Below are 57671 nucleotides of genomic sequence, written 5' to 3'. Positions count from 1 at the left end.
GAAGTCCGCCAGGCCCTCGTCCTCGATGCTCGCGCCGGACAGGTTGATCGCGCAGGTGCCCAGGCGCAGGCCGGTGGCGTGCAGCTGGGCGAAATGCGCCAGCGCATTGCGGATCACCCAGCGGTCGATGGCGGGCATCAGTCCGTAGCGCTCGGCCGCGGGCAGGAAGGCGCCGGGCAGCACCACGCCGCCGTCCTCGTCGCGCAGCCGCAGCAGCAGCTCGACGCTGGTGGCCGTGTCGCTGCCATCCAGCGGCACGATCTCCTGGTAGTCCAGCAGCAGGCGGTCCTGTTCGACGGCCCAGCGCAGCCGGCCGGCCCATTCCATCTCGCCCTGGCGCCGCGTGGTTTCGTTGTCCTGGCGGTACACGTGCACGCGGTTGCGGCCGTTCTCCTTGGCCAGGTAGCAGGCGGTGTCCGCCCACGCCAGCAGGTCCTTCAGCGTGGGCTCCTGCTGGTCCACCACCACCACGCCGATGCTGGCGCTGACGGTGTAGGTGCGGTCCTGCCAGACGAACATCAGCGCTTCGATGCACTCGCGCAGGCGTTCGGCCAGCGCGCGCGCGCCCTCGGCATCCACGTGGAAGGCCATCAGCCCGAATTCGTCGCCGCCCAGGCGCGCCAGCACGTCGCCACCGCGCAGCTGCTGGCGCATGGCCAGCGCCAGCTGCGCCAGCAACTGGTCGCCGGCCATGTGGCCGGACACGTCGTTGATCAGCTTGAACTGGTCCAGGTCGATGTAGAGCAGCGCGCAGGGATCGCATGCCACCCGGCCCTTGCGCTCGGCGAGGGCCTCCTCGATGCGCCGCTCGAACTCGCGGCGGTTGCACAGCTCGGTCAGCGCGTCGTGGGTCGCCTGGTAGCTGAGGCGTTCGGTCAGTTCGCGCTGCTCGGAGATGTCGGTGGCCACCATCAGCAGGTGCGCCCGTCCCTCCACGTCCACATGCGCGATGGAGGCGCTGGCCCAGAAGGCTTCGCCGCCGGGGCTCAGCAGCACCGCCTCCAGGTTGCCCCAGTCGTTGCCGATGCTGTCGGCGTCGCGGGCTCGGTGCTGCAGCTGCGGGTCGGAGAACAGGGCCGACAGCGGCAGTCCGGTCGGGTCGCCCAGGCGTAGTCGCGCCGCCTGGTTGGCGTAGACGATGTGGCCATCGCGCGCGTCGGCCAGCAGGACCAGGGCAGGCAGCAGTTCGTTGAGGGCGCGGAAGCGCAGTTCGCTTTCGCGGTAGCGCTGGCTCATCTGTTCGCCCAGCGCCTCGGCCCGTCGCCGGGTGCTGGCCAGCGACCACGCCAGCGCGGCCAGCAACAGGCTGATGGTGCCGCCTCCGGCCAGCAGCGCCTGCAGCCGCCCCAGCTCCAGCGGTTGCGGCCGCGGCAGCATCTCGATGCGCCACTGGCGGCCGCCGATGTCCAGGCGCCGCTGCTGCATGGGGATGCCGGCGGCCGTGGGCGTGGCGGAATCGTAGAACGGGTGCGCGCTGGCGGTCGCGTCGTAGATGCGCACGCGGAAGCCGTCCAGTACCGGGCCCGACAGGGCCGACTCCGCCAGCGGCTGCAGGCGGATGCCGATGGCCAGTGCGCCGATCTCGCGGGCGCGCCGCTGGTTGGGCGTGGTCGGCGTGGGCCCGTCGGAATACACCGGCAGGCGCAGGGTGACGCCCAGCGGGCTCTGTCCGCTGGGGATCGACTGGCGCAGCGCGAACGGCGCGGAAACGACCACCGTATCGGTATCGCGTGCGCGCAGCAGGGCGGCCAGGTTGGCCTTCTGCGTGACCATGTCGAAGCCGATCAGCGAGGTGTTGGCTTCGTAGGGGGCGACGAATTCGTAGCGGTAGGACACCTCGTCGGCCAGCGGCTCGCCCGCGGGCGAGCGGCGCGCGAACGCCACCGAGGTGTAGGCGGTGGGGGGCAGCGGGCTGCGCAGGCTGGCGTGGTACTGGCTGAAGCGCGCTTGGTCCATCTGGTCGTTGGCCAGGAACACGGTCTGCATCGCGCGCAGCATCAGGGCCGCCTGTTCCAGCGGCACGCGCAGGCGCGCGGCGCCCGCATCGGCCAGTTCGCGCCTGGCTTCCTCGGCGCGCTCCTGCAGGTCGCGCCACTCGCGATGGACCACCACCGCCGTGCTCGACAGGCCCAGCAACAGCACCACCGCCGCCCACGCCAGCGGCGGCATCCGCGCGCGTGCGGAGGACGGGCGCGGCGGAGGGGCATCGCGGGCGATCGTGGTGGTGGCGTCCACCTGCGGGGAATACTCCTGCGTGAGGGCAGTCCGCTCCTGCAGGGGCGGACTGTCGGAGGGCATGCAGGCTTCGTGCCAAGCCTGGGGACCGGTGTGCCGCCGCGCTGCGGATGCCGCATCGGTGCCGGAAGGACCTTATGCGTCAGTATCGGCCCAACGGGGGCGTTCTTGACCGACGCCACCGTGCCGTCGATGCCACGGTAAATGCAATTACGCCAACGGTTGGATGGGCGATGCGGAACGCGTGCGCATCGCCGCACGATGCGGCCGCGCATGCACGGGTTCGAGCGCCTCCAGCGCGCTGTGCAGCAGGGCCAGGTCCTGGAGGACGCCCAGCTGGTCGACCAGTTGGGTGATGAACTGCGACGGCACCTGCGCGGCCTTGGGATGGGGTGCCACCCGCAGTTTGCGCAGTGCCGACAGCTGCATGCGCAGACGGCGCGACTTGCGCCGCCAGGCGTGCAGGTCGTCCACGCGGCCACTGGCCAGTGCCTGTGCCTGCGCGCGTGCCTGGCGCCGCTGCGAGCGCGCCAGGGCGTGGCGCAGATCGCCGGCTTTCAGGCGCTGCCACGGCAGTTGCAGCAGGCGCTCGGCCTGGCGGTGGGCCAGGGCCTGGCGGCGCATGAAGCCGGGGTCCTCGCGCAGGGCCGAGGCCAGCGCCTGCTGGTGGCGCCGGGCCAGGGCCGGCAGCAGGGCTTGCCAGGCCTCCCGTTCACCGGGATCGGTCGCTTCCTGCGCCAGCAGGCGCGCCATGTCCTGCACCACCTGCCCATCGCGCAGGACCGACAGGTCGCGGGTCATGGCGCGCAGTTCTTCATCGATCGCGTCCACCGCGTCCTTGCCAAGGGCAGCCCGCGCCAGCGCCAGCAGCGAGCGCAGCCGGCGCAGGCTCTTGCGCGCTTCGTGCACGCCGGTCGGATCGTGCGGCGCGATGGCCAGCGCCGTCGCCAGCGCGCCCGCCTCTTCGGTGGCGAGCAGCGCGGCACGCTCGCCCGTGCGCAGGGAGGCAGTGCGATGGCTCATCGTCGGGACCCGCGGGGAAGGACGCCAGTCTACGGCCGCGGGCGTTCCCCGGACCGGGCTGTGCAGGATGAACGAAGGCCGTTCGTCGGCGGCCGTGGGCTTGGCAGCAAACCCCGGAAAAGGTATAAATCTTTTATACGATTTCAGGGTGTCGCATGGCCAAGCCCCGCAAAGTACGTGAAGCGGACGGGACCGATGACCGCCCGGCCAAGCTTGTGCGCGACAGCTTCACCATGCCGGCCGACGATTTCGGCCTGATCGATGTGCTGAAGGGGCGTGCCCTGCAGGTGCAGCGGCCCGCCAAGAAGAGCGAGCTGCTGCGCGCCGGCCTGCACGCCTTGGCAGGGCTGTCGCCGCAGGCGCTGGCCCGCGCGCTGGACGCCCTGGCGCCGGTCAAGGCCGGACGCCCCAGGAAAAAGTAGCCGCCGCGATCCGCGCGCGCATGTGGTCCCGCGCGTCACCCGGGCGCGCGGCATTCCTTTCGTGATGTGTTGCCGATGAACGTTGCCAAATTCCTCCATCGCCACCGCGTGGTGGCCCTGCTGTCGCTGTTGCTGCTGGCCCCCATGCTGGCGGCGTCGTCGCACGCGCCCGCCACCCGCGACGTGGACACGGCCGTTCACGCCGGCTACCGGGTGCAGGACCTGGACTGGTTCGACCCGGTGCGCGGGCGCGCGGTGCCGGTCAAGCTGTTCTGGCCGGACGCGGCGCGCACGCGCACCGTGCCGCTGGTGGTGTTCTCGCACGGCATCGGCAGCGCGCGCGACGGCTACACCTACCTGGGGCGTTACTGGGCGCGCCACGGCATCGCCAGCGTCCACGTCCAGCATGTCGGCAGCGACCGCGCGCTGTGGCAAGGCAATCCCTTCACCCTGGTGTCCCGCTTCCAGCGCGCGGCGGGCGATGCCGAAGCCCTCCAGCGCGTGCGCGACCAGCGCTTCGCCCTCGATCGCGTGCTGGCAGGCGAGTGGGGCGCCCGCATCGACCGCGCGCGTATCGTCGCCGCCGGTCATTCCTACGGTGCCAACACCACGCTGATGTCGGCCGGCGCACGTGTCGTGCGCCAGGGGCGTGCGATCCAGTTGCGCGACCCGCGCATCAGCGCCGCGATCGTGATCTCCGCGCCGCCGTTCTATGGCGACCAGGATTTCCGGCCCATCCTGTCCGGCATCCGCATTCCCACCCTGCACGTGACCACCGCCGACGACATCATCCGCATTCCTGGTTTCGGCTCGGGCGTGGACGACCGCCTGAAGGTGTTCGACGCCATCGGCGGTACCCGCAAGGCGCTGGTGGTCTACCGGCACGGCACCCACAACGTGTTCACCGACCATCGATACTTCGATACGCGCGAGGTCAGCGAGCAGGTCAAGCAGGCCACCGCGTCGCTCTCGCTCGCCTTCATCGATGGCGCGTACGCGGCTTCGCCGGCCAGTCTGGCGCAGTGGCAGGCCGGCCATCGCGCGCTGCTGGCGCGCTACGAGGCGCGCTGAGTCAGGTCGCCGACCAGACGGCCAGCTCGTAGCCGTCCGGATCGGCGAAGTGGAAGCGCCGGCCACCGGGGAAGGCGAAGATCGGCTGGGTGATCTTCGCGCCCGCGGCTTCGACGTTCGCCAGGCTGTCTTCCAGGGCGGTCGAGTACAGCACCACCAGCGCGCCGCCCGGCTGCGGCGTGCCGTGCGCGAAGCCGCCCGTCAGCCGGCCATCGCGGAACTCGCAGTAGTCCGGCCCGTAATCCTGGAACGTCCAGCCGAAGGCCCCGCCGTAGAACGCCTTCGAGGCGGCGATGGAGGCGACGTTGAATTCGATGTAGTCGATGCGGTGGTGCTGTTCGGCGGTGCTCATGGCGGGTGTCCGTGGAAGAGGCCGCCAGTCTGGCCGAGTCCGTGCGGCCTGTCTTGGCGAAATCGGACAGTCAGTCCGCGAGCTGTGCGATCAGCCGGGTCGGCGTGAGGCCGGTGAGCCGGCGCGCGTCTGCCGAGAGTTGCGCGGCGTCGTAGTAGCCGGCGTCGAGCGCGGCCTCCAGCAGGTTGGCGTGGCGTTGCCGTCGCCGCAGGAAGCGTTGCAGGCGCAGGATGCGTGCCAGCAGTTTCGGTCCGTAGCCGAACGCCTGGTCGCAGCGGCGCAGCAGCGTGCGTTCGGTGATGCCCAGACCGCGCGCGAGCTGCGCGACCGAGTCGGGCTGGGCGAGAGACAGTCGCGCATGCACGGCCTGCATGGCGCGGTCGCGTGGCGGCGTGTCGGTCAATATCCGCTCGGCGAGCCAGGCCATCGCATCGTCCCCGCGTTCGGCCATGCGGTCGGCCAGCGTGCCGAGGCGCGGAATACCGAGATCGCGCAGGTCCACGCGCTGGTCGGCGAGGACGTGCAGGGGAACGCCCAGCCAGCGCGTCGCCGCGGCCGGGGCGAACCGCAGGCCCTGCAGCCGGTGGCCCGGCGCGACATGCGCGTACTGCGCGCGGGTATCCGGTCCTGCGATGCTCAGGCGCGCGCCATCCCACAGCAGGTCCACGCAGGCATCCGGCAGCACCAGGGCGGGCACCGCCTGCGCGCCGTGCACGTAGTCCCAGCGGCACAGCAGGGACTGGCCGGGCGCGAGGTCGTGTTGTCGGTAGCGGCCGCTCATGCAGGCAGGGCGTCAGCGCTCGGAATGCCCGCTCTCATCGTAATCGCGGCGCTCGAACAGGTGGGGCTGGATCAGTTCGATGAAGGCGCGAGCCTGCGGCGACAGGAACTTGCCCTTGCGCACCACCACGCCGTAGCTGCGCGAGGGAAACCACTGGCTCAGCGAGCGCGCGGTCAGGCGGTCGCGGTCGCCCTCGGTCAGGCAGATGGAGGCGATGACGGAGATGCCCATGCCCATGCTGACGTACTGCTTGATGACTTCCCAGCCGCCCACCTCCAGCGCGACGGTGTAGGGCACGCGCGCCTGCTGGAACACCAGGTCCACCAGCCGGTAGGTGACCAGCCGCTTGGGCGGCAGGATCAGGCCGTAGGGCGAGAGATCCTCCAGGCGCAGGTCGCGCTTGGTCGCCAGCGGGTGATCCGGCGGCGTGATCAGCATGGGCTCGAAACGGTAGACCGGCGCGTAGCTGAGGTCGGCCGGCACATCGAGCACCGAGCCCACCGCCAGGTCCACCGCGTCCGAGCGCAGCAGGTCGGTGCCGTCGGCGCTGGCCGCGTTGTGCAGGGTCAGCTTCACCTCGGGGTGCTGCTGGCGGAAGTGCTCCACGATCTTCGGCAGCAGGTACAGGATGGTGGAACTGTTGGCGGCCACGTTCAGCTCGCCGGCCTCCAGTCCACTGACTTTCTCGCGGAAGGTCGCGTCCAGCCCATCCAGGCCCGCCACCAGCGGCTGGGCCAGCTCGTACAGCACTTCGCCCTCGCGGCTGGGCGCCAGCCGGCGGCCGCTGCGCTCGAACAGGCTGACCCCCAGCTCCCGCTCCAGGGCCTGCAACTGCAGGGTGATGGCCGGCTGGCTGACAAAAAGCGCCTCCGCAGCACGCGAAACCGAGCCCAGCCGCACCGTCTGGCAGAACGCCCGCAGGGGCTTCAGCCGGTCGGATTTGTAGGGAAATCGCGGAGTTGGCGCTTCTTTAGAGCTCACGTTCTAGTCAAGTATAAGCACAGCTTATTTAATGCATTGACAAAACTGTTTTGTCAAATAATTGAAGCGGGGAGCACTGTGCCAGTCCAGCAAGACGCCAGGAGTTCCCCATGTCCGCCACCGCTTTCGCCCTGCCGCCGCGCGACGCCCGCGCCGACCGGCCCACCCCCGGCATCGCCCTGACCGCCAACCTGGTGGGGCAGGACGCCCTGCTGCCTCCCGGCGCGCTGGCGCTGCTGGTCTCGCTGCATCGTGCGATCGAGCCCGCGCGCCAGGCCCGGCTGGCCGCGCGCCGCGAGCGCCAGGCCTTCTTCGACGCCGGTGGCCTGCCCGACTTCCGCCAGGACACCCGCGCCATCCGCGACGGCGACTGGACCGTGGCCCCGGTGCCGACGGCCCTGCAGGACCGCCGCGTGGAGATCACCGGGCCGGTCGACCCGAAGATGGTCATCAACGCGCTGAACTCCGGCGCCAAGGTGTTCATGGCCGACTTCGAGGATTCCACCTCGCCGACCTGGCAGAACCTGCTGACCGGCCAGCGTGCGCTGATCGGCGCCGTGCAGGGCGACCTGGCGTTCACCGCCGAGAACGGCAGGCAGTACGCGCTGAAGCCGCAGGACGAGCAGGCGGTGCTGCTGGTGCGTCCGCGCGGCTGGCACCTGGACGAGAAGCACGTGCTGATCGATGGCGCACCGATCGCCGGCGGGCTGTTCGACATCGCGGTGTTCGCCTGGCACAACGCCCGCGCGCTGCAGGCCCGCGACCGGGGCCCGTACTTCTACCTGCCCAAGCTGCAGAGCATGGAAGAGGCCGCGCTGTGGGAAACCGCGCTGTCGCACATCGAGGCGGCGCTGGGCCTGCCGCACGGGCAGATGAAGGTCACCGTGCTGATCGAGACGCTGCCGGCCGTGTTCGAGATGCACGAGATCCTGCACGCGCTGCGCGAGCGGATCGTCGGCCTGAACTGCGGCCGCTGGGACTACATCTTCTCCTACCTGAAGACCTTCCGCCGCCACGCCGACAAGGTGCTGCCCGAACGCGCCCAGGTGACGATGACGCAGCCGTTCCTGAAAGCGTATTCGGAGCTGCTGATCCAGACCTGCCACCGCCGCGGCGCGCACGCGATGGGCGGCATGGCCGCGCAGATCCCGATCAACAACGACGAAGCCGCCAACGAACAGGCGCTGGCCCGGGTGCGCGCCGACAAGCTGCGTGAAGTCACCGCCGGCCACGACGGCACCTGGGTGGCACATCCGGCGCTGATCCCGGTGGCGAAGGCGATCTTCGACGAGCACATGCCGCAGCCCAACCAGCGCGGCGTGCTGCGCGAGGACGTGGTGGTCACCCGCGACGACCTGATCCGTCCGTCCACCGGCACCATCACGCGCGCCGGCTTCGAGGGCAACGTGGAAGTCTGCGTGCGCTACCTGGCCGCGTGGCTGGACGGCAACGGCTGCGTGCCGATCCACTGGCTGATGGAGGACGCCGCCACCGCCGAGATCTCGCGCGCCCAGATCTGGCAATGGCTGCACACGCCCGACGTGCACCTGTGCGACGGCACCCAGATCGACTATGCCCTGCTGCAGCGCACGCTGGCGGCGCTGCCGGCGAAGCTGGGCGACCACAGCCGGCTGCCGGGCGGGGAGCGCGTCTCCGAAGCCATCGCCCTGCTCGACCACCTGAGTCGGGCCGACGAACTGGCCGACTTCCTGACCCTGCCCGCGTACGACCGCATCGACTGATCCACCCCCACCACGACGCCCCACGACGAAAGAGAGCCCGCCATGAGCACCCAGCAACAGCAGATCGACGCCATCCAGAAGGACTGGGACACCAACCCGCGCTGGGCCGGCATCAAGCGCGACTACGCCGCCGCGGATGTGGTCCGCCTGCGCGGCAGCCTGCAGCCGGAATACACCCTGGCCCGCCGCGGCGCGGAGAAGCTGTGGAAGCTCGTCAACGGCCAGGCGAAGAAGGGCTACGTCAACGCGTTCGGCGCGATCAGCGCCGGCCAGGCGATGCAGCAGGCCAAGGCCGGGCTGGAAGCCGTGTATCTGTCCGGCTGGCAGGTCGCCGCCGACGGCAACACCTCCGAGACCATGTATCCCGACCAGTCGCTGTATGCCTACGACTCGGTGCCGACCATGGTCCGCCGCATCAACAACACCTTCCAGCGCGCCGACGAGATCCAGTGGAAGGCCATCTGCGACGGCAAGTCGGACGAAGCCGACGCCATCGACTTCTTCCTGCCCATCGTCGCCGATGGCGAAGCCGGCTTCGGCGGCGTGCTGAACGCCTACGAACTGATGAAGAACATGATCATCGCCGGCGCGGCGGGCGTGCACTTCGAAGACCAGTTGGCCGCGGTGAAGAAGTGCGGCCACATGGGCGGCAAGGTGCTGGTGCCCACCCAGGAGGCCGTGCAGAAGCTGCAGGCCGCGCGCCTGGCCGCCGACGTGCTGGGCGTGCCGACCATCGTGCTGGCCCGCACCGATGCCGAAGCCGCCAACCTGTTGACCTCGGACTTCGACGCCAACGACCAGCCCTTCGTCACCGGCCAGCGCACCGCCGAAGGCTTCTACCGGGTCAAGAACGGCCTGGAGCAGGCCATCAGCCGCGGCGTGGCGTACGCGCCATACGCCGACCTGGTGTGGTGCGAGACCGGCACGCCGGACATCGGCTTCGCCCGCGAGTTCGCCCAGGCGGTGCATGCCAAGCACCCGGGCAAGCTGCTGTCGTACAACTGCTCGCCCAGCTTCAACTGGAAGAAGAACCTGGACGATGCGCAGATCGCGCGCTTCCAGGACGAGCTGTCGGCGCTGGGCTACAAGTACCAGTTCATCACCCTGGCCGGCATCCACATCAACTGGTTCAACACCTTCAAGTTCGCCCACGACTACGCGCGCGGCGAGGGCATGAAGCACTACGTCGAGCAGGTGCAGGAACCGGAATTCGCCGCACGCGAGAAGGGCTACACCTTCGTCTCGCACCAGCAGGAAGTCGGCGCGGGCTACTTCGACGACGTCACCACCGTCATCCAGGGCGGCAGCTCCAGCGTCACCGCGCTGAAGGGCTCGACCGAGGAAGAGCAGTTCTACGAAAAGGAAAAGGCGGCCTGAGCGTCGCCCGCAGGGATGCCCACGAAGAAACGCCGGCTCACGCCGGCGTTTCTCTATCACGGCAGGGGAAGCAGGGGCTGGCCTACTTCTTCACTTCCTGCGTATGCCCCTTCAGCGCTTCGGCCAGCCCCGGCACCCCGTCCGCACCGACCGGGACGCTGATGCTGGAGCCGGTGAAGTCATTGCCGATGGGTTCGGCGCGACCGCCCAGGCATTGGGCCAGGAAGCCCTCGGTCACCGCGTTGAACGCCTTGTTGTTCTCCGGCCGGGCGAAGCCGTGGCCTTCGTCGGGGAACAGCACGTAGGTCACCGGGATGTTCCTGGCCTGCATCGCCTTGACGATCTGGTCGCTCTCGGCCTGCTTCACGCGGGGGTCGTTCGCGCCCTGGCCGATCAGCAGCGGCTTCTTGATCTGGTCGGCGCGGGTCAGCGGCGAACGCTCGGTCAGCCACTTCTTGCCCGCGTCGGTGCGCGGGTCGCCCATGCGCTTGGCCAGCTGCTCGAAGAAGCTGGCCCAGTACGGCGGCACGGTGCTGAGCAGGGTGTTGAGGTTGGACGGGCCGACGATGTCCACGCCGCAGGCGAACGCGTCCGGCGTGAAGGTCAGGCCGGCCAGCGTGGCGTAGCCGCCGTAGCTGCCGCCCATGATCGCCACCTGGTTCTGGGTGGTGACGCCCTGCTTGACCGCCCATTGCACGGCATCGAGCAGGTCGTCGTGCATCTTGCCGGCCCACTCGCCGTTGCCGGCGTTGGTGAACGCCTTGCCGAAGCCGGTGGAGCCCCGGAAGTTGACCGACAGCACCGCGTAGCCGCGATTCGCCAGCCACTGGTTGTAGCTGCCGTAGCCGTAGGAATCGCGCGCCCACGGCCCGCCGTGGACCAGCAGCACCAGCGGTACCGGCGCATCGGCCTTGCCGTCGTTGTCGGCATCGGCGCTGCGCGGCAGGGTGAGGTAGCTGACCAGGGTCTTGTCGTCGCGCGAGGTGATCTCCACCGGCCATTGCGGGACCAGCGGCTTGCCGTCCAGCTTCGGACGTGCGGAGAACAGTTTGGTCAGCGTGCCGGCCGGGCGGTCGTAGCGGTAGTAGACCAGCGGGGATTCCGCCGCCGAGTACACGACGATCCAGGTCTTGTCGTCCAGCGTGCGCGTGTTGACCGATACATCGCCGGGGCCGAGGGCTTCCAGCTTCTCCAGGTCGGCGCGGATCGTGGGGTCGACCACCTTCCACTCATCGCGCAGGTAATCCACCGACACGGCCTGCACCTTGCCGGTGGCGGGGTCGGCCAGCGTGCCGCCGACGTCGGCGCGCGCGTCTTCCAGCACCAGCGTGCGCTTGCCGCTGGCTACGTCGATGGCGAACAGCGCCGCCGTGTTGCGGCCGCGCGAATCGGTGAAGTACAGCGTCCCGCCGTCCAGCGTCAGGCCGCCGGGGCTGGTGGTCAGCACGTCCTCGAACGGGATGTCGTCGAACTTCTCCCACGCACCGTCGGCGCCGCGCTTCAGCACGTCGGCACCACCGTCCGGACGCGAGCGCTGCGCGTACTTGAGGGTGTAGTCGGCATCGGCGATGTAGCCGGCGATCTGCGCGTCGTTCTTCTCCAGCAGCGTGCGGGTACCGCTGGCCAGGTCGACCTGGTAGATGTCGTGCCACTGCGCGTCGCGGTCGTTCATGCCGACCAGGATCGTGCCGGGGTGCTTGGGGCTGACCCCGGCGACCTGCGCGGTGGTCTTCGGGAACGGTGTCAGGTCCTTCGCCTGCCCGGTCTTCAGGTCGACCGCGTACAGGTGGAAGTCCTCGTCGCCACCGCTGTCGCGCAGGTACAGCAGCGTATCGGGCTGGTAGGACCAGAAGTAGCTGCGGATGCCGCGCGCCTTGTCCTGGGTGACGGCCCTGGCCTGGGCCGGATTGTCGGCCGGCGCGACCCAGACGTTCAGCACGCCATCGACGGCGGCGACCCAGCTGAGGTACTTGCCGTCGGGGCTGATCTGCACGTTGGCCCGTTCGGGGTTGCCGAACAGCGCGTCGCGCGCGATCAGTTCGGTGCCGGCGATGCGGTCGGCGGCGGATGGCGCGGCCTGGGCCGCGAGGGCGAACGCGACGGTCGAGGCCAGCAGCGTGAGGCGGAATGCGGGGTGGCGCATGGGCGGACTCCAGGGTGGCGAAGCAAGGACAGCGGACAGGACGTCCGCCGGTACGAGGTGTGACCCGAGTAGACCACACCGTGTCCACCGCCGCCGTGGCCGGAGGTCATGCTGCGTTGCCGCGATCCAGGCCGCGGTAGCCCAGCGCCTCGGTTACGTGCGCGGTGGCGATGGCCTCGCTGCCGGCCAGGTCGGCGATGGTGCGTGCCACGCGCAGGATCCGGTGCAGGCTGCGCGCGGACAGCTGCAGGCGTTCCACCGCGCGCTCCAGCAGGGCCTGGTCGCGCGCCTGCAGGCGGCAGTGCGCCATGGTCTCGGCTTGGCCCATCCGCGCATTCGGCTTGCCGCAGCGCGCCTGCTGGCGTGCGCGCGCGGCGACGACGCGGGCCTGGATGGCGGCCGTGCCTTCGCCGTCCGGCGCATCGGGCCGGAGTTCATGCGGCGGCAGTCGCGGCACGTGCACATGCAGGTCGATGCGGTCCAGCAGGGGGCCGGACAGCCGGCTGCGGTAGCGCCGCACCAGGTCCGGTCCGCAGCGGCAGCGGCCGCTGGGGTCGCCCGCCCATCCGACGGTGTACCCGTGACATCTACGGCCATGGACAAGCGAAAAAACCTTGCAAATCCGCGGCTACAACGGATTTCCGCGTGTCCATAGGAAAAGAGGGAACTCCATGGACATCTTTCTACCAGTGTCCAGACTCGGTTTCCGATGAACTTTTTGCCGGTTCGACCAGCGATGGATTGGAGCACATTGAGACTAGCGCAAGGTCGGTTTGGGCTGCAAGGAGCTTGGGCGCCCAGTCTCGACATGACGCTAGCCTTGGTCTTCTATACGCCTCATGTGTGCCCGCACTTCGCTGTCAATCCGTTTGGAGGTCCAATACGCCCAGCCTGTTGGCACAACGTACTCCATGAACAGTTGAGCTAGTGCCGAGGCGGGGGAAACATGGAAGGGAGTAAACATGCCTAGCTGTGTTGATCCTCTCTCGAGGTAGCGAAGACGATTGTGCATCTCCTGAAAAATCGCCTCGCGTACGCATGATCCATCTGAGAGACTCCGGCGCAGAGCGACGGATGCACCCTGACGTACGGCTGCCCAGCAGCAATAGCGCCATTGTGCGATGGGCAGGCCAACCGGCGCAGAGTGAAATACGAACCTCAGATCGCGGGCCCAATTCGCATCGAATTGGTGTTTGCGCAATTGCTGCTCCAAGAAGTGTTCGGTCTCCCAGATTGCGAGCTCATCCCACAAGGCAACTCGCTCCTCCACCAGGGCATGACTCAAGGCCAGCTCGCTGAGTTGGTCCTCCAAGGCGGGTAAAAGCAGCTTGCGATCGTGGGCGGACCAAGAGAAGGCCCACTGAAGGTCTTCGAGTGGCGTTACTTCGGCATCGGGTCGAATTTTCCAACGATCGGCAGGCCACGGAACCTGGATCAGCGCTAGGACTTGCAAGGCATCCAGCACACTCAGCGCAGAAGAGTGAGTAGGGGCGACCGGAACGCGTTGCGCCTGCGCCCGCAGCAGCGCTGCAAGGAATAGGGTATTTCGCAGACCTAGTTCTTCGAGCGTGGGTACTGCAGGTCGGCCCGGATGGGTTGCCAGCCCATCAATGGCGGTGCTCGTTGGGGGCAGGGTTGCATCGCTCATGGCACCCACTATGCTGGCGACAGTTGCTTAAAAACTAAGGATAACTTAGTATGCAACGCTGGGCGCATACGCCATCCTTACGAAGTACCCAAGGATGCGCGCTTGCCTTTGTCCGCTAGCAAACAATCGACCTTTGCCCAACGTCTAAAGCAGGCGCGCCTACACGTGGGTCTGTCGCAGAAGGAATTGGGTATTCAGGCCGGTTTGGATCCTCAAGTGGCCAGTCCCCGCATCAACCAGTACGAGCGCGGAAAACACGAGCCAAAGCTGGAGACCGCCGAGCGGCTCGCCCAAGCGTTGGGTATTCCTGCGGCGTTCCTATATGCCGAAGATGAGTTGTTGGCGAAGGTGCTACTGCGGTGGAACACTCTAAGTAAGCAACAGAAGCGAGAGTTGGTGCGACTGATCGAAGCTGCCCCCGAAAAATAGGCTGGCGCCTTCGCCATCGATTTCTGTAGCCCTAGTAAACTTTCTGCGGATCAACGCCCCCCCGGCAAGGGTCGGCATCACTACCAATCCCTTCCCCCCCGGGGGGCACTTGCGTCCTTCGACTCTCGCGGATGGCTGACGATGGCCTTTTTTGGAAGATCTGTGCCGCCTTGATGTAGGCTGCGCGGCAGTGGATACCGCAATGGGATATTCGATGGGTGTTGGTGGGCAGGCTCGATGAATCGCATCTTTCTTGACTACCAGTCTACGACGCCGGTTGATCCGCGTGTGGTGAATGCCATGCTGCCTTACTTTACCGAGCACTTCGGCAACCCGCATTCTGTGGAACATAGCTTCGGCATCCAGGCGCAAGCCGCCATCGATGTGGCGTTGGCCCGTATCGCCGATGTCATCGGCGCGACAGCCGACGAGATTGTTATTACCTCCGGCGCCACGGAGGCCAACAACCTAGCACTCCGGGGTACGTTACCTGTCGGCAAGAAAAGCCATCTCATAAGCGCGGTGACAGAGCATCAGAGCGTGCTCGGCACGCTGGCGGCTCTCAAAGAAGAGGGGCACGCAACTACGTTGATGCCGGTGGATGGAGAAGGGCTGATTGATGTGGCGGCTGTGGACGCCGCTATCCGGCCGACCACCCGCATCGTTTCCGTCATGGCGGTCAACAGCGAAATCGGCGTCGTGCAGCCCTATGCGGAGTTGGGGCAACTGTGCCGCTCACGCGACGTTCTCTTTCATGTCGATGCTGCCCAAGGTTTCGGTCGCGTGCCGTTGGACATGAAGCGTGACTGCATCGATTTGCTCAGTGTCTCAGCGCACAAGATCTACGGTCCCAAAGGCGTTGGTGCTTTATATGTCGGTGCGGCGGCGCGTTCGCTAATGCGCGCGCAAGTCACCGGTGGCGGTCAACAAGGTGGACTGCGCGCTGGCACGTTGCCCACCCCTCTCATCGTTGGGTTCGGAGAGGCATCCCGCCTGATGAAGGAGGAAAGGGCGTCCGAAGTCGCCCGCCTGGCAGACCTGCGTAAGCGCCTGTGGACACAGCTTGTTGCTCACGTTGGGGGTGTGCATCTGAACGGCAGCGCCGACTACCGCTGGGTGGGCAACCTCAACCTGCGCTTCGACGACGTGGATGCCGACAGCCTGTTGTTGATGCTGCCGCATCTGGCTATCTCCACGGGATCAGCCTGCACCGCGGGGACCCCGGAGCCATCCAAGGTCCTGCGGGCCTTGGGCCTGTCCCTGGAGCAGGCGTCGCAGTCTGTGCGTATTGGGCTGGGCAGGATGACCACCCCGGAAGAGGTCGATCAGGCTGTGGCGCTGATTTCGCAGGCTGCGGCGCGCCTACGCGGCTAGTCCTCCTCGTGGTGCCGCAGCATTGACTCACGAGGAGCCAAAGATCGATACTGCCGGTTAAGGCGGCGGAGCCTTTCGGCAGGACGCCGCGACAAAAAGGCTTTTAAATCAAATGCTTGAAGTTGCCGCGCCCGCTTTACTGGAAAGGGCCTCGGGAGAGCGCTTCTCCGGTCACGAGTCGTTCGCGTGCCGTTATGGCTGGCTGCCGAAGTTTTACGACTTGCTGGTGCACCGTCCAGAGCTGATTCGCAATGACGAAGTGGTCATGGTCGAACTGGGTATCGGGCGCAACATGGTCAAATCCGTGCGCTTTTGGGCACAGGCCTTCGGGCTGATGGACGACAGTCCGCGCTCGACTCCAGCTCCCACTGCGTTCGCACATTGGTTGTTGGATCCCTGCCAAGGCGAAGACCCTTACCTAGAAGATGTCGGCAGCTTGTGGCTACTGCATTGGCGCCTGGCTGCCACGGCTAATCTAGCAGCTTGGGAAGTGGCGTTCTTCGAGATTCCCGAACGGCAAATCCTGCGGCGCTTCCTGCTGCAACGGGTGGAGCGCCGCGCCGCGGAGCTGGAGAAGAAGCTCTCCACTACCACGATCCGCCAGCATGTGGACATCTTCCTGAGTTGCTATGCCACTCCGGTAATCACGACGGGGCAAACAGTTGAAGAGAGCTTGGGCTGCCCGTTGCAGGAACTGGGCCTGGTCCGGCTCTCGCCGGCCGGTGATCGCGATGAGCTCATCGAATTCGCGCGCGGGCCTTGGCGGCACCTCAGTCCGATCACCTTCCTGCGCATCCTGCTCGACTATTGGCAATTGCGCGCCCCTCACGACAAGACCATCGCTGTGCGAGCGTTGCTGACTGATTTCGCCAGTCCGGGCCTTACCTTGCGGCTGGACGAAGGCAGCCTCTGGTACCTGCTTCAGGCGGCCGAGAAAGTTTCGGGCGGCATTGTGCAGCTTACAGACAACATTGAACGACGCGCCGTGGTCCTGCAGACCGCCGATGTCCATCGCGCCAAAGCGGCGATCAAATACGTATGAAGAACATCCCCCCCGTTCCCTTGATCAAAGACGCGCTTTCGGTACGTAGTCGTTACGTGCGCGCGGTCAATATCGGGCGCGACTTGAACGACGCCCATGCGCTGGACGGATACTTGATGACGGACAGTGTCCGTCATGCGCTATCGCGCTTGTGCCAAGGCCTCATGGCCAGCTCTTCCCAGCGTGCCTGGCGAATCACCGGTAGCTACGGCAGCGGCAAATCCGCTTTCGGTCTGTTCTTGTCCAACCTGTTTACTCGCCCGATCAACAAGCGGTCGGCGGTGGGCAGGTTGCTTGATGAGGCCAGTCCGGAACTGCTGGCACTGGCCAAGAAGGTGCCGCGCTACGAGGTGGTGGTAATCACCGGTACGCGCAGCGACGCAAGCATCGCGCTGGCCAACGCGTTGCTGGAGCATGTTGGTCAGCGACGCAGCACTCCAACGCAAAAGCAGCTGCTTAAGCGTCTCACGGCATTCATTGCCGCACGCGAGAAGGGACAAAAGGATCCCGCAGGAGTGCTTGCATTGCTGACGGAAACCCGGAGCTATCTTGCCGGGGGCGTCAATGCGATCGAAGGTCTTCTGCTTCTGGTTGATGAGATGGGCCGTTGGCTTGAGTACGCATCTGAGCCAGAAACCGATATCGACGCTTCATTCTTCCAAGCGTTGGCAGAAGAGTGCGGTGGCCGTACACGTGGCATTCCGGTCGCCATGGTCGGAATTCTGCATCAACGCTTTGAAGACTATGCGGCTGGACGGCGCGACAAGCGCTCAGGCCTGGAATGGGCCAAGGTTGCAGAGAGATTCGAAGACGTCACGTTTGCACAATCCTTCGAAAGCACCGCCCGATTGCTGGCCCAGGCCATGGAGTCAGACGCGGGTGCATACAAGCGTGCTGGCATCGGGCCACGAGCAACGGCGCTCTACACCCAAGCGGTCAAGTTGGGCGTGCTGGAATCCAACCTGCTGCCTGGCGGCATGGCCGAAACCAGTCACCTGTATCCGTTCCATCCGATGGCGCTCGCAAGCGCCGTGGCGCTGTTCCGACGATTCGGCCAGAACGAGCGCTCCACTTTCTCCTTCCTGCTCGCCTCCGAACCCTTCGCGCTGCAAGACTTCATTGGCCGTCGTCCGTTGGCGGCCGGTAGTTGGTACCGTGTCCATGATTTGTGCGACTGGATGCTGGCGCAGGGCTCGCTTCGCACGCTCGATGAAGATCGCCTCAAGCGCTGGGCACTGCTGCAGGAGGTGCTTCGCGCTGCGCCGGTGTATGAAGAGGTTGAGGTTCAATGCCTTAAGACGGTGGGCTTGCTTAACCTGTTGGAGCCTCAGTCGGGCATTTCTATCACCGCCGAACTCGTTGCATTCGCTGTGGCGGATAAGACCGGTTCTGAGAGCGTCCGGAATGCTATCGCCAAGCTGGTGCAAAAGTCGTTGCTGTACGTCCGTCCGGCTACGCAAGAGCTGTGCCTCTGGCCTCAGAGCAGCGTGGATGTCGCCAGTGAGCTAGCGCGCGTACGCAAAGCAACGCCTCCGCTCGCGCGCCTGGGTAATCTCATCGACCTGCTGCCTTCACCGCGCCCCGTGGTCGCCCACCGGCATTATCTGACGACCGGCACGCTGCGTACCGCCCATGTGCATTTGGTAGAAGACCTCCAGGATGTTCCTAAATTGGTGTCCGCTCCGCTGACCAGCGACGGCGAGATCTTGGTGGTTCCGTGCTACCCCGATCAGGAATACAAGGCTGTCGCCAAGCGCCTGGAGGAGTTGAGTGCTGCGGCGCCGGAAGGGCGGTTGCTCGCCCTGCGTCGTATCACTGAAGATGACCTTGAGCTGGCCGATGAGCTGTCGGCATGGAACCGCTTGGAGCGCGAATGCGCCGATCTGCGCGTGGACACTTATGCACGCAATGAGGTTCGCCAATCTGTGCATCGTCTTACTAATGCGCTGGTGCATCGCCTCGCTGACCTGCGATCGCCGACGCAGGGTAGTCGGGACGCTAGCTGGTGGCACTTGGGCGCGGCTCTCGAGATCGTTGATGGCCGCGAACTCAATCGCCAGCTGTCGCAGATCTTCGACCATCGCTTCGCCCAAGCGCCCAAGGTGCGAAATGAGCTTATTAATCGCAGCGTAGTATCGACCGCGGCGGCCGCGGCGAGACAGCGCCTGCTCGAGCGTATGTTCACTCAGGCCCACGTCGAGAACTTAGGCATCGACCAGACCCCGCCTGAGAAAGCAATCTACTTGTCGGTGCTGAAGGATTCTGGTCTGCACACGCTGCAGGGAAGCGACTGGGGCTTCCAGGAGCCCCCGCAGGGCAATGACTGGCATCTGGCCTGGACTGCGCTGCACGACATGCTGGAGGAGAAGGGACTGGTCAGCGCCAAGGATGTACTGACCTACTTTGCCGCGCCCCCATTCGGGATGCGGGAAAGTGTGGCACTCCTGCTGATCGGCGCATTCTTGTGTGTGCAGCGCCATAACGTAATCCTGCGCGAGCGTGGCACCTACATCACCCAGTTGGAAGACAGCCATATCGCGCGCTTGATCAAGCGTCCAGAGACGTTTGAGTTGCATATGGTGCACGCTCAATCGACGACGTTGGCGGCACTGGAAGTCTATCGTGACGTCCTGTCAGCGCAAATTCCTGGCGATACCTTGACCGCAACGGTTCCAGAGCTTACGCGCCGTCTATACGAATGGTATTTGAGCCTTCCGGAGCACACGCTCAACACAACCCATCTGGATGTGACGCATCGTGCGGCACTGGCGCTCCTAGGTAAGTCCGGTGATCCTGTAGAGCTGCTGACGGTCGGTCTGCCTCTTGCCTTGGGCGTGCTTAAGCAGGCGCGCCCCATTGATGCTGGTTCAAAGCTCAACCTGCAGTTGCTTCGTAGCCGGTTAGAAAATCTGCTTAGGGCGGGCAGCGAACGCTTGAGCGTACTGCGGACAAACATCTTGAAAGTCATGGCTGAGGAGGTCGGTGTACGCGAACCGTCCGCCGTCCGGTCTCACGTCGTGGCTTTGGCTGACAAGGCCCAGGACGAAGTGGTCGACTACGCTTTGAAGGCTTTCATCCAGAGAAGCGGTGATGGTCAGCGCAGCGAGGCGCAATGGATTGACTCGCTCGCCAGCTTGCTGGGCGGCCGTAGCTTGGAGACGTGGCACGACGATACGTTGCTGCGCTTCCGTGCCGAATTGCGTCGGGTTTACACGCTACTTACGCGCGTCGTCGCCTTGGCCAAGTTAACAGGCAAGCGTTCCGGGCCGGATCACACCGTGGTCGCGGTCCATGTTGTGGATCAGAAGGGCCTGGAGCGGTTCATTACGGTGCCGGCAGATGCCCAAGGTCTGATGCCAGCAGAACAGATGGACGATCTGCGTACCGCACTTGGCCGATTCCCTGTGCCGGCGTACGCCCTGGCACGTCTGTTGCTTGAATACTCCGTTGAACTTCCTGACGTCCCAGAGGAGGCTGCATGAGCGAGTCACGCCACATCTTGAGTTTGTCAGGTGGAAAGGATAGTGCCGCGCTCGCGCTATACATGCGGGATCGTGTACCGAATATGGAATACATCTTCAACGACACGGGCAAGGAACTGCCTGAGACCTACGAATACCTGGATCGCATCGGTGACTACCTAGGCCGTCCGGTAACCAGGTTGAATGCCGACAAGGGTTTCGATCACTGGTACCAACTGTATGGAGGGATGATTCCTTCCAATCACCGGCGCTGGTGTACCAAGATGCTCAAGCTCAAGCCTTTTGAGGCCTATGTCGGCAACGATACGGTTGTGAACTATGTGGGCATTCGGGCCGATGAAGATCGCCAAGGCTACATAAGCACCAAGCCCAACATCACACCGGCCTATCCATTCATCGAAGACGGATTGGTCTACGCAGATATTGTTCGCATCCTGCATCAGTCTGGGGTAGGCATGCCGCCCTACACCCGATGGGGTCGAACACGATCAGGCTGCTTCTTCTGCTTCTATCAACAGAAAATCGAGTGGGTCCGTCTGCTGGAGACCTACCCTGACCTCTTTGATGAGGCGGCGCAGTATGAGAAGGAGTACATGCCGACCGGCAACCTGTTCACCTGGTCCAATGGCGAGAAGCTGGAGGACCTCCGCAAGCCGGAGCGAATCGCACAGATCAAGGCTGATGCGCTGGCGCGCTCGTCGCGGTCGGGCCCTAAGGACAACATGTCTTTGGCCGATGTCTTTCGGGCACAGCGAGAGCCCGTGACTGACGATGGTTGCGTTGTGTGCACGGTGTAAGTAGGCGATATCGAGTTCACTGCCAGAGACGGGGATCATGGCATTCAAGATTAGCGCACGGACCATTTTGCAGCTCGGCGCAGAGCTCATATCATCGGATGCGGTCGCGCTCTACGAGCTGATCAAGAACTCTATCGACGCCCGTTCCAGGAATGGCGTCTCGATAACATTCGCCATTGTCATCCGAGAATCGGATTATAGCCAAGCCATCGCGCTCGCCGAGAAGCCTGGCACGGACGCGCAGCGCGTGGAGAGCGTTCGTGCTGCCTTGCTCAATGCCGTTCTCGCAACGGCACCCGAAGAGAACCTGAGGCGATTCCGAGCGGCGATAAACAAGCCTGCGAACCTTGAGGACCTGTTGAAGGCCGCCAAAGATGCCTACCGAGCCTGCAACACCATCACGGTGAGTGATACAGGCGAGGGCATGACGCTGGAGGACCTTAGCGACATCTACCTCTCTATTGGAACGACCAGCCGCGCCAAGCATGTCAAGCGCGCTCAAGAGCGTGGCGAGACAATATCTCCTTACTTGGGTGAAAAGGGCGTAGGTCGGCTATCCGTGATGCGCCTTGGAAGGAAGGTGAGAATCGAGACCGGCACGGAGCACGATAAGCGTATCAATCTACTCGAGATTGATTGGCAGCTGTTTGAAGAAGCGTATGACAAGCCCGCATCGTCAGTAATCATAGAACCCACCGTTGATGGGCCCAAGGCCAAGGGTGAGCAGTTCACCAGGATTATCATTTCCGACTTGCGCTCGAGCTGGTCCGTGGCGGCTCTCGAAAAGATTGCTGCCACGCAAATTGCTCGCATGCTTGATCCGTTCTCATGGGATGGCCGTAGGTTCCCGATTCGTCTGTCGTTCAATGGTCAGGAAATCGAGAAGATGCGGACCGTCTCCGGTGACCTTCTGTCACAGTCGCATGCACGCTGCATCGGTAAGTTCTCCGTAGACAAGGAGGGCATCCCAAGTCTGAAGATTGAAATGGAGAGTTCGCTTTATGAGGGGCCGAAGACCCTTCAGCAGTTCGATCGAACGGATCTCTACTCCATGGCGGGCCTCAAGGATCTGGGGCTACCGCCGACCGTCCTCTCGCGATTGGGTGAGTTTAGCTTCGACCTTTACTGGTTCAATCGACAGCGACTTCGCGCACTTCCCAACGTGGGCGACCGCAACGAAGTGCGGCTACTGGTAAACGCGTGGGCAGGCATCTGCTTGTTCCGCGATGGCTACCGTGTCCTGCCTTACGGTGACGAGGGGGATGACTGGCTTGAGCTGGATCGCAAGGCGCTTGCTTCTGGAGGCTACAAGCTAAATACCAAGCAGATCATCGGCCGTGTCCGAATTGGCCGTCTCCAGAACCCCCAGCTGGTCGACCAGACCAATCGCCAGGGGCTTACCGAAACGCCCGAGAAGGTCGCGTTGGCCGGAATTCTGCACGACGTGATCGAGCGATGGTGGCGTGCCTACCTGACAGAGGCCACACGTGCCCAGAAGAGCGCGGCAGCCGCTGACTACGACAGTCACAAAGAGGTGAGCACGGTTGACTCGCTGGAGCGCCGAGCAAAGACATCCCTGCGTTCGATCCAGCGTGAGTTCACGGGCGATACGTCTTTGCTTCAGGAAGTCACGGACGCCTTTCTCGAGATCAAGGATGCTCACGCGCGTGCGGTGGCTCACATCGAGACCGTGGAAAACCAGAAGGAAAGGCTTACTCAGCTAGCTGGTATCGGTCTTATGACGGAAGTCGTGGCACACGAGCTGGCGCGTGCCACAGAAGACACACTGAAGACGCTCAAGTCCGTGCCGTCTCGCTCCTTGGACGCTTCAACGTCTGCGGCCTTGAAAACGCTCTCGCAGCAGGTAGGGGTTATCAAAAAACGCTTGGCGGCGTTAGAGCCGCTATCAGTTCCTGCGCGCCAGCGACGTAGCCTTCAGGATATTGCTCAGATCGTTGCCTATGTCCTGGATGGACACTCGGCCCAGTTCAAACGGCACAAGGTCAACGTGGTCAACCATGTTGCCAGCGGCCAGACAATCAAGGCCTTCGTGTCGGAAGGCAATGTAGTTCAGATCCTAGAGAACCTCATCAACAACTCCATCTACTGGCTCGATGTCTGGCGGGAAGAGCACCCGCACGTCGTCCCCGAGATTCACGTTGATATGTTGGAGAATCCCCCGCGACTGCGGTACTGGGACAATGGGCCAGGCATCCCCCCGCCGCGCGTGAACGTAGTGTTCGAAGCGTTCTTCTCAACGCGACCCGATAGTGAGACACGCAGAAAGGGATTGGGCCTGTACATCGCCAGGGAGAGTGCCGAGATGCTTGGTGGCAGCCTCTCGCTTGTTGATGAGGGGGCCATCCGGGACGGAAGGTACAACATCTTTGAGTTGGAGCTTAAGGAAGGGCGTTAGAGATGAGCGTCAGCGAAGCATTTACGAAAGCAGGAATTCAACGCGCCATCATTGTTGATGACGCCTACGACCCGGCGCCGACCAAAGCGCTGCAAAGCGCAAGCGCCCAGACAGTGATCAACGATCTGGACGATACGCAGTACACGGATTTGCTCGTGCTTTTGCAAGCCAATGTGCAACTCGAGGAAGGGGCGGAAATTGATGGCGCCGATCAGGACCAGCAGCTGATCGCCTACCTGACGTCTTTGGATGGAACCCGAATTCTGTTTGCCGAACGCGCCCGTTTCGCACCGGCGGCAGAGCGTGCATTCGAAACCTATCTGGATCTCCAGCGAACCAAGTTGAGTGACGTGGAGTTGCTGAAGCAGCGTCTCGAAACCCATGGCATTGCGGTTGAGACATATGGCGTGGACGCGGACCTCACGGGTGCGGCAGACGCGCAGCTCCTGTTCTTGGATCTGCACTTGCGTGATACAGCCGGCGGCAAGGTGGGTGTAGAGGATGCGCTGGAGGTCTATCAGAAGATCGAACGGATACACCCCCAAGCACAGCGCTTTGTTTTCTTGATGTCGACGCTTGAGAAGACATTGGAAGAAACGGCCGAGCCGTTCCGCCAGAAGGCAAAGCTTTTTGTCTCCCAGTTCGAGCCGTTGAAGAAATCCCTGATCGCAAAGGAGATCCGGCTGGATGAGCTTTTGCGAAACTATGCCCTGACTTTGCTGCATCTGCGCGGGCTACGCACGGCCGTAGTTGGCTTCGTGGATGCCATCAAGCAGGCGGCCGACCGCATGGAGAACGCCTTTCTAGACTTAGATATTGCTGACTACAAGGTGCTTCAGGCCAACACTACGGGCATCGAGAAGGTGCCGCTCGGTGTCTATGTATCCGAGCTTGCGTTGGAGTACCTCAACTACGAAGTAGAGTCCGACCCCCGCGTCTGGGGTCTTTCCAATGAGATCGACCGTTGGAATCGGGATAACTTGCCGCGTTCGCGGTTCGCCCTTCGCCCCTCCGTAGGCAAGGTCTACTCCGGGAACGTGATTCACGCGAGAGAGCGACTGTCAGGCGAGGAAAGGGCCAAGCGAGGCCCGAAAGATGGATACTTCTACTTGGGCGATGTCTTCTTCAAGACAGATGACTGCAAGGCAGGCGCGGTTCCGAAAACCGCCATGGTCATTGCCACCCCTGCCTGCGACCTCGCGCGTCCCGAGGTGTTGGTCAAAGATCGCACGATCCTGCTGTGCGAGGGCAAGGTGTCCAAGCTCAGCACTGCATCGCCCATTCCCTCCTTGAAGGGTGGCATTGCTCCGTTAGTTATTCCGCACCCCGTCGATGTGGGAACTCAGCTGGAAATTGGTTGGGAGATCAAGAGGCTCGTCACCTGGGGCGCTAAGGACATCAAAAGTATCCGGGGACGGCACTCGAAGTGGCAGCGCGTCGGCCGTTTGCGCCCGCTCTATGCGCTCCAGGTGCAGCACGCGATCACGGCCGACCTCAGCAGGATTGGCACGCAGCGTCCTCCCAGCGAATTGGTTCCTTATGGCGTGGAATTGCTCGTTCGAAACGGTGAAAAGTGGAAATCGCTGGATAACGTAGAAGCGAAGTCCAGCATCTCCGCAGCGGTCTACCACGCCGAGAAGCGGTTCACGTTTGTCATTTCTGATCCGACCGTGATGCGATTCCGTGATGAGATCACGGCTCTGGGCCAGAAGACTACGGACAAGAAGCTCAAGGCGGCGATTCGTGAGCTTGAGGGTTTAAAGAATCTGGATAAGCGCTTGGTCTACTGTAACGCCGACAGGTCAGCGAAGAGCATTGATGATTACAGCGTGTACCCACTTGATGACGGCAAGATCAAGTCGGCAAAACGTAAGTACATCGCCTACGCTGATCAGCGGAACAAGTGTCTCTATCGTTCGGTCTCTGGCGGCGCCAATGTGGTCGACGGCCAAGAGGCGTACTTTGTTGTCCGCTTCACCAAGCTTACGTAATTACTTGCAGCCATATCTCAACGCGCTGGTCCAGCTGCCACGCACTGAAACGGCGACGGTGGCTTGAACCCGATGAACTCCCGAGCGTCGAAAGTTTACGGTTGACTTGAGCAGATCCAGCCACACCTAGTAGTGACTATGTATGACTGACCAAGCCCCGCAATGATGATTACCTGCATCTACTGCCCGCCAGAGGCGCCAGCGCGCTTTCCAATTGGCAAAGGTTCACTCGAACACGTCATTCTGGCAGCCTTGGGCGGGCGAAAGGGAACCCGCAATCTATGCTGCAGCGACTGCAATGCGCGGCTGGGCAGTGAGATCGATGACGTCCTAGCAAACACCCTTGCCCCGTTAGGCAATCTTTTCGACATCAAGCGTGACCGGAAGGGCACAGCACCTACACTCACCACGGACCAGAGACTGGACGGGGCGGCATTGGAAGTGGCGCCGGGCGGAAAGTTCCAGCTCAGGAAGGCGACCATCGAGGAAAGCGCCACCGAAGATGGCCGCATCATCCTTCGGGGTCGCGCCAATTCCATGGAGCAGGCTGATCGCTTGCGGGCCAACTATTCTCAAAAGTTCGACGGACCCATAGAAGCGGAAACCGAGTACGAGCTCATCTCCACACCCGCACCGGAGTTGAACTTCCACTTGTCGTTCGAGAGTCCGGCCAAGCGCTGTGCTACAAAGATGTTGTTGAGCCAGCTTGCGACTTGCGTCAATCCCGAACGGATCCGCTCAGGCGCCTTTCATGAGGCGATCGGCTACATCGTGGGACGGCACGAGCTCGGCTACCGCGTCGAGCCATGGCTGAATATGCAGGTGCCCGAGGTCCCGTCCGAATTCCGCTTTGGCCATATCGCCCTGGTGGCGGCCAGTGCAGAAACCAAGAAAGTTGTCGGTGTGTTGACCCTGTATGGAACCTTCCAAGTGACTGCGGTTTTATCCGACGCTTGGTCAGGACCCTCGGTCGGAAGTAGATACTGCATCGATCCGTGCACGGGCAAAAATCGGACCGAGAAGTTTGATCCGGAACCTTACGTGCAAACACATCCGCTGAGTGGAAGACCTGATGATGCGGTATTCAAAGCGGCAATGGATGAGATGTTAGAAGAAGTGCTGCGCCGACAACACACAGCGCGGTTTCTCGAGGCGATCCGACAGGTTCGTGAGAGCCTCCCGTCCGATGCCACGGCGGAACAAATAAATCAGGCTCTGGCCATAGCTAGTCAACGCCTTACCTTCGAGATACTGCGCCTACCGTTCCGCGAGACCCTTTCAAAGACCTCCCCATAGCCAGCTTGAGGCGGATCGCGGCCTTACAGCTGGGATTGTTACTTGCGCTTGACGATGGGCTTGATCAATCAACGCGTCAGCATGAGCCTCGCGCGGCCCTAGCTCCTGGTGCTCGGCTCCTTGGTCGATCCGATACATGGGTCAGGGACGCGCGCGTCATGTCCCCTAGCTGACTTGGGCAACTTGCCCGAAGAGGTGATGCTGCAACGCTAGGGAGCACCCGTTACACCCCGTCGTGATGCACGGCGTCGATCTGCGGAGGCTGCCACCTTCTCCATGTGATCCCCAAAGCCACGGATCGTGTCCCGGTAGACGTCAACGACCGGACCGGACTGGCCATCCAGATATTGAAGTGCCTGGCTCTGCGCCATGTCTAAGCGGGTCCGTGCAGAAGGATGACTGGTGGTCTCGGCGGAAGCTGCGAACGCCGAGACAATCACCTGAGTTGTCACGATCATCGCCAGACCAAAATAGGCGATGGGCGAGTAAGTGAACTGCGACTCGTCTGCGTTGATGATGGCCTGGGCACATCGATCGGCGTCAAGTTCCAGCTGGTGACGAAGCGATGGGCGTCTGTCTGCACTCTGATTACGTATGGCCGCAACTTTAGGACCGTGGTCCAAGCCGAAGTGACAACGTTCGTGAAGGCTCAGGAAATTGAGCGAAGCAAGGAACAGGACCGACACGCGCTCGGAAGTTGCCGGGTCATTCAGGAGATCGGAGTACTGGGATTCGGTCACACCTGCGACGATCATGTCATCCTTTACCTGCCGAAGCGGGTTGATGCTTCGATCATTCCCGCTGTCGATGAAAGCGCTCATCAAACTGTCGTGAAGCGCCAGTGGGTCGCTCGGTGAAACCGATGCCCCGAAAATGAGGGCGCGCGCCTGCGCCATGAGAAGGGCCATCAATTTGAGGTCAAAGACTACCCCTGTTCCATACACGGACGTGGAGTCGAAGCTTCCCTCATTGTCGCAAATGGCAAATGCGAGGCCTCTATTCTTTTCGACGAACGCTTCCGTCAATGGGGGGCTGTGGCTGCTCGCCTTACGATAAGAATCCACAAGCTCGGTGAACTTGTCATTGAAGACGGCCTGCATAATGGCTGTCGCGTCGCTATCTGAAACCCTCTGCGCGCATACGGTAGGGCTAAAGATCTCTGCGGCCTTTGCTTGGGAAACCGTGCCCATGCAAAGCACCAAGCACTCCATGAACAGGCTCGCCGCATAGCATTTCATTCCGTGAGCTGTAGCTCCGCCAGCTCGGCAGCAATCTGCTCAACCTTAGCCATCATATCGGCTTCCAGGGTCTCCTGTTTCATCTGAGCCTGTGCCAGGCGCGTTCCGGTAGCGCCCGAGGTCAGTTCCAGCTCACGGACCTCGGCCGCCGCCTGCGCGATGGCTGGCGCTTGCTGTGCCGCGGCGTCAATTTTGCCTTTGACATTAGAGAGGCGTTCAAGCATCTGCTCGGCACGCTTCTGTGTCTCCTGCAGATCGCTGTACTCTTTTGGACACGCTGCAGAGGGGGCTTTGAATACGACGAATCGTAGGCAACGCGTCAGGAGCTGACACTGGACGTCGCAGGCTCGCAAGGCGGAGAACTTCGCCGCGTCCAGATCGCGGATTGGCGGGACTTCAATGCTCGCCTCACGCTTGAGCTTGGCGCTAAGGCTATCGTAGCCGGAGCGTATCGCGCTCAACGATGCGTCCGCGCTTTCTTTGTAGCCACGAACGGTGTCCGCGCACATGTCCTTCTTGGGCAAAAGTAGCCACAGCACCGCCACAACCACGCCTAGAGCTATCGCTGAGTAGAGGTGCTTCTTCTTCATGGTCGCCCTTCCCGGATTCGAGGTGGCTGATCTGACCCTAAACGTCGGCGGTTGATGGCAGAAGCAGACGAAGGATCTCATCTGCCCACCCAAGCACTTTCTTGGTGCGGTCTATGACGGTCTTTGCCGCGAGCATCTCACGTTTGGCTACTGCAAGACGCTGGTTCAGGACCAGGAGTCTGGTAATGACTTGCTGGACTTGCGGGTCTTGGTCGATGGCCTTGAGATCCTGATGAACCAACTCCTGCAGTCGGGTCAGCAGATCGTCGTAGGCGCCAAAGAGCTTCTCGCGGTCCGAACCCTCTGCGTTGATAGCCTTAGAGCGTACAACCGCCATGCAGTTGCCGATCTCGTCGGCCGCGCTCCTCACGACATCCGATGGCCTGATTCCTGTACTCATGGCGCCTCCCTGGTGGGGTCGTTCTGACTATTTGTCTGCTTCTGCAGCCTCTTGTGAGGCGTCAATGGCATCTTTTACCGCCTCTGCTTTGGCCGCGAAGTCGGCTATGGCTATCTTGACCGCCTCGTACTGTCGCTTTGGATCGGCCAGGGCTTCCTTCAACTTGGTATGGGCATCGGCCATGGCTTGAAAGGCGGAAATCGGCGAGTCCTGGTAGGTGGCCAAGTACTTGGACCTTGCCTCAATGGACGCTGCATATCGGGTTTTCCACTCCTCTTCCCCGCTAACCGCTCGTGATCCAGGAATGGTGGCCACGAACGTTTTCTTTGCCTGGCCGATTTCAATATGTGTCATCGGCACAGATGCATTTGAAAGCAGCCATGCTGCTGTTCTAACCAGCTCGTCAGCCTCGGCAGTAGTTGACTGCAAGGCCTTGAGTCGCCGCCGCTCGAGCGCGACAACAAGCAACGTGCCAACGAGTTCGCTGATCGGTCCGATTGTGGCTGAGCTGTTGCCGTTCTTCTTGTTCACTACTTCGGCAAGGCTCGTCATCTGGACCTTGGCTGATGCAATGGAGCTATTCAGCGCTTCCTTGTCGGCTGCATCAGCGATGTCAGCCAGCGCACCGGCGTATCCGCGCAAGGAACGGGACAGCTTGGGCGTTTCCTCGACTAAAGATGTCAGCGGCGCCTCCACAGCCACCGGCGCTCCATCCTTGCCTTCAAGCTGAAATGAGCATGCCTTGGCCTCCCTCTCTTTCAGGGGACCAAAGTCGTAATACAGCGGCTTGCCTTGCTTCACCGCGTCGCTGGCGCCATCACAGGTAGGGGGCTTGCCTCGGGTCGTCCAGCAGCCCGGTGTTCTGCCCATCGAGCAAGGCAATTTATATCTGCCTGGATCTGCTGGTCGACACCGCCGACCCAAGCTTTGCACTCAGAACCGACATCCACGTTTGGCTGTTGCCGGGCAAGCTTCCGCACCCGTGCAGCTTCCAGACTTGCGGACGCACGCTTGTCGAGCGACTCAAATGCGGTCGTGGCCGCGTCCACACTGGTCTTGAACGTCGCGATGTCTTCCTTGTACGGCGTCGTGGAGCATCCCGTTCCAATGGTGGCTGCCAACAGGATTGGAACCGTTGCGACTAGAGATGGGGCCCAGCGATTGTTCCAGCGCACTCGCATGTCGGTATTCCTTTACGCGGCTCGAACCTTCCAACGGACGTGTCTTCATGGTCCGGACACGGTCCGGCGACCGTTCGTCAGGAAGTTCTCAGCATGGCAAGGGGGCGATCGTCTTGCAGGCAGAAGCAGCGTGGCGCACTAGCAAAAGGCCCGTGACAGTGAGAAATGGGCATTACGCCGCGGCCTGCCAGGTAGCGGCCGACGGATACCTGCGGGGACAATGGCGCGGTCCGTACTGGCAATGCGCTCATCCAGCCGGGTAGGGCAAGGCAAGGATGAGTTGCGACTCGCTGCACCGCCCATTGGCGTGGGCTGAGCTCAGTGCCCGTAGGGGCTATCCCCTTAGGTAGGGCTTGATCTTAGGGCTGCCGGATCAGGCAAACAATCCGGCCTGACTGGGTCCCGCAGCGTACAGAGTGGTATCGACAAACTGTTGCGTCTATCGGTTGAATCCAAGGGCAGAAGAGGAGCCACCGGCGCAATGACGGTGGCCTACGGGAAGCTGGGCGATTGGTTCCGCCGCTCAATCTCTGCCTGCTTAGCCTCAAGAGTTGGCACGAACGCCTTCATACTGGACATCAGATCGATCGCGCCATCCGGATCAGGAGGAAGGTCGGCAGCTCGGCGTAGGTCGCGAGCGATGTCCAAGGCCTTCAATGCTAGTTTTCCGTATTCGATCTGGCGAGAGAGAACTGGATATTCGAAATCGTTCTCGGCTTCCCAGCCGAGACGTTCGTTGACTATTCGTTGAGCCGATGGGATAGCAAAAATGCGATCTAGCAGTTTGACGGAAATTGTCCGCCAGTTTACATCCAGCGATAGGGGATTGAAGGTCGGCGCAGATGCTACGCAGCACAGTCGCCCCTCCTCGTCGGGCTCTCCGGAGTCGTACGCGACACTCACGCAGCCACTGGCATAGGTGTACAGCGCAGACGAGACCTGAACGGCTAAGAGGCCGCGCTCGTCGTCACGGGGGTTGCCACTCGCCTTCTCCCAGTAGTGTCAGAGGATGCTGAACCGCAAAGCCCGATGTCCATATAGCACATGTTAGGCGTATCAGGTTACCTCTCCATGTTATGTGTACACGGGCACGGATTCATGGCGGCCACCAGCTGGAAGCGGGCGGGGAATTCCGCAGTCCGCGCGGCGCGCGAGACGGTGACGGTGCCCGATTCCAGCGGCTCGCGCAGTACTTCCAGCGCGGCGCGCGACCATTCCGGCAGCTCGTCCATGAACAGCACGCCATTGTGCGCGAGGGAAATCTCGCCGGGCCGCGGCTGCGCGCCCCCGCCCACCAGGGCCACCGCGCTGGCGGTGTGATGCGGCGCGCGATACGGGCGCTGGCGCCAGCGGGCCGGGTCCAGCCCACGTCCGCTGACCGAGGCGATGGCGGCGCTCTCCATGGCCTCGGCGTCGCTGGCCTCGGGCAGCAGGCCGGGCAGGCGCGAGGCCAGCAGCGTTTTCCCACAGCCAGGGGACCCGATCAGCAGCAGGTGGTGCCCGCCTGCGGCCGCGACTTCCAGCGCTCGCCGCGCATGCACCTGGCCGCGCACGTCGGCCATGTCGGGGACGGTGGAGGGCAGCGGCGGCGGGGCGACGGCCGCGGGCAGCGCCTTGCGCCCTTCCAGCAGCGCGCAGACTTCCAGCAGGGTCCGGCCGGTGAACGCATGCCCCTGGCGCGCCAGGGCGGCCTCGGCGCCGCTGGGCTCGGGGACCACCAGCGTGCGCCCGCTGGCCGCCACCGCCAGCGCGGCCGGCAGCACACCGTCCACCGCGCGCAGCTCGCCGGTCAGGCTGAGCTCGCCCAGGAACTCGTAGTCCGCCAGCGCCTCCCGCCGGATCTGCCCGCTGGCCGCCAGGATGCCCAGCGCGATGGGCAGGTCGAAGCGCCCGCCATCCTTCGGCAGGTCGGCCGGCGCCAGGTTGACGGTGATGCGGCGCGTGGGAAATTCGAACTGCGCGCACAGGATGGCGGCGCGAACGCGGTCGCGGGACTCCCGCACGGCGGCTTCCGGCAGGCCGACGATCTGCGTGGATGGCAATCCGCCGGACAGGTGGACTTCGACACGCACCGGTGGCGCGGACACGCCCGCCCGTGCCCGGCTGTTCACCAGGGCCAGACTCATGGCGGCGGGATCAGGACTGCGCGGGCTTGTCGGCCAACTGGGCTTCCAGCGTGGCGACGGTGCGTTCCAGTGCTTCCAGCTTCTCGCGCGTGCGCAGCAGCACGGCCTGCTGCACGTCGAATTCCTCCCGCGTCACCAGGTCCAGCTTCGCCAGGCCGGCCTGCAGCGCGGACTTGAAGGTCTGCTGCAGTTCTTCCTGCGAGTCGCGCAGGCCGGGCGGCACCAGCTGGCTGAGGCGGCGGGCGAGGTCGTCGATGTGGTTGAGGTCGATCATGTCTGGTCTCCGGCAGTGCATCGAGCTTGCGAGGCGTGCGGGGAGGCGCGCCATCGGGGATCGCTGCGCAGCACTGTCGGAAAAATCCGGGCGGCGAGGCGGCCATTGAACCGCGACAGGCCCCATGGCCGCAACCGCGGTCCGTCGCGGCGCGTTATCCTGCACCCAGCATTCACGGGAGGATCCTGCATGAAAATGGTCATGGCCATCATCAAGCCGTTCAAGCTGGACGACGTGCGCGAAGCGCTGGCCGAAGCCGGGATCGCCGGCATCACCGTCACCGAGGTGAAGGGCTTCGGCCGGCAGAAGGGCCACACCGAGCTCTACCGCGGCGCCGAGTACGTGGTCGATTTCCTGCCCAAGGTGAAGCTGGAAGTGGCGGTGACCGAGGAACAGGCCGAGCAGGTGGTCGAAGCCATCGTGAAGGCCGCCGGCACCGGCAAGATCGGCGACGGCAAGGTGTTCGTCTACGACCTGGAGCGGGTGGTGCGCATCCGGACCGGCGAACTGGATGCGGATGCGCTCTGAAAACGGAGTCCCGGCATGACGCAGCCCAGCCAGTTCGACGGCCGCCTGGTGAAAGCGCTTGCCTGGCTGGAGAGGTCCGGCATCCGACGCAGCACGTATGCGCCGCCGATGTTCCGGTTGTTGTGGAAAGCGGGCGTCCGGGTCCCGCCACCCCACATGAATGGCTTCGCCGTGAATGCCTTCGTGATGGGTGGGTTCTTTGCCGTTTTCTGGGGCCTGACCATGTGGCTGGCGCTCTGGTCGTGGCAGGGCAAGCCTTTCGTCGCGGTGCTTGCCACATCGCTGAGCGCAGGAGCGCTGTTCGGTCTGATCATGGCGGCCTGCCTGCTCGCGCAGGCGCGCCACTACCAAGTGCCTCGCTGGCTGACGTTCACCGCGGACTGAAGCCGTAGAGGTCAAAGAAAAGCCCCGCATCGCGGGGCTTTTTTCTCGGGCGGCAGGTCGCTTACTCCCCCAGCGCCTTCGCCACGAACGGCGGCGCCACCAGCACGCCCGTGTGCAGGTGCGCGGTGTAGTACAGCGTGTCGAACGGCTTGGCCGCCGCATCCGCCTGGCGGAAGGCGAAATCGAAGCCGGCCTGCTTGCTGGCGAGGGTCACGCTCCACCAGCCGGTCGGGTAGCACGGCTGCGGGAAGGGCAGCGTCTTGAACGACTGGAAGCCGGCCTTGCCCATCTCGGCGCGCATGTCCTTGATCAGGTCCAGCAGCGCCAGCGGCGATTCGGACTGCTGCACCAGCAGGCCGTCGGGCTTGAGCGCGCGGTAGCAGCTCTCGAAGAACGCCTTGTTGAACAGGCCCTCGGCCGGGCCCACCGGATCGGTAGAGTCGACGATGACCACGTCCACGCTGCCCGGCTCGCAGTTGGCCATGTAGGCCACGCCGTCGTCGAACAGCAGCTCGGCGCGCGGATCGCCGTTGGACTCGCACAGCTCGGGGAAGTACTTCTCGGCCATGCGCGTGACCTGTTCGTCGATGTCGCACTGCGTGGCCTTCTCCACGCCCGGATGCTTCAGTACCTCGCGCAGCGTGCCGCAGTCGCCGCCGCCGATGATCACCACGCGCTTCGGCGCCGGATGGGTGAACAGCACCGGATGGCTGATCATCTCGTGGTAGAAGAAGTTGTCGCGCGTGGTCAACATCATCGCGCCGTCGATCACCATCAGCTTGCCCCAGTCGGTGCTGTCGTAGATCTCGATCTTCTGGAACGGCGACTGCACCTCGTCCAGCTTGCCGGTCGTACGGAAGCCGATGGCCGAGCCGGTGTGCGAGAAGTGTTCGATGAACCAGGTGTCGTTGGCGGTCATGGCAAGTCCTTGAGGCGGGTGGTGTTCCTTCTCCCCTGGGAAGAAGGTGGCGCGCAGCGCCGGGTGCGATGTGCGCGGGGGTGTCCGCGCGATGCGGCTTGCGCCGGATCCCCGCCCTCCATTCCCTCTCCGGCGGGCAAGGAGCTTCGGCGCGGGCGCGCATTGTAACGGACCCGTGTGACCGCAGCCTGTAGAATGCGCGTCCGCTCGCCTGCCCTGGAAAACCGCCATGCCCTGGTCCACCGACCACGCCCGCAAGACCTACTCCGTCCCGCACTGGGCAGAAGGGTATTTCGACGTGGACGCTGCCGGCCGCATCGTGGTGTCGCCCAAGGGCGCGCAGGGCCCGGCGATCCCGCTGCCGGAGGTGGTGGACGCGGCCCGCGCGCAGGGCGCCCAGCTGCCGCTGCTGGTGCGCTTCCCGGACATCCTGGGCGATCGCCTGGGCAGGCTGCAGGCCGCGTTCGCGCAGGCGCAGGCCGACTGGGACTACAGGGGCGGTTACACCGCCGTCTACCCGATCAAGGTCAACCAGCACCGCGGCGTCGCCGGCACGCTGGCTGCGCACGCGGGCGAGGGCTTCGGCCTGGAGGCCGGCAGCAAGCCGGAGCTGATGGCCGTGCTGGCGCTGTCGCGCCCGGGCGGGCTGATCGTCTGCAACGGTTACAAGGACCGCGAATACATCCGCCTGGCGCTGATCGGCCGCAAGCTGGGCCTGCAGACCTTCATCGTCATCGAGAAGCCGTCCGAGCTGGCGCTGGTGATCGAGGAGTCGCGCGCGCTGGGCGTGAAGCCCGGTCTTGGCGTGCGCATGCGCCTGGCCACGCTGGGCGCGGGCAAGTGGCAGAACAGCGGGGGCGACAAGGCCAAGTTCGGCCTGTCTCCGCGCCAGGTGCTGGACCTGTGGAAGCAGCTGCGCGAGGTGGGCCTGCAGGACACGCTGAACCTGCTGCATTTCCACATGGGCTCGCAGATCAGCAACGTGCGCGACATCGCCAACGGCATGCGCGAGGCGACGCGCTATTTCATCGAGCTGTCGAAGCTGGGCGCCAGCATCAGCCATGTCGACGTCGGCGGCGGTCTGGGCATCGACTACGAAGGCACGCGTTCGCGCAGTTACTGCTCCATCAACTACGGCATCGGCCAGTACGCCAGCAACATCGTGCAGCCGCTGGCCGAAGCCTGCGAGCAGCACGGCCTGGCACCGCCGCGCATCGTTACCGAATGTGGCCGCGCGATGACCGCCCACCACGCCGTGCTGGTGGTCAACGTGTCCGAAGTCGAGCAGGCGCCGGAAGGCCGCGTGCCGCCGGCGCACGACGACGAACCGGCGGTGATCCGCCACCTGCGCGAGATCCACGGCGAGCTGGATACGCGGCCGGCCGTGGAGCTGTTCCACGAGGCCCAGCACCACCACAGCGAAGGGCTGTCGCTGTATGCGCTGGGCCAGATCGATCTGGTCCACCGTGCGCGCATCGACGACCTGTTCTACGCCATCGCCCATGCCGTGCGCGCGCGCCTGAGCAGCGACGAGCGCAGCCACCGCGACCTGCTGGATGAACTCAACGAGCGCCTGGTCGACAAGTACTTCGTCAACTTCAGCGTGTTCGAGTCGATTCCCGACGTGTGGGCGATCGACCAGGTGTTTCCCATCGTGCCGATCGAGCGCCTGGACGAGGCGCCGGCGCGGCGCGGCATCATCGCGGACATGACCTGCGACTCCGACGGCATGGTGAAGACCTATGTGGAGAACGAGGGCCTGGATTCCTCGCTGCCGCTGCATGCCTTGAAGCCCGGCGAAAGCTATCGCCTGGGCATCTTCCTGGTGGGCGCGTACCAGGAAATCCTCGGCGACATCCACAACCTGTTCGGCGATACCGATGCGGTGGAAGTCAGCGCCGACGCCGGCACCGGCTACCGGATCACCCAGCAGCGCCGCGGCGACACCACCGACGTGATGCTCGACTACGTGGGCTACAGGCTGGACGACCTGCGTGCGGTGTATCGCGCCCGCGTGGAAGAAGCCAAGCTGTCCGCCGAGGAGTCCACGGCGCTGTCCGCGGCACTGGAAGCCGGCCTCACCGGTTACACCTACCTGTCGGACGAACCGCTGGGTTGAGGGTACGTGCCCCGGACCTCGTGGAGTCGAGCCTGCTCGACCCGCGAGGAACCGGCATCACGGGAAGCGTCCGGAGAGCAGCGGAGCAAGCTCCGCTCTACGCATCGCGCGCGACCTGGAAGCCGGCGAAGGATTGCGTCACCGGCATGATTTCCAGCCGGTTGATGTTGAGGTGCGGCGGCAGGGTGGCGACGTAGAAGATCTGTTCGGCGATGTCCTCGGCCGTCATCGGCTGCGCCCCGGCGTACAGCTTGTCCGACGCGGCCTGGTCGCCATGCGTTCGCACCAGGGTGAACTCGGTCTCGGCCATGCCGGGCTCGATGTCGGTCACCCGCACGCCGGTGCCGTGCAGGTCGCTGCGCAGGCCCAGCGAGAACTGGCGGACGAAGGCCTTGGTGCCGCCGTAGGTGTTGCCGCCCGGGTACGGGTAGCTGCCGGCGATCGAACCGATGTTGATGATGGCGCCCTTTCGCTCCACCAGCTGGGGCAGCAGCCGGCGGGTGACCGTGACCAGGGCCAGTACGTTGGTCTGGATCATCGTGCGCCAGTCCTCCAGCGACGCCTGCTGCGCCGGCGCCGTGCCCAGCGCCAGTCCGGCGTTGTTGACCAGCAGGTCGATGTCGCGGAAGGCGATGGGCAACGCAGCGAGCGCGGCGTCCAGGGCCGCTTCGTCGCGGATGTCGAACGCGGCGGCATGCACCGTGTCTGCGCCCAGTTCGTCCACCAGCGCCTGCAGGCGATCGGCGCGGCGTCCGGTGGCGATGACACGCCACCCGGCGGCCACGAAGCGGCGGACGGCAGCGGCACCGAAGCCTGAAGTGGCGCCGGTGATGAGGGCGGTGCGGGTCATGGGCGATCCTGCGGCAGGAGAGAAGAGGGTCGGGTCAGGCGGTCGCGCGCAGCGCCTGCCAGCGGGTACCCAGGTGGGTGCCCAGCGCCGCCGCGGCGAGCGACAGCACGGCGCTGGCGGCATTCATGCGCAAGATGGCCGCCAGCGGGTGGCCGCCATCGGCAGCCGGCAGCGCGATGTTGGCCAACAGCACGAAGGTGGCGATCCACAGGGCGAACGTCAGGCCCAGTGCGACCACCAGGAAACGCCGCCCGGCGATGGCCCCGCCAAGCGCCATGCAGGCGGTGGTGACCAGATAGCTGACCGGGGCGAGGTAGCCCAGTGGTGTGGGCACCATCTGTTGCCAGGCGGGCGGCAGGAACCGCGACGCGGTCCAGGACGCGAGCAGCAGCGCGGCGAGCACCATCACCGTGGCAAGCACCATGCGCTGCCAGGGCCGAAGGCGGCTCACTGCGCCTTCACCGCCATCGCGGGCAGGCCGCCGCTGGCGAGCTTCTGCTTGGCTTCGGCCAGTTCGCTGGCGGTGCCGTAAGGCCCCATGCGGACGCGGTAGACGGTCTTGCCGTTGATCTGCGCCGATTCCACGCGGGCGCTCAGGCCCAGCATGGCGATCTTGGCCTTGGTGGCCTCGGCATCGCCGGATGCGCCGAAGGCGCCGGCCTGCAGGATGTAGCGCGCACCGCTGTCGGTACCGGCCACCGTGGTGGCGGGCTTGGGCGCCGGAGCGGTGTCGGAGGCGCGCGGCGTTTCCGCGGTCGCGCGGGGCGTCGGCGTCTCGTCGATCGGCGCAGGCTGTGCGGCGTCGTTGCCGGCAGGCGTCGGCACGACGGCCGTCGACTGGCCGCTCAGCGCGGCGCGTGCCTTGCGGGCTTCTTCCTCGCGTGCGCTGGCGGCGAGTTCCGCATCGGACATCTGCACTTCCTTGCCGGGCAGCAGGGTGTAGAAGTCGTACTGCGTTTCCTTCGTGCCGGCCTCGTCGGGCGTCGCGGCGGTGGCCGGCGCGTCGCCGGCGGGCGCCTCGGGCACCACCGCTTCCACGTCGGCGCTGTCGATCGGCGCGGGCTGCGCGTCCGGGTTGGGTTGCGGGCGGAAGAAGCTGTCGCCGTCCTTCTTGCCCAGGCCCGGCACGATGAAATACACCGCCAGGCCGATCAACAGGCCCAGCACCAGCCATACCCAGGCGGGGGTGGCGTGGCCGGAATTGCGGGTGGCCTGGTTCTTGCCGCGTCTTGCTGCCATGTACTGCTTCTCCGCTTACATCTTCTCGGGCGCGCTGACGCCCAACAGGTCCAGTCCGTTGGCCAGCGCCTGGCGGACCGCCAGGGCCAGGGCCAGGCGCGCGTCGCGCGCGGCCGCATCGTCGATCAGCACCGGCGTGCCGGCGTACCAGGTGTGGAAAGCATAGGCCAACTCGCGCAGGTATTGCGCCACGAGGTGCGGCTCCAGCGCATCGCCGGCGGCCTCCACCACTTCCGGATAGCGCGACAGCTCCACCATCAGCTGCAGCGAGGTGTCGTCGTCCAGTCGCGCCAGGTTGGCCAGGCCGTTGGCCTGGTCGTAGGCGTACCCCTTCTCGCCGGCCTGCCGCAGCAGGCTGCAGACGCGGGCGTGCGCGTACTGCACGTAGAACACCGGGTTGTCGTTGCTCTGCTGGCGGGCCAGGTCGATGTCGAAGGTCAGTTGCGAATCGGGCTTGCGCGCGATCAGGAACCAGCGCGTGGCGTCGGCGCTGGTTTCTTCGATCAGGTCGCGCAGGGTGAAGTAGCTGCCTGCACGCTTGGACAGCTTCACTTCCTCGCCACCGCGCATCACCGTGACCATCTGGTGCAGCACGTATTCGGGATAGCCCGGCGGGATGCCCTCGCCCAGCGCCTGCAGGCCGGCCTTCACGCGGGCCAGCGAGCCGTGGTGGTCGGCGCCCAGCTCGGTGATGGCGCGCTCGTAGCCGCGCTGCCACTTGGACAGGTGATAGGCCACGTCCGGCACGAAGTAGGTGTAGGTGCCGTCGGACTTGCGCATCACGCGGTCCTTGTCGTCGCCGAAGTCGGTGGACTTCAGCCACAGCGCGCCGCCTTCTTCGTAGGTGTGGCCGGAGGCGACCAGTTTGCGCACGGTTTCCTCGACCTTGTGGTCGGCGTACAGCGAGCTTTCCAGGAAGTAGCGGTCGAACGATACGCCGAACGCCGCCAGGTCCAGGTTCTGCTCCCGGCGCAGGTAGGCCACGGCGAAGCGGCGGATGGCGTCCAGGTCCTGCGGGTCCTTCGCACCGGTGACCACGTGGCCTTCGACCTCGACCGAGTCGCCGGCCAGGTAGGCCTGAGCGACGTCGGCGATGTAGTCGCCGCGGTAACCGTCTTCCGGCCAGCCCTCGCTGTCGGGCGACTTGCCCAGCGCACGCGCCTGGGTGGACTTGGCCAGGTTGTCGATCTGCACGCCGGCATCGTTGTAGTAGAACTCGCGCTGGGCGTTCCAGCCGTTGGCCGCCAGCACGCGCGCGATGCAGTCGCCGATCGCGCCGGCGCGGCCATGGCCCACATGCAGCGGGCCGGTCGGGTTGGCGGAGACGTATTCCACGCCCACCGTGCGGCCCGCGCCGCGCCCGTTGCGGCCATAGGCGCTGCCTTGCGCCAGCGCGGTGGCGACTTCGCGCTGGTAGGCGCCGGGGCTGAGGTGGAAATTGATGAAGCCCGGGCCGGCGATCTCCACCTTGGCCACCTCGTCGCTGGCCGGCAATGCGGCGACCAGCGCGGTGGCGATGGCGCGCGGATTGCTGCGCGCGGCCTTGGCCAGTTGCATGGCGGCATTGGTGGCGAAGTCGCCGTGTTCGCGGGTCTTGGGGCGCTCGACCACGAAATCCGGCGTGGCGGTGTCGGCCGGCAGGGTGCCGGCGGAGCGCAGGGCGTCGATGCCCTGGGCGATCAAGGCGCGGAGGGAAGCTTTCACGGGAGACCGTCGTGTTGCGTGGGAACCGCCTATTCTAGGTTTTCCCGGTCTCTGCGTGGGATCGTCGCGTTCAGGCCGGTGTGGTGCTCCGGCCGTTCAGACCCAGCCACGCGCCGCCATCGACTGCGGCGGCCCGTCGCCGACGACGAAATGGTCCAGCAGGCGCACCTCGACCAGCGCCAGCGCCTGCTTCAGGCGCTGGGTGACGGCACGATCGGCGGCGGACGGTTCTGCGCATCCGGAGGGATGGTTGTGCCCCACGATCAGGGCGGTGGCGTTGATGGCCAGCGCGCGCCGCGCGACCTCGCGGGGATGCACTTCGGCGCTGTCCACCGAGCCCTGGAACAGTTCCTCGAACCCCAGCACGCGGTGGCGGGTGTCGAGGAACAGGGCGGCGAACACTTCCTGCCGCCGTCCCCGCAGCCGCTGCGCGAAATAGCGGCCGGCGGCCTCCGGATCGCTGACGGCGTCGCCACGTTCCAGCGAGGCGTGCAGCAGGCGGTTGCCCAGTTCCAGTGCCCCGGCCAGGGCGCAGGCGCGGGCCGGGCCCAGGCCGGGCAGCGTGGTCAGCTCGGACGGGGGGCGTTCCAGCAGGACACGCAGCGGGCCATGCTGGGCGAGCAGTTCGCGCGCCGTGGCGACGGCGTCGCGGCCGTGCAGGCCCGAGCCGAGGAAGATCGCCAGCAGTTCGGCGTCGCTGAGGCTGCCGGCACCCCGTGCCAGCAGCTTTTCGCGGGGACGTTCCTCGTGGGGCCAGGCGCGGATGTGCATGGGCGTACTGTCGTGGATGCGTGAGCGGTACGGCATCGGGCGTCCACGGCCGTTCGGGTAAGCTAATCGCCTGTATCGACGTAGGAATGGGCCGACGTGACGGGATGGGACAAGACACAGGGCCTGGCGGGACGCCGCCTGCTGCTGTGCGTGGGGGGCGGCATTGCCGCCTACAAGGCGCTTGAACTGGTGCGCCGTCTGCGCGATGCGGGGGCGCAGGTGCAGGTCGCCATGACCGCCGGGGCGCAGCAGTTCGTCACGCCGCTGAGCTTCCAGGCGCTGTCCGGATACCCCACCCGCACGTCCCTCTGGGACAGCGCGGCCGAGCAGGCCATGGGCCATATCGAACTGGCACGCTGGGCGGACCAGGTGATCGTCGCGCCCGCCACCGCCGACCTGATGGCACGCCTGGCGCATGGGCTGGCCGACGACCTGGTCACCACCTTGTGCCTGGCGACCACCGCGCCGGTCATGGTCGCGCCGGCGATGAACCACCGCATGTGGGAGCATCCCGCCACCCAGGCCAACCTGGCCACGCTGCGCAGCCGTGGCGTGCGGGTGGTGGGGCCGAACGACGGGCCGCTGGCCGAGGGCGAATCCGGTCCCGGCCGGCTCGCCGAGCCTGGCGAGATCGTGGCCGCACTGGCCGCCCGCGCCGGCGATGCCCCGCCGGTGCCGCAGGACCTGGCCGGACTGAAGGTGGTGGTCAGCGCGGGGCCCACCTACGAGGACCTGGACCCGGTCCGCTACCTGGGCAACCGCAGCAGCGGCAAGATGGGCTTCGCTGTCGCCGCCAGCGCCGCGAAACGGGGCGCGGCGGTCACCCTGGTCGCCGGCCCCGTGCACCTGCCCACGCCGCCGGGCGTGACCCGCGTGGATGTGCGTTCCGCCGCGCAGATGCACCAGGCGGTGTTCGCCGCCCTGCCTGCCGACCTCTACATCGGCGCCGCCGCCGTGGCCGACTACACCCCGCGCGAGCCGGCCGCCGACAAGATCAAGAAATCCAGCGAATCGCTGGCGCTGGACCTGGTGCGTACGCCGGACATCCTGGCCGAGGTCGCGGCGCAGACGCAGGCGCTCAGGCTGGTGGTGGGCTTCGCCGCCGAGACCAACAACGTGGCCGAGTACGCTCGCCGCAAGCTGGAAGCCAAGCGGCTGGACATGATCGTGGCCAACCGCGTGGGCATCGCAGATGGCGGGTTCGAGAGCGACCAGAACGCGATGACGGCCTACTGGAAGGAAGGCGAGCGCAGTTTCGCCTCGGCACCCAAGACGCAGCTGGCGGACGAACTGATGGACCTGATCGTGGAGCGACTGAACGCATGAGCGCATCCCGCGCGGTGGAAGTGAAGCTGCTGGACCCCCGTTTCGGCGACGAATGGCCGTTGCCGGCCTATGCCACCGAGGCCAGCGCCGGCATGGACCTGCGCGCGGCGCTGGATGCGCCGCTGGTGCTGGAGCCGGGGGACGCCGCGCTGGTGCCCAGCGGCATCGCCCTGCACCTGGGCGACCCGCAGCTGTGCGCGGTGGTGCTGCCCCGCTCGGGGCTGGGCCACCGGCACGGCATCGTGCTGGGCAACGGCACCGGGCTGATCGACGCCGACTACCAGGGGCCGCTGCTGATCAGCGTCTGGAATCGCGGGCACGAGGCCTTCACCATCCAGCCGGGCGACCGCATCGCCCAGGTCATGGTGCTGCCGGTCGTGCGCGTGAGCCTGCAGGTGGTGGATACTTTCGCCGACAGCGCACGGGGGACGGGTGGTTTCGGCCACACCGGCGTGCGGTGACAGGGGATGAGCCGATGAACACGACCAACGACAAGCGTCCGCGGATTCCCGTGGGCGATACGCGGCGTGCGCTGCCGCTGCTGGCGCTGCTGTTGCTGCTGCTGGCCGGCCTGCTGGCCTGGAGCGGGGTGCGGCAATGGCGCGATGCGGCCCTGCTCGACGACATGCAGCGCGCCCGCGACGCGGCGGCCTCGGCCGTGGAGAGCGCCTACCGCGCGCAGACAGGACAGCTGGCCCAGCGCCTGGCGTCGGCACCGGTGAAGGCCGCCCTGGACCGCAACGACACCGGCGCCGCCGTCGCAGCGCTGCGCGAGGGATGGGCGGGCGTGGAGCATGTCGAGATCCACGATGGCGCGCTGGAGTCGGCCTATGCCGACGCGCCGGCCTTCGGCTTCAGCAAGCTCGCGCTGCTCGAGGCGGGCATGCAGGGCGATGCCGTGGCGGCCCGGGTGGTGAAGGATGGCAAGGCCACGGCCTTCGGCCTGGCGGCGGCCGTTCCACAGGGCGTGGTGTACGTGCGCCTGCCCCTGGCGCAGCTGACCGGCGGATTCGACGGCGTGGCCGTGCCCGCGGGCGGCTACCTGGCGCTGCGGCAGGGGGCTTTCAGCGTGCGCGAGCGCGGCAATGCCGGCCTGCAGGATGGCGCCGAACGCATGGCGCACACGGTCGGCAAGACCGGCCTGCGCGTGGCCACCGCGGTGCCGGACAGCGAGCCGGGGCCGCTGGGCCTGGGCGCGATTCCCGCACTGGTGGCGGGCGGCCTGCTGGCGGCGCTGGCGGTACTGGCGCTGCTGGTGGCGCGAGGCGGCATCCGCCTGCCCCGGTTCGGAAAGAAAGGCGCGACCATGGACGAAACCGACGAGCCCACCCTGGGTGAGGCACTGCTGCGCGAACCGCCGCCGACGCCCGCCACCCGCGAGGCCCGCGCGCAGGAAGAGGGTCGTCCCCCCGACCGCAGCGCGGTCGAGGTGGACCCCGGCATCTTCCGCGCCTACGACATCCGTGGCGTCGTCGGAAAGACGCTGAACATCGAGGTGGCCGAACTGATCGGCCTGGCGATCGGGTCGGTGATGCGCGAAGAGGACCTGGCCGACATCGTGGTCGGGCGCGACGGGCGCCTGTCCGGTCCCGATCTGGTGGGCGGGCTGATCACCGGCCTGCGCAAGGCCGGGCGCAACGTCATCGACATCGGCCTGGCGCCCACGCCGGTGGCGTACTTCGCCGCCTACCACCTGCGCACCGGCAGCAGCGTGGCGGTGACCGGCAGCCACAACCCGCCGGACTACAACGGGTTCAAGATCGTGGTCGGCGGGCAGACGCTGTCCGGCGATGCGATCACCGACCTGTACGAACGCATCCGCGACAACCGCCTGCACGTGGCCAACGTGCCCGGCGACCTGCAGCAGCGCGACGTGTCGGCCGACTACATCCAGCGCATCGCCGACGACGTGCAGCTGGAGCGGCCGCTGAAGGTGGTGGTGGATGCCGGCAACGGCGTGGCCGGCGACATCGCGCCGCAGCTGCTGGAGGCGATCGGCGCGGATGTCATCCCGCTGTACTGCGAAGTCGATGGCACCTTCCCCAACCACCACCCCGACCCCAGCGAGCCGCACAACCTCGAGGACCTGATCCAGACGGTCAAGCGCTTCGATGCCGACATCGGCCTGGCCTTCGACGGCGACGGCGACCGCCTGGGCGTGGTGACCAAAGAAGGCGAGGTGATCTTCCCCGACCGGCTGCTGATGCTGTTCGCCGCCGACGTGCTGGAACGCAATCCCGGCGCGCTGATCATCTACGACGTGAAGTGCACCGGAAAGCTGCAGGGGTGGGTGCTGCGCCACGGCGGCACGCCGATGATGTGGAAGACCGGGCACTCGCTGATCAAGGCGAAGATGCGCGAGAGCGGCGCCGAACTGGCCGGCGAGATGAGCGGGCATTTCTTCTTCCAGGAGCGTTGGTACGGGTTCGACGACGGACTCTATTCGGCGGCCCGCCTGCTGGAGATCCTCGCCAACCGGGCCGAGACGCCTTCCGAGGTGCTGGCGGCGCTGCCTGACGGCGTGTCCACGCCGGAGATCAAGGTGGATGTGCCGGCCGGCACGCCGCACGAGATCGTGGCGCGGTTCGTCGAGGGCGCCAGCTTCGAAGGTGCGCGCCTGTCCACCATCGACGGCCTGCGCGCGGATTGGGACGATGGCTGGGGCCTGGTACGCGCCTCCAACACCACGCCGATCCTGGTGCTGCGCTTCGAGGCGGACAATACGGCGGCGCTGGAGCGCATCAAGGACGAGTTCCGCACGCGCCTGCAGGCGCTGGCACCGGAACTGACCATGACGTTCTGAGCCCGTCGCCGCAACGCCAAGCCGACAACGCCGGGCATGCCCGGCGTTGTCGTGTCCGGGGCCCGGTACCGCGCCGGTTTCGAAGGCGGATCAGCGGCGGGCGGGCGCCTGCGCGTCGGCGGTGGCGTCGGACGGGGCGGTGGCGGCGGCTTCGGCCTGCTCGGCCGTGACGCCCTTCATCGCGCGGAAGCGCTGCAGGGTGTCGGCGATCTCCACGTCCAGCTCGGCACGCTGGCTTTCGAAACTCTGCTGCAGGCGGCGGGTACGCACCAGTTCGGCATGGCGCTGATGGATCGCCGCGGCCATTTCGGCGGTGACCGGCTTGCCGGCCAGCTCGCGGTCGCCGGCGGTCTGCAGCAGGCTGATCAGGCCTTCGCGCAGGCTGACCGCGTTGTAGCGCGCGGTCTGCACGTTGTTGTCGACGATGGCCGTGCGTTCGTTGAACACGCGGCGCAGGTCCTCCTCGCTGCGGTACGACAGCAGCATGGCCGCATCGGTGCGGCGGCGGGTCTCGGCGGCGGCCGCATCCATCTGCCGCTGCTGGGCCTGGATGGCGGCCTGGGCGCGCTCCTCGGCGGTCAGGGCGCGCTCCACGCCACCCGTGCGCAGGCCGCTGCTGGCGCTGATCTCGTCGCGCGCGGCATTCACGGCGTCGGCCGGCAGGGCGTCGCTGCAGACGCGCTGGCCCTTCTCCTGCCAGCAGAACAGCTTCTTGGCGCCGGCCGCGCCCTTGTCCTGCGCCAGCGCGCAGGGCATCGCCACCAGCGCGGCGGTGGCCAGCAGGATGGATGTGCGGACGGTCATGGCAGCCCCCTGCTGCATCAGTCCTGGGTCGCGCTGCCGTAGCGGGCCCGGTAGGCCAGCAGGTCGTCGCGATGGCGGACAAGGTCGGCGCTTTCGCCGGCAAATGCAAGCAGGTCGTGCAGGTTGGCCACGGCCACCACGGGAACGCCGGTTTCCGCGGCGACCGATTGCGCCGCCGAACGGCGCGGCGCTGTCGCGCCCGGTTCGCCCAGCACTTCCTGGCGGTCGAGCGCGACGACGATCCCGGCCGGAGTGCCGCCACCGGCGCGGATCAGGCCCAGCGCCTCGCGGATCGCGGTGCCGGCGGTGATCACGTCGTCGACGACCAGCACGCGCCGGTCTTCCAAGGGCGCGCCGATCAGCAGGCCGCCCTCGCCGTGGTCCTTGGCTTCCTTGCGGTTGAAGGCCACGGGCAGGTCGCGCCCGCGGCGGGCGAACTCGCAGGCCAGCGCCGTCGCCAGCGGGATGCCCTTGTAGGCCGGGCCGAACAGCAGGTCGAACTGCAACCCGGCCTCTTCGATCGCGTCGGCATAGCAGGCGGCCAGGCCGGCCAGCAGCGAGCCGCTGTCGAAACGGCCGGCATTGAAGAAATAGGGGCTCTGCCGGCCCGACTTCAGCGTGAACTGGCCGAAGCGTAGGGCCTGCGCATGCAGGGCGAGTTGGAGGAAGCGGGCGCGATGGTCGGTCATGGGGACGGGACTGAACGGGATGGGGACAGGATAACCGCCGCGGCCCGCGCGCCGCGCGGTCCGGGCGCCGGTTCGGGTACGCTTGCCCGGTTTCCGACGAACGACGTACCCATGCGCATCATCAGCTTCAACGCCAACGGCCTGCGCTCGGCGGCCACCAAGGGTTTCTTCGACTGGTTCGCCGCGCAGGACGCCGACGTGCTGTGCGTGCAGGAGACCAAGGCGCAGGAACACCAGCTGGCCGGGCCCGCGTTCCTGCCGGCCGGCTACAAGGCCTGGTTCCGCGACGCCACCACCAAGAAGGGTTACAGCGGCGTGGCGATCTACGCCCGGCGCGAGCCCGATGAAGTGCGCACGGCCCTGGGCTGGGGCCCGTTCGACGACGAGGGGCGCTACATCGAGGCGCGCTTCGGCGATCTGAGCGTGGTCTCGTTCTACATCCCGTCCGGCTCGTCGGGCGAGGAGCGCCAGGGGTTCAAGTTCAAGGTCATGGAGTGGCTGGCGCCGGTGCTGGACGAATGGCGCCGCAGTGGCCGCCACTACGTGCTGTGCGGCGATTGGAACATCGTGCGCAGCCGGCTGGACATCAAGAACTGGACCAGCAACCAGAAGAACTCCGGCTGCCTGCCGCCCGAGCGCGACTGGTTGAACGGGCTGTGCGTGGACGACGGCGGCTGGGTCGATGCCTACCGCGTGCTGCATCCGGAAGGCCAGGATTACACTTGGTGGAGCAACCGCGGCGCCGCGCGCGCCAACAACGTGGGGTGGCGGATCGACTACCAGTTCGTCACCCCGTCGCTGCGCGACCGCCTCAAGGCCTGCTCGATCTACCGCGAGCAGCGCTTCTCCGACCATGCGCCCTTCACGGTGGACTACGCCTGATGACGGTCTCCGCCCGCGATCGCCCATCCAAGCCCTCGGTCTGGCGCGCGTTCGCGCAACCGTCGGCGTGGACGATGTTCTTCTTCGGCTTCGCCTCGGGCATGCCGTTCCTGCTGGTGGCCGGCACGCTGGCCTACTGGCTGACCGAGAACGGGCTGGAACTGAAGAACATCACCCTGATCGCGAGCGCCGGCCTGAGCTATACGCTGAAGTTCCTGTGGGCACCGCTGGTGGACCGCTGGCGTTTGCCGCTCATCGGGCGGTTGGGCCAGCGGCGCGGTTGGCTGCTGTTCGCACTGGCGGTGGTCATCGTCGGACTGTTGCTGATGGCGCACCTGACACCCGGCCGGCTGGCGCCCTTCATCTGGGTCACCCTGATGACGGCATTCGCCGGCGCCACCCTGGACATCGCGGTGGATGCCTACCGCATCGAGATCGCGCCGCAGGAATCGCAGGGCGCGCTGCTGGCCACCTACTCGCTGGGCTACCGCATCGCCCTGATCATCACCGGCATGCTGGCGCTGGTACTGGCCGACCATGTGCCGTGGCCGCAGGTATACATGGCCATGGCCGTGTTCATGCTGATCCCCGTGGTGGCCGTGCTGCTGGCCTCCGAGCCCAGCGTGGTCCGGGTGAAGATGACCACCTGGGCCGCAGGCCTGCAGGAAGGGGTGGTCGAACCGTTCCTGGATTTCTTCCGCCGCTTCGGCGCCCCGCTGGCCGCCGCCCTGCTGGCCTTCATCCTGCTGGCGAAGGTCTCGGACCAGTCGCTGGGCGGCGGCATCATGGCGCCGTTCTACCTGGGCGAAGGCTTCACCAAGACCGAGATCGCGGCGGTTACCAAGTTCTACGGCATCTGGGTGGGCTTGGCCGGCGTCTTCCTTGCCGGCATCGCCATCGCGCGCTGGGGCGTGAAGTGGCCCCTGTTCGTCGGCGTGGTGCTGGGCGCGATCAGCAACCTGCTGTATGTGTGGCTGGTCGGTGCCGATGGCGATGTGTGGAAGCTCACGCTGGTGATCTCCGGCGAGAATCTGGCGCAGGGCTTCCAGGGCACCACGCTGGTGGCGTTCCTGTCCGCGCTCGTGAACCAGCGGTTCACCGCGACGCAGTACGCGCTGTTCTCATCGCTGGTGATGCTGCCGGGCAAGTTGTTGAGCGCAGTGTCCGGCAGCATCGTGGAACAGACCGGCTACGCGCCGTATTTCTGGATCACGGCACTGGCGTCGGTGCCCGCCGCGCTGCTGTTCTTCTGGCTGGTGCCGCGCATCCGCTTCGGCGGCGACCATGAGCCGGCCAGTGGCGCCGCGCCACCGCCAGGGCCGGCGGCGGACTGAGCGCTTGCGCTACAGTCTGCCCATGGGGCATGCAGGGGACGGGGCAATGACCGACATCGTGCTGAAGGACGTGGATCCGATCCTCGCCGAGCGCATCCGGCGCGTCTCGCAGGCCCGCGGCTGGCCGATCCACGACACCATCTTCAACCTGCTGGAGCAGGGCCTGTTCGTATGCGAGGCCGAAGTGCGCGGCGGCTTCGACGATCGCGAAGTCAACGCGCTGGCCGAAGCCATCAGCGCCCTGAAGGACGTGCCGCCCGGCAAGGGCTTCTAGGCCGGATACACCGTGCCCAGCACACGGCGCCCCGAGGCGCCGGTGACGGCGGGCAGGTTGCCGGGACGGCCCGCCAGCGTTTCGCGGGCCAGCCACGCAAAGCCCATCGCTTCCACGTAGTCCGGTTCCAGGCCGTGCAGGGCGGTCGACTCCACGATGGCCTGCGGCAGGTAGGCGGCCAGTCGGGCCATCAACACCGCATTCCGCACGCCACCCCCGCAGACCAGCACGCGGCGGGTGTCCGGCTGCGTCATCTGCAGCGCATCGGCCACCGTGCGGGCGGTCAGGTCCAGCAGGGTCGCCTGCACGTCGGCGGCGGGCACGACGGTGCCGTCCATGCGCGCCTGCAACCAGTCCAGGTGGAAATGTTCGCGGCCGGTGCTCTTGGGCGGCGGCAGTGCGAACCACGGCTCGGCCAGCAGGCGGGCCAGCAGCGCCGCGTTGACCTGTCCGCTGGCCGCGAAGGCGCCATCGGCATCGTAGGCGCGGCCGGTGTGGCGCTCGCACCAGGCATCCATCAGTGCATTCGCCGGGCCGGTGTCGAAGCCGCGGACCTCCCCGCCCACCGGCAGCAGGGTGAAATTGGCGATGCCGCCCAGGTTGAGCACCGCCCGGTCTTCCTGCGCCGACCCCAGCAGCGCGGCGTGGAAGGCGGGCATCAGCGGCGCGCCCTGGCCACCGGCGGCCACGTCGCGGCGGCGGAAATCGGCCACGGTGTCGATGCCGCTGCGCTCGGCGATGACATTGCCATCGCCCAGCTGCCAGGTGAAGGGAGGGTCGGCATGCGGACGGTGGCGGATGGTCTGGCCGTGGGAGCCGATCGCCCGCACGCGGCCGCGCGGTACGCCGGCGTCCTGAAGCAGCGCCAGGGCTGCCTCGGCGAAGGCCTGCGCCACGGTCGCATCCAGCGCACCGAGCGCGTCCAGCGACACGTTGTCCGCGCCCTGGCCCAGTGCGACCAGCCGGGCGCGTGTGGCCTCGTCCCAGGCGAACGTGCGGCCATGCACCAGCCGGCAGCCGAGCGCACGCCCTTCGCCCTCGAACCGGACCAGGGCGGCATCGATGCCATCGGCGCTGGTGCCCGACATCAGGCCCAGGTAGAGCTCGGAGACGGGGGCATCGGTGGCTTCGGTCATGCGGAAGGGTCGGGCAAAGAAAAAGGCGGGACAGTGTCCCGCCTTTTCGGATATCCCGCCACGTGCGGCCGGGTCAGCCCTTGCCGTTCTTCCTGCCAGCGGCAGGCTTGGCGGCCGCCACGGTGGTGGCCGGCTTCGCCGCGTCTTCGGCGGGACCGACATCGGCGTAGATGATGTCCTCGACGGTGCGGATGCGCGCCAGCGCGTTCGAGGTGTACGTACGGAACGCGGCCAGCTGGGCCCCGGACAGCGGCTCGGGTGGCGGCATCGTCACCGACAGCGGGTTGCGGTGCGCCCCATTGATGCGGAACTCGTAATGCAGGTGGGGGCCGGTGGACAGGCCCGTGGTACCGACGTAGCCGATCACGGTGCCCTGCGCCACGCGCTGGCCCGGCTTGATCTTGCCCAGCCGCGACATGTGCGCATACAGCGTGGTGTGGCCGCGGCCGTGGTCCAGGATGACGGTGCGCCCATAGCCGCCCTGCCAGCCGGCGAACTGCACGCGCCCATCGCCTGCCGCCATGATCGGCGTGCCCGTGGACGCCGCATAGTCCACGCCCTTGTGCATGCGCATGGTGCCCAGCACGGGATGGCGTCGCGCACCGAACTTGGAGCTCATGCGCGCATAGGCGATGGGCATGCGGATGAAGTTCTTCTTCAGCGGCCGGCCGGCGGCGGTGAAGTACTCCGGCTTGCCGCCCGGACGGGTGAAACGGAAGCCGGAGTACAGCTTCCCGTCGACGGTGAAGGTGGCCGCCTGCACCGGTCCGGTGCTGATCAGCTCGCCTTCGCGCCAAGTCTGTTCGACCACCACGCTGAAGCGGTCGTCCGGCCCCAGGTCGGAGTTGAAGTCGATGTCGTACTTGAAGATCTCGTCGGTCATCGAGTTGATGTTGGCCGAGGTCAGTCCCGCCTTGCGCGCCGACCGGTTCAGCGAACGCCCCACCTTGCCGCTCAGCACGACGGTGCGGGTGGTCGTCTCGCGCGCGATGACCCGCTCGGTGATCTTGTCGGTGCCGACCAGCAGTTCCACGCGATGGCTGGGGTCGCGGTCGTAGCGCAGCGTGCGCAGGCCGCCGGTGACAGGCAGGTCGAAGGCGATCTCGGTGCCCGGTTTCAGGCGCGTCAGCGCCTTCTTCGCATCGCTGTTCTCCAGGATGCGGTGCAGCGTGGCGGCCGGGATGCCCAGTTCCTCGAAGATCGCCCCCATGGTCTGCCCAGGCTTCACCCGCACCACCTGCCAACTGTCGCCGGCCGTACCGGCCTGGCGCGCGGCGGACAATTCGGGCAGTTCGAGCAGCAGGGTGTTGCGGGGCTGGGAGACCGGCGCCTGGATGGCGCTGGAGAAGCCCGGCACGATGGTGGCCATCAACACGCCGATGGTGGTGAACAGACTGGCGTGGATCCAGTGGCGGCGCGTCCAGCGGCCTTCCGGCAGGTGCCGCTTCACGGCGGTTTCCCGAAGCACGCCAAGGCGCTCGCGGAACTGTTGCTTGCGGCTGTTGCCGCCCCCATGAGTTTGCATCAAGGTCGCACCCCGGGGCCAAGGCAAAGCCCCAATCGGCGTACCATAGACACGCGAAGACTTCGCGTCAAACCATTGAGTCAAATGGCTTTTTTGATAGGTATCACTGTTTACCTACATTTAACGGTAACTTCACTTCACTGACTCGCCCTTCACGGGCCCCCGACTGGAACTGTTCCCTGTGTCTTCCGCTGAAGCTCTTGCCCTGATCGGCCGTGGTGCCGACGAAATCCTCAAACCCGAAGAACTGGAGGCGCGCCTGAAGCTGGGTCGCCCGTTGCGCGTGAAGGCGGGGTTCGACCCGACGGCGCCCGATCTTCATCTGGGCCACACCGTCCTGCTCAACAAGATGCGGCAGTTCCAGGACCTGGGGCACCAGGTGATCTTCCTGATCGGCGATTTCACCGGGATGATCGGCGACCCCACGGGCAAGAACGTCACCCGCAAGCCGCTCACCCGCGAGGACGTGCTGGCCAATGCCCGCACCTACGAGGAGCAGGTCTTCAAGGTGCTGGACCGCGAAAGGACGGAAGTCCGCTTCAATTCCGAATGGTTCGGCAGGATGGGCGCGGCGGACATGATCCGCCTCGCCGGCCAGCACACCGTCGCCCGCATGCTGGAGCGCGACGACTTCGCCAAGCGCTATGCCGCCCAGCAGTCCATCGCCATCCACGAGTTCCTGTATCCGCTGGTGCAGGGCTACGACTCCGTGGCCCTGCAGGCGGATGTCGAACTCGGCGGCACCGACCAGAAGTTCAACCTGCTGATGGGCAGGGGGCTCCAGGAGCACCACGGCCAGACACCCCAGATCGTGCTGACCATGCCGCTGCTGGAGGGCCTGGACGGCGTCAACAAGATGTCCAAGTCGCTGGGCAACTACATAGGCGTCAGCGAGCCGGCCATCGACATCGTCACCAAGACCATGAAGATCGGCGACGACCTGATGTGGCGCTGGATCGAACTGCTGAGCTTCGAGATCGGCCTGGCCGAAGCGGCCGCTCTCAAGCGATCGGTCGCGGACGGCGGGCTGAACCCGCGCGACGTCAAGCTGCGCCTGGCGCGGGAGCTGGCGGTCCGTTTCCATGGCGCAGCCGACGCCGAAAAGGCGATCGCCGGCTGGCATGCCGTCGTCACGGGTCAGGGGGACACGTCGCTGCTGGAGCTGAAGGAGGTGGGCGTGCCGGCGGACGGGATCCGCATTGCGGCGCTGCTGACGGCGGCGGGGATCACGCCCAGCAACTCCGAAGCCAACCGCAAGCTCAAGGAGCGGGCGGTCAAGGTGGAGGGCGAGGTGGTCGAAGACGCGGGCCTGCAGCTGATGCCGGGCTTCGAGGGCGTCCTGCAGGTGGGCAAGCGCAATTTCGCGCGGGTCCGTCTGGTAGCGGGCTGAGCAGGGCGCCGCTGCCTGAAGGCCGGTCGAGGCGATGTGAAAAATTCCATCCGCACCCCTTCCAAAAGCTGACAGAACGCGCCATACTTTCCCTCCCCCGACGCACGGGGCCTTGCCGGACCGGCAGGGCGCCGGAAGAAGGGAAACGGATCGCCAACAACTTCGAAAAAAGATGTTGACGAAACGAAAAAGTCCGCCATAATAGGCGGCTCACCTCGACGGAAACGTCGGGGCCAACGAAGGAAGGCGCTGAGGCCGACTTCGAGTTCTTTGAAAGTGTGCGCAGGTGACTTGTGTGGGCGCCTGCAGGAAGGACAAGCTGTCCATCTTGCAGACGTTCGATTCATGAGCATCTTGTCAATTGTAGAAATGCAAGCGATACGTAAAGCTTGTGATCGAGCTCTGCAGCTAAATGTTTTTGCCTTCGGGCAATGCAGTTTTAAGTGAAGAGTTTGATCCTGGCTCAGAGTGAACGCTGGCGGTAGGCCTAACACATGCAAGTCGAACGGCAGCACAGGAGAGCTTGCTCTCTGGGTGGCGAGTGGCGGACGGGTGAGGAATACATCGGAATCTACCTTTTCGTGGGGGATAACGTAGGGAAACTTACGCTAATACCGCATACGACCTACGGGTGAAAGTGGGGGACCGCAAGGCCTCACGCGATTAGATGAGCCGATGTCCGATTAGCTAGTTGGCGGGGTAATGGCCCACCAAGGCGACGATCGGTAGCTGGTCTGAGAGGATGATCAGCCACACTGGAACTGAGACACGGTCCAGACTCCTACGGGAGGCAGCAGTGGGGAATATTGGACAATGGGCGCAAGCCTGATCCAGCCATACCGCGTGGGTGAAGAAGGCCTTCGGGTTGTAAAGCCCTTTTGTTGGGAAAGAAATCCTGTCGATTAATACTCGGTGGGGATGACGGTACCCAAAGAATAAGCACCGGCTAACTTCGTGCCAGCAGCCGCGGTAATACGAAGGGTGCAAGCGTTACTCGGAATTACTGGGCGTAAAGCGTGCGTAGGTGGTGGTTTAAGTCTGCTGTGAAAGCCCTGGGCTCAACCTGGGAATTGCAGTGGATACTGGATCACTAGAGTGTGGTAGAGGGATGCGGAATTTCTGGTGTAGCAGTGAAATGCGTAGAGATCAGAAGGAACATCCGTGGCGAAGGCGGCATCCTGGGCCAACACTGACACTGAGGCACGAAAGCGTGGGGAGCAAACAGGATTAGATACCCTGGTAGTCCACGCCCTAAACGATGCGAACTGGATGTTGGGTGCAACTTGGCACCCAGTATCGAAGCTAACGCGTTAAGTTCGCCGCCTGGGGAGTACGGTCGCAAGACTGAAACTCAAAGGAATTGACGGGGGCCCGCACAAGCGGTGGAGTATGTGGTTTAATTCGATGCAACGCGAAGAACCTTACCTGGTCTTGACATCCACGGAACTTTCCAGAGATGGATTGGTGCCTTCGGGAACCGTGAGACAGGTGCTGCATGGCTGTCGTCAGCTCGTGTCGTGAGATGTTGGGTTAAGTCCCGCAACGAGCGCAACCCTTGTCCTTAGTTGCCAGCACGTAATGGTGGGAACTCTAAGGAGACCGCCGGTGACAAACCGGAGGAAGGTGGGGATGACGTCAAGTCATCATGGCCCTTACGACCAGGGCTACACACGTACTACAATGGTGGGGACAGAGGGCTGCAAACCCGCGAGGGTGAGCCAATCCCAGAAACCCTATCTCAGTCCGGATTGGAGTCTGCAACTCGACTCCATGAAGTCGGAATCGCTAGTAATCGCAGATCAGCATTGCTGCGGTGAATACGTTCCCGGGCCTTGTACACACCGCCCGTCACACCATGGGAGTTTGTTGCACCAGAAGCAGGTAGCTTAACCTTCGGGAGGGCGCTTGCCACGGTGTGGCCGATGACTGGGGTGAAGTCGTAACAAGGTAGCCGTATCGGAAGGTGCGGCTGGATCACCTCCTTTTGAGCACGACAAGCGCTTCTTGTCAGGCGCCCACACAAGACACCTGCATTTTTCAGAGTAAGCCCGTACAACGGGGCCTTAGCTCAGCTGGGAGAGCACCTGCTTTGCAAGCAGGGGGTCGTCGGTTCGATCCCGACAGGCTCCACCACTGAGGACGACTTTTGGGTCTGTAGCTCAGGTGGTTAGAGCGCACCCCTGATAAGGGTGAGGTCGGTGGTTCGAGTCCTCCCAGACCCACCAAGCCAGGTCGGCACTACTCTGCAAAACTGCAACCGCACACTAAAAGATTTTGAAACGGATCGGCGCTGAAGCCGGCTTCGTGTTCTTTAACAACTTGTGACGTAGCGAGCGTTTTAGATTTTCATCTAGACGTGTCGTTGAGGCTAAGGCGGGGACTTCGAGTCCCTAATAAATTGAGTCGTATGTTCGCGTTGGTGGCTTTGTACCCCATCAACACGTCATGTAGCTCCGAGGCGACTTGGGGTTATATGGTCAAGCGAATAAGCGCACACGGTGGATGCCTTGGCGGTCAGAGGCGATGAAGGACGTGGCAGCCTGCGAAAAGTGCGGGGGAGCTGGCAACAAGCATTGATCCCGTAATGTCCGAATGGGGAAACCCACTGCTTCGGCAGTATCCTGCAGTGAATACATAGCTGCTGGAGGCAAACCCGGTGAACTGAAATATCTAAGTAACCGGAGGAAAAGAAATCAACCGAGATTCCCTGAGTAGTGACGAGCGAACGGGGACCAGCCCTTAAGCTGGATTGGTTTTAGAAGAACAGTCTGGAAAGACTGGCCATAGACGGTGACAGCCCGGTATTCGAAAAGACCTTTTCAGTGAAGACGAGTAAGGCGGGGCACGAGAAACCCTGTCTGAACATGGGGGGACCATCCTCCAAGGCTAAATACTCCTGACCGACCGATAGTGAACCAGTACCGTGAGGGAAAGGCGAAAAGAACCCCGGAGAGGGGAGTGAAATAGATCCTGAAACCGTGTGCGTACAAGCAGTAGGAGCCCGCAAGGGTGACTGCGTACCTTTTGTATAATGGGTCAGCGACTTACTGTTCGTGGCAAGCTTAACCGTATAGGGGAGGCGAAGGGAAACCGAGTCTGATAAGGGCGCATAGTCGCGGGCAGTAGACCCGAAACCGGGTGATCTAGTCATGCCCAGGGTGAAGGTGCCGTAACAGGTACTGGAGGCCCGAACCCACTCCCGTTGCAAAGGTAGGGGATGAGGTGTGATTAGGAGTGAAAAGCTAATCGAACCCGGAGATAGCTGGTTCTCCTCGAAAGCTATTTAGGTAGCGCCTCGTATGAATCTTCTTGGGGGTAGAGCACTGTTATGGCTAGCGGGACATCGCGTCTTAGCAAACCATGGCAAACTCCGAATACCAAGACAGAATGTACGGGAGACACACGGCGGGTGCTAACGTCCGTCGTGAAAAGGGAAACAACCCAGACCCACAGCTAAGGTCCCAAATTTCGTGCTAAGTGGAAAACGATGTGGAAAGGCACAGACAGCCAGGAGGTTGGCTTAGAAGCAGCCACCCTTTAAAGAAAGCGTAATAGCTCACTGGTCGAGTCGGTCTGCGCGGAAGATTTAACGGGGCTAAGCACGAAACCGAAGCTTGGGGTGCATAACTTTGTTATGCGCGGTAGAGGAGCGTTCCGTAAGCCTGCGAAGGTGGCTTGAGAAGGCTGCTGGAGGTATCGGAAGTGCGAATGCTGACATGAGTAACGATAATGCGGGTGAAAAGCCCGCACGCCGAAAGCCCAAGGTTTCCTTGCGCAACGTTAATCGACGCAGGGTTAGTCGGTCCCTAAGGCGAGGGCGAAAGCCGTAGTCGATGGGAAGCAGGTTAATATTCCTGCACCTCGCGTGAGTGCGATGGAGGGACGGAGAAGGTTAGGTGTACCGGGCGTTGGTTGTCCCGGGGAAAGGCGGTAGGTTTGGATCTTTGGCAAATCCGGGATCCTTTAAGACCGAGCACCGAGACGAGCCCTTTAGGGCGAAGTCACTGATACCACGCTTCCAGGAAAAGCTCCTAAGCTTCAGCTCACGCAGACCGTACCGTAAACCGACACAGGTGGGTAGGATGAGAATTCTCAGGCGCTTGAGAGAACTCGGGTGAAGGAACTAGGCAACATGGCACCGTAACTTCGGGAGAAGGTGCACCCCCTTTGGTGGCCCATGCGGGCTATAGCTGAGGGGGGTCGCAGAAACCAGGCCGCTGCGACTGTTTATCAAAAACACAGCACTCTGCAAACACGAAAGTGGACGTATAGGGTGTGACGCCTGCCCGGTGCTGGAAGGTTAATTGATGGGGTCAGCCGCAAGGCGAAGCTCTTGATCGAAGCCCCAGTAAACGGCGGCCGTAACTATAACGGTCCTAAGGTAGCGAAATTCCTTGTCGGGTAAGTTCCGACCTGCACGAATGGCGTAACGACAGCGGCGCTGTCTCCACCCGAGACTCAGTGAAATTGAAATCGCTGTGAAGATGCAGCGTTCCCGTGGCAAGACGGAAAGACCCCGTGAACCTTTACTATAGCTTTACATTGAACGTTGAGTTCGTCTGTGTAGGATAGGTGGGAGGCTA

General features: G+C 64.9%; 45 protein-coding genes, 2 tRNA genes, 2 rRNA genes and 2 pseudogenes (2 of these 51 cut by a window edge). 26 read left to right on the top strand and 25 right to left on the bottom strand.

All coding sequences use genetic code 11. The features are described from left to right. Both MUU77_RS17455 and MUU77_RS17450 read right to left on the bottom strand, forming a co-directional pair. A protein-coding gene (locus MUU77_RS17455) for an EAL domain-containing protein (protein WP_245089616.1) crosses the window boundary here: on the bottom strand, positions 1–2298 show its 5' portion. The gene continues 456 nt to the left of window position 1, outside the view; 2298 of the gene's 2754 nt are visible here — the first part of the coding sequence; its start codon is at positions 2296–2298; the stop codon falls past the left edge of the window. Between the two features lie 147 nt (positions 2299–2445). Next, positions 2446–3258 carry a CHAD domain-containing protein gene (locus MUU77_RS17450; RefSeq protein ID WP_245089613.1) on the bottom strand — a complete coding sequence of 271 codons (813 nt, stop codon included), beginning with the start codon at positions 3256–3258 and terminating at the stop codon, positions 2446–2448. Between the two features lie 155 nt (positions 3259–3413). On the opposite strand from MUU77_RS17450, the gene MUU77_RS17445 reads away from it, so the two are divergent. Together MUU77_RS17445 and MUU77_RS17440 are read left to right on the top strand one after the other, a co-directional pair. Continuing rightward, positions 3414–3680, top strand: a complete 267-nt coding sequence (locus MUU77_RS17445) for a hypothetical protein (RefSeq protein ID WP_245089610.1) — start codon at positions 3414–3416, stop codon at positions 3678–3680. A gap of 75 nt (positions 3681–3755) precedes the next feature. After that, positions 3756–4751, top strand: coding sequence for a hypothetical protein (locus MUU77_RS17440; protein ID WP_245089608.1), 996 nt, complete (start codon positions 3756–3758; stop codon positions 4749–4751). Between the two features lies 1 nt (position 4752). Here MUU77_RS17440 and MUU77_RS17435 read toward each other — a convergent pair whose 3' ends face one another. The 3 genes from MUU77_RS17435 to MUU77_RS17425 form a co-directional block, all read right to left on the bottom strand. Further along, positions 4753–5103 (bottom strand): VOC family protein, encoded by a 351-nt coding sequence (locus tag MUU77_RS17435; protein WP_245089605.1) that lies wholly within the window; start codon positions 5101–5103, stop codon positions 4753–4755. A gap of 70 nt (positions 5104–5173) precedes the next feature. Next, positions 5174–5884, bottom strand: coding sequence for an AraC family transcriptional regulator (locus tag MUU77_RS17430; RefSeq protein WP_245089603.1), 711 nt, complete (start codon positions 5882–5884; stop codon positions 5174–5176). Between the two features lie 12 nt (positions 5885–5896). Next, the gene (locus MUU77_RS17425) at positions 5897–6865 is read right to left on the bottom strand and encodes a LysR family transcriptional regulator (protein WP_245089601.1); all 969 of its coding nucleotides are present in this window, start codon (positions 6863–6865) and stop codon (positions 5897–5899) included. A gap of 110 nt (positions 6866–6975) precedes the next feature. On the opposite strand from MUU77_RS17425, the gene aceB reads away from it, so the two are divergent. Both aceB and aceA read left to right on the top strand, forming a co-directional pair. Beyond that, the gene (gene aceB, locus MUU77_RS17420) at positions 6976–8607 is read left to right on the top strand and encodes a malate synthase A (protein ID WP_245089598.1); all 1632 of its coding nucleotides are present in this window, start codon (positions 6976–6978) and stop codon (positions 8605–8607) included. A 42-nt stretch (positions 8608–8649) separates the two neighbouring features. Then, positions 8650–9984, top strand: a complete 1335-nt coding sequence (gene aceA, locus MUU77_RS17415; protein WP_245089595.1) for an isocitrate lyase — start codon at positions 8650–8652, stop codon at positions 9982–9984. Positions 9985–10066: 82 nt separating this feature from the next. On the opposite strand, the gene MUU77_RS17410 is transcribed toward aceA, so the two are convergent. The 3 genes and pseudogenes from MUU77_RS17410 to MUU77_RS17400 all read right to left on the bottom strand — a co-directional run bounded on the left by MUU77_RS17410 (position 10067) and on the right by MUU77_RS17400 (position 13775). Then, the gene (locus MUU77_RS17410) at positions 10067–12127 is read right to left on the bottom strand and encodes a S9 family peptidase (RefSeq protein ID WP_245089593.1); all 2061 of its coding nucleotides are present in this window, start codon (positions 12125–12127) and stop codon (positions 10067–10069) included. Positions 12128–12233: 106 nt separating this feature from the next. Next, positions 12234–12695: pseudogene (locus tag MUU77_RS17405) on the bottom strand (ATP-binding protein); the annotation flags it as partial. Positions 12696–12941: 246 nt separating this feature from the next. Further along, positions 12942–13775, bottom strand: coding sequence for a hypothetical protein (locus tag MUU77_RS17400; RefSeq protein WP_245089590.1), 834 nt, complete (start codon positions 13773–13775; stop codon positions 12942–12944). 108 nt (positions 13776–13883) lie between these two features. Between MUU77_RS17400 and MUU77_RS17395 the strand changes: the two genes are divergently transcribed. From MUU77_RS17395 to MUU77_RS17360, 8 genes are all read left to right on the top strand, one after another. Further along, complete coding sequence (locus MUU77_RS17395) at positions 13884–14204, top strand: helix-turn-helix transcriptional regulator (protein ID WP_245094630.1); 321 nt, start codon at positions 13884–13886, stop codon at positions 14202–14204. A 237-nt stretch (positions 14205–14441) separates the two neighbouring features. Next, positions 14442–15578 (top strand): aminotransferase class V-fold PLP-dependent enzyme, encoded by a 1137-nt coding sequence (locus MUU77_RS17390; RefSeq protein WP_245089589.1) that lies wholly within the window; start codon positions 14442–14444, stop codon positions 15576–15578. A 112-nt stretch (positions 15579–15690) separates the two neighbouring features. Further along, complete coding sequence (locus MUU77_RS17385) at positions 15691–16620, top strand: DUF4007 family protein (protein WP_245089586.1); 930 nt, start codon at positions 15691–15693, stop codon at positions 16618–16620. Beyond that, positions 16617–20102 carry a hypothetical protein gene (locus MUU77_RS17380; RefSeq protein WP_245089583.1) on the top strand — a complete coding sequence of 1162 codons (3486 nt, stop codon included), beginning with the start codon at positions 16617–16619 and terminating at the stop codon, positions 20100–20102. The genes MUU77_RS17385 and MUU77_RS17380 overlap by 4 nt, the downstream gene beginning before the upstream one ends. After that, entirely contained in the window at positions 20099–20899 is an 801-nt protein-coding gene (locus MUU77_RS17375) for a phosphoadenosine phosphosulfate reductase family protein (protein WP_245089581.1), read from the top strand. Before MUU77_RS17380 ends, MUU77_RS17375 begins: the two co-directional genes overlap by 4 nt. 37 nt (positions 20900–20936) lie before the next feature. After that, a complete protein-coding gene (locus MUU77_RS17370) occupies positions 20937–23315 on the top strand; it encodes an ATP-binding protein (protein ID WP_245089579.1) in 2379 nt (792 codons plus the stop codon). 2 nt (positions 23316–23317) lie between these two features. Next, positions 23318–25306 (top strand): hypothetical protein, encoded by a 1989-nt coding sequence (locus tag MUU77_RS17365; protein WP_245089576.1) that lies wholly within the window; start codon positions 23318–23320, stop codon positions 25304–25306. A 165-nt stretch (positions 25307–25471) separates the two neighbouring features. Continuing rightward, positions 25472–26602, top strand: a complete 1131-nt coding sequence (locus MUU77_RS17360; RefSeq protein ID WP_245089574.1) for an HNH endonuclease — start codon at positions 25472–25474, stop codon at positions 26600–26602. Between the two features lie 209 nt (positions 26603–26811). Here MUU77_RS17360 and MUU77_RS17355 read toward each other — a convergent pair whose 3' ends face one another. The 7 genes and pseudogenes from MUU77_RS17355 to MUU77_RS17325 all read right to left on the bottom strand — a co-directional run bounded on the left by MUU77_RS17355 (position 26812) and on the right by MUU77_RS17325 (position 32411). Continuing rightward, positions 26812–27840, bottom strand: coding sequence for a hypothetical protein (locus MUU77_RS17355; RefSeq protein WP_245089571.1), 1029 nt, complete (start codon positions 27838–27840; stop codon positions 26812–26814). Then, positions 27837–28430: a hypothetical protein gene (locus MUU77_RS17350; RefSeq protein WP_245089568.1), complete on the bottom strand. Its 594-nt coding sequence runs from the start codon at positions 28428–28430 to the stop codon at positions 27837–27839. Before MUU77_RS17350 ends, MUU77_RS17355 begins: the two co-directional genes overlap by 4 nt. A 37-nt stretch (positions 28431–28467) precedes the next feature. Beyond that, entirely contained in the window at positions 28468–28830 is a 363-nt protein-coding gene (locus tag MUU77_RS17345; RefSeq protein WP_245089565.1) for a hypothetical protein, read from the bottom strand. Between the two features lie 27 nt (positions 28831–28857). Beyond that, entirely contained in the window at positions 28858–29631 is a 774-nt protein-coding gene (locus tag MUU77_RS17340; RefSeq protein WP_245089562.1) for a hypothetical protein, read from the bottom strand. Between the two features lie 872 nt (positions 29632–30503). Continuing rightward, entirely contained in the window at positions 30504–30914 is a 411-nt protein-coding gene (locus MUU77_RS17335; protein WP_245089553.1) for a hypothetical protein, read from the bottom strand. A gap of 179 nt (positions 30915–31093) precedes the next feature. Further along, positions 31094–32137 (bottom strand): annotated as a pseudogene (locus MUU77_RS17330) (YifB family Mg chelatase-like AAA ATPase); the annotation flags it as partial. A gap of 10 nt (positions 32138–32147) precedes the next feature. Continuing rightward, complete coding sequence (locus MUU77_RS17325; RefSeq protein WP_245089551.1) at positions 32148–32411, bottom strand: accessory factor UbiK family protein; 264 nt, start codon at positions 32409–32411, stop codon at positions 32148–32150. A gap of 189 nt (positions 32412–32600) precedes the next feature. Between MUU77_RS17325 and MUU77_RS17320 the strand changes: the two genes are divergently transcribed. After that, a complete protein-coding gene (locus MUU77_RS17320) occupies positions 32601–32939 on the top strand; it encodes a P-II family nitrogen regulator (protein ID WP_162110819.1) in 339 nt (112 codons plus the stop codon). Between the two features lie 15 nt (positions 32940–32954). After that, positions 32955–33323 carry a DUF6404 family protein gene (locus MUU77_RS17315; protein ID WP_245089549.1) on the top strand — a complete coding sequence of 123 codons (369 nt, stop codon included), beginning with the start codon at positions 32955–32957 and terminating at the stop codon, positions 33321–33323. A gap of 61 nt (positions 33324–33384) precedes the next feature. Here MUU77_RS17315 and speE read toward each other — a convergent pair whose 3' ends face one another. After that, positions 33385–34242 carry a polyamine aminopropyltransferase gene (gene speE / locus MUU77_RS17310; protein WP_245089547.1) on the bottom strand — a complete coding sequence of 286 codons (858 nt, stop codon included), beginning with the start codon at positions 34240–34242 and terminating at the stop codon, positions 33385–33387. Between the two features lie 229 nt (positions 34243–34471). Between speE and speA the strand changes: the two genes are divergently transcribed. Then, positions 34472–36361, top strand: a complete 1890-nt coding sequence (gene speA, locus MUU77_RS17305; protein ID WP_245089545.1) for an arginine decarboxylase — start codon at positions 34472–34474, stop codon at positions 36359–36361. 97 nt (positions 36362–36458) lie between these two features. Here speA and MUU77_RS17300 read toward each other — a convergent pair whose 3' ends face one another. From MUU77_RS17300 to radC, 5 genes are all read right to left on the bottom strand, one after another. Further along, positions 36459–37211 carry an SDR family NAD(P)-dependent oxidoreductase gene (locus MUU77_RS17300; protein ID WP_245089543.1) on the bottom strand — a complete coding sequence of 251 codons (753 nt, stop codon included), beginning with the start codon at positions 37209–37211 and terminating at the stop codon, positions 36459–36461. Positions 37212–37245: 34 nt separating this feature from the next. Continuing rightward, positions 37246–37662, bottom strand: coding sequence for a hypothetical protein (locus MUU77_RS17295; RefSeq protein ID WP_245089541.1), 417 nt, complete (start codon positions 37660–37662; stop codon positions 37246–37248). Beyond that, entirely contained in the window at positions 37659–38450 is a 792-nt protein-coding gene (locus MUU77_RS17290) for an SPOR domain-containing protein (protein ID WP_245089539.1), read from the bottom strand. The genes MUU77_RS17295 and MUU77_RS17290 overlap by 4 nt, the downstream gene beginning before the upstream one ends. Before the next feature lie 15 nt (positions 38451–38465). Beyond that, the gene (gene argS / locus MUU77_RS17285) at positions 38466–40154 is read right to left on the bottom strand and encodes an arginine--tRNA ligase (RefSeq protein ID WP_245089536.1); all 1689 of its coding nucleotides are present in this window, start codon (positions 40152–40154) and stop codon (positions 38466–38468) included. A gap of 96 nt (positions 40155–40250) precedes the next feature. Further along, the gene (radC, locus tag MUU77_RS17280; RefSeq protein ID WP_245089533.1) at positions 40251–40925 is read right to left on the bottom strand and encodes a DNA repair protein RadC; all 675 of its coding nucleotides are present in this window, start codon (positions 40923–40925) and stop codon (positions 40251–40253) included. A gap of 96 nt (positions 40926–41021) precedes the next feature. Between radC and coaBC the strand changes: the two genes are divergently transcribed. Genes coaBC through MUU77_RS17265 form a run of 3 tightly spaced genes read left to right on the top strand, consistent with a single transcriptional unit; the run spans position 41022 to position 45054 of the window. Beyond that, complete coding sequence (gene coaBC, locus MUU77_RS17275) at positions 41022–42251, top strand: bifunctional phosphopantothenoylcysteine decarboxylase/phosphopantothenate--cysteine ligase CoaBC (RefSeq protein WP_245089531.1); 1230 nt, start codon at positions 41022–41024, stop codon at positions 42249–42251. Then, entirely contained in the window at positions 42248–42712 is a 465-nt protein-coding gene (gene dut, locus MUU77_RS17270) for a dUTP diphosphatase (RefSeq protein ID WP_162110876.1), read from the top strand. The genes coaBC and dut overlap by 4 nt, the downstream gene beginning before the upstream one ends. 14 nt (positions 42713–42726) lie before the next feature. Next, complete coding sequence (locus MUU77_RS17265) at positions 42727–45054, top strand: phosphomannomutase/phosphoglucomutase (protein WP_245089529.1); 2328 nt, start codon at positions 42727–42729, stop codon at positions 45052–45054. A gap of 90 nt (positions 45055–45144) precedes the next feature. Here the strand turns inward: MUU77_RS17265 and MUU77_RS17260 are convergent, their stop codons facing one another. Together MUU77_RS17260 and pyrE are read right to left on the bottom strand one after the other, a co-directional pair. Continuing rightward, on the bottom strand, positions 45145–45858 hold the full coding sequence (locus MUU77_RS17260) for a hypothetical protein (protein ID WP_245089527.1): 714 nt from the start codon (positions 45856–45858) through the stop codon (positions 45145–45147). A gap of 17 nt (positions 45859–45875) precedes the next feature. Then, positions 45876–46547, bottom strand: a complete 672-nt coding sequence (gene pyrE, locus MUU77_RS17255; RefSeq protein ID WP_245089525.1) for an orotate phosphoribosyltransferase — start codon at positions 46545–46547, stop codon at positions 45876–45878. A gap of 111 nt (positions 46548–46658) precedes the next feature. Here pyrE and MUU77_RS17250 point away from each other — a divergent pair, with 111 nt between their 5' ends. From MUU77_RS17250 to MUU77_RS17240, 3 genes are read left to right on the top strand one after another with little or no spacing between them, the layout of a single operon-like run. Further along, complete coding sequence (locus MUU77_RS17250) at positions 46659–47429, top strand: exodeoxyribonuclease III (RefSeq protein ID WP_245089523.1); 771 nt, start codon at positions 46659–46661, stop codon at positions 47427–47429. After that, positions 47429–48763, top strand: a complete 1335-nt coding sequence (locus MUU77_RS17245) for an MFS transporter (RefSeq protein WP_245089521.1) — start codon at positions 47429–47431, stop codon at positions 48761–48763. The genes MUU77_RS17250 and MUU77_RS17245 overlap by 1 nt, the downstream gene beginning before the upstream one ends. 46 nt (positions 48764–48809) lie before the next feature. After that, the gene (locus MUU77_RS17240) at positions 48810–49037 is read left to right on the top strand and encodes a hypothetical protein (RefSeq protein WP_055937736.1); all 228 of its coding nucleotides are present in this window, start codon (positions 48810–48812) and stop codon (positions 49035–49037) included. Here the strand turns inward: MUU77_RS17240 and MUU77_RS17235 are convergent. Beyond that, entirely contained in the window at positions 49034–50173 is a 1140-nt protein-coding gene (locus MUU77_RS17235) for an anhydro-N-acetylmuramic acid kinase (RefSeq protein WP_245089520.1), read from the bottom strand. The two genes, MUU77_RS17240 and MUU77_RS17235, sit on opposite strands and share 4 nt — an antisense overlap. A 73-nt stretch (positions 50174–50246) precedes the next feature. After that, positions 50247–51698: a peptidoglycan DD-metalloendopeptidase family protein gene (locus MUU77_RS17230; protein WP_245089518.1), complete on the bottom strand. Its 1452-nt coding sequence runs from the start codon at positions 51696–51698 to the stop codon at positions 50247–50249. A gap of 181 nt (positions 51699–51879) precedes the next feature. Between MUU77_RS17230 and tyrS the strand changes: the two genes are divergently transcribed. The 5 genes from tyrS to MUU77_RS17205 all read left to right on the top strand — a co-directional run. Continuing rightward, entirely contained in the window at positions 51880–53088 is a 1209-nt protein-coding gene (gene tyrS, locus MUU77_RS17225; RefSeq protein WP_245089517.1) for a tyrosine--tRNA ligase, read from the top strand. 440 nt (positions 53089–53528) lie between these two features. Continuing rightward, positions 53529–55073: ribosomal RNA gene (locus tag MUU77_RS17220) — 16S ribosomal RNA — on the top strand. 72 nt (positions 55074–55145) lie between these two features. After that, positions 55146–55221, top strand: a tRNA-Ala gene (locus MUU77_RS17215). A 15-nt stretch (positions 55222–55236) separates the two neighbouring features. After that, positions 55237–55313, top strand: a tRNA-Ile gene (locus MUU77_RS17210). A 250-nt stretch (positions 55314–55563) separates the two neighbouring features. Then, positions 55564–57671: ribosomal RNA gene (locus MUU77_RS17205) — 23S ribosomal RNA — on the top strand; it runs 771 nt beyond the window's last position. The 16S and 23S rRNA genes sit together here with 2 tRNA genes alongside, the layout of an rRNA operon.

The sequence above is a fragment of the Pseudoxanthomonas sp. F37 genome, from assembly GCF_022965755.1.
In the GTDB taxonomy this organism is placed as follows: Bacteria; Pseudomonadota; Gammaproteobacteria; order Xanthomonadales; family Xanthomonadaceae; genus Pseudoxanthomonas_A.
The sequence above is the reverse complement of the archived record's forward strand: the minus strand, read 5'-3'. Positions and strand labels throughout refer to the sequence as shown.

What these genes read in the sequence shown, in the direction of transcription:
- MUU77_RS17325 (WP_245089551.1), bottom strand. Translation starts at nt 32,411, where the DNA reads ATGATCGACCTCAACCACATCGACGACCTCGCCCGCCGCCTCAGCCAG.
- aceB (WP_245089598.1), top strand. Translation starts at nt 6,976, where the DNA reads ATGTCCGCCACCGCTTTCGCCCTGCCGCCGCGCGACGCCCGCGCCGAC.
- radC (WP_245089533.1), bottom strand. Translation starts at nt 40,925, where the DNA reads ATGCACATCCGCGCCTGGCCCCACGAGGAACGTCCCCGCGAAAAGCTG.
- MUU77_RS17320 (WP_162110819.1), top strand. Translation starts at nt 32,601, where the DNA reads ATGAAAATGGTCATGGCCATCATCAAGCCGTTCAAGCTGGACGACGTG.
- MUU77_RS17230 (WP_245089518.1), bottom strand. Translation starts at nt 51,698, where the DNA reads ATGCAAACTCATGGGGGCGGCAACAGCCGCAAGCAACAGTTCCGCGAG.
- MUU77_RS17260 (WP_245089527.1), bottom strand. Translation starts at nt 45,858, where the DNA reads ATGACCGTCCGCACATCCATCCTGCTGGCCACCGCCGCGCTGGTGGCG.
- MUU77_RS17365 (WP_245089576.1), top strand. Translation starts at nt 23,318, where the DNA reads ATGAGCGTCAGCGAAGCATTTACGAAAGCAGGAATTCAACGCGCCATC.
- MUU77_RS17435 (WP_245089605.1), bottom strand. Translation starts at nt 5,103, where the DNA reads ATGAGCACCGCCGAACAGCACCACCGCATCGACTACATCGAATTCAAC.
- MUU77_RS17360 (WP_245089574.1), top strand. Translation starts at nt 25,472, where the DNA reads ATGATTACCTGCATCTACTGCCCGCCAGAGGCGCCAGCGCGCTTTCCA.
- MUU77_RS17450 (WP_245089613.1), bottom strand. Translation starts at nt 3,258, where the DNA reads ATGAGCCATCGCACTGCCTCCCTGCGCACGGGCGAGCGTGCCGCGCTG.
- MUU77_RS17370 (WP_245089579.1), top strand. Translation starts at nt 20,937, where the DNA reads ATGGCATTCAAGATTAGCGCACGGACCATTTTGCAGCTCGGCGCAGAG.
- MUU77_RS17410 (WP_245089593.1), bottom strand. Translation starts at nt 12,127, where the DNA reads ATGCGCCACCCCGCATTCCGCCTCACGCTGCTGGCCTCGACCGTCGCG.
- MUU77_RS17235 (WP_245089520.1), bottom strand. Translation starts at nt 50,173, where the DNA reads ATGACCGAAGCCACCGATGCCCCCGTCTCCGAGCTCTACCTGGGCCTG.
- MUU77_RS17300 (WP_245089543.1), bottom strand. Translation starts at nt 37,211, where the DNA reads ATGACCCGCACCGCCCTCATCACCGGCGCCACTTCAGGCTTCGGTGCC.
- dut (WP_162110876.1), top strand. Translation starts at nt 42,248, where the DNA reads ATGAGCGCATCCCGCGCGGTGGAAGTGAAGCTGCTGGACCCCCGTTTC.
- speE (WP_245089547.1), bottom strand. Translation starts at nt 34,242, where the DNA reads ATGACCGCCAACGACACCTGGTTCATCGAACACTTCTCGCACACCGGC.
- MUU77_RS17245 (WP_245089521.1), top strand. Translation starts at nt 47,429, where the DNA reads ATGACGGTCTCCGCCCGCGATCGCCCATCCAAGCCCTCGGTCTGGCGC.
- MUU77_RS17250 (WP_245089523.1), top strand. Translation starts at nt 46,659, where the DNA reads ATGCGCATCATCAGCTTCAACGCCAACGGCCTGCGCTCGGCGGCCACC.
- MUU77_RS17430 (WP_245089603.1), bottom strand. Translation starts at nt 5,884, where the DNA reads ATGAGCGGCCGCTACCGACAACACGACCTCGCGCCCGGCCAGTCCCTG.
- aceA (WP_245089595.1), top strand. Translation starts at nt 8,650, where the DNA reads ATGAGCACCCAGCAACAGCAGATCGACGCCATCCAGAAGGACTGGGAC.
- MUU77_RS17380 (WP_245089583.1), top strand. Translation starts at nt 16,617, where the DNA reads ATGAAGAACATCCCCCCCGTTCCCTTGATCAAAGACGCGCTTTCGGTA.
- speA (WP_245089545.1), top strand. Translation starts at nt 34,472, where the DNA reads ATGCCCTGGTCCACCGACCACGCCCGCAAGACCTACTCCGTCCCGCAC.
- pyrE (WP_245089525.1), bottom strand. Translation starts at nt 46,547, where the DNA reads ATGACCGACCATCGCGCCCGCTTCCTCCAACTCGCCCTGCATGCGCAG.
- MUU77_RS17290 (WP_245089539.1), bottom strand. Translation starts at nt 38,450, where the DNA reads ATGGCAGCAAGACGCGGCAAGAACCAGGCCACCCGCAATTCCGGCCAC.
- MUU77_RS17350 (WP_245089568.1), bottom strand. Translation starts at nt 28,430, where the DNA reads ATGAAGAAGAAGCACCTCTACTCAGCGATAGCTCTAGGCGTGGTTGTG.
- MUU77_RS17375 (WP_245089581.1), top strand. Translation starts at nt 20,099, where the DNA reads ATGAGCGAGTCACGCCACATCTTGAGTTTGTCAGGTGGAAAGGATAGT.
- MUU77_RS17385 (WP_245089586.1), top strand. Translation starts at nt 15,691, where the DNA reads ATGCTTGAAGTTGCCGCGCCCGCTTTACTGGAAAGGGCCTCGGGAGAG.
- MUU77_RS17345 (WP_245089565.1), bottom strand. Translation starts at nt 28,830, where the DNA reads ATGAGTACAGGAATCAGGCCATCGGATGTCGTGAGGAGCGCGGCCGAC.
- MUU77_RS17390 (WP_245089589.1), top strand. Translation starts at nt 14,442, where the DNA reads ATGAATCGCATCTTTCTTGACTACCAGTCTACGACGCCGGTTGATCCG.
- MUU77_RS17265 (WP_245089529.1), top strand. Translation starts at nt 42,727, where the DNA reads ATGAACACGACCAACGACAAGCGTCCGCGGATTCCCGTGGGCGATACG.
- MUU77_RS17240 (WP_055937736.1), top strand. Translation starts at nt 48,810, where the DNA reads ATGACCGACATCGTGCTGAAGGACGTGGATCCGATCCTCGCCGAGCGC.
- MUU77_RS17315 (WP_245089549.1), top strand. Translation starts at nt 32,955, where the DNA reads ATGACGCAGCCCAGCCAGTTCGACGGCCGCCTGGTGAAAGCGCTTGCC.
- MUU77_RS17355 (WP_245089571.1), bottom strand. Translation starts at nt 27,840, where the DNA reads ATGAAATGCTATGCGGCGAGCCTGTTCATGGAGTGCTTGGTGCTTTGC.
- MUU77_RS17440 (WP_245089608.1), top strand. Translation starts at nt 3,756, where the DNA reads ATGAACGTTGCCAAATTCCTCCATCGCCACCGCGTGGTGGCCCTGCTG.
- MUU77_RS17445 (WP_245089610.1), top strand. Translation starts at nt 3,414, where the DNA reads ATGGCCAAGCCCCGCAAAGTACGTGAAGCGGACGGGACCGATGACCGC.
- MUU77_RS17400 (WP_245089590.1), bottom strand. Translation starts at nt 13,775, where the DNA reads ATGAGCGATGCAACCCTGCCCCCAACGAGCACCGCCATTGATGGGCTG.